At 68.6% G+C, this 56,283-nt stretch carries 49 protein-coding genes (2 of these 49 running past the window's edge); 27 read left to right on the top strand and 22 right to left on the bottom strand.

Annotated elements, in window-relative coordinates; all coding sequences use genetic code 11:
• The 5 genes from AC07PZ_RS20855 to AC07PZ_RS20835 all read left to right on the top strand — a co-directional run.
• On the top strand, positions 1 to 1,505 hold the 3' portion of the coding sequence (locus AC07PZ_RS20855; RefSeq protein WP_495297031.1) for an ABC transporter ATP-binding protein. The gene continues 52 nt to the left of window position 1, outside the view; 1,505 of the gene's 1,557 nt are visible here — the last part of the coding sequence; its start codon lies beyond the left edge, outside the window; it ends in the stop codon at positions 1,503 to 1,505.
• Positions 1,492 to 2,643: an ABC transporter permease gene (locus AC07PZ_RS20850; protein ID WP_495297030.1), complete on the top strand. Its 1,152-nt coding sequence runs from the start codon at positions 1,492 to 1,494 to the stop codon at positions 2,641 to 2,643. Before AC07PZ_RS20855 ends, AC07PZ_RS20850 begins: the two co-directional genes overlap by 14 nt.
• Complete coding sequence (locus AC07PZ_RS20845; RefSeq protein WP_495297029.1) at positions 2,643 to 3,563, top strand: ABC transporter permease; 921 nt, start codon at positions 2,643 to 2,645, stop codon at positions 3,561 to 3,563. Before AC07PZ_RS20850 ends, AC07PZ_RS20845 begins: the two co-directional genes overlap by 1 nt.
• 61 nt (positions 3,564 to 3,624) lie before the next feature.
• The gene (locus AC07PZ_RS20840) at positions 3,625 to 4,794 is read left to right on the top strand and encodes a BMP family ABC transporter substrate-binding protein (RefSeq protein ID WP_495297028.1); all 1,170 of its coding nucleotides are present in this window, start codon (positions 3,625 to 3,627) and stop codon (positions 4,792 to 4,794) included.
• Between the two features lie 190 nt (positions 4,795 to 4,984).
• The gene (locus AC07PZ_RS20835) at positions 4,985 to 6,169 is read left to right on the top strand and encodes an MFS transporter (protein ID WP_495297027.1); all 1,185 of its coding nucleotides are present in this window, start codon (positions 4,985 to 4,987) and stop codon (positions 6,167 to 6,169) included.
• On the opposite strand, the gene AC07PZ_RS20830 is transcribed toward AC07PZ_RS20835, so the two are convergent.
• Positions 6,170 to 7,621, bottom strand: a complete 1,452-nt coding sequence (locus AC07PZ_RS20830; RefSeq protein ID WP_495297026.1) for a SulP family inorganic anion transporter — start codon at positions 7,619 to 7,621, stop codon at positions 6,170 to 6,172.
• A gap of 62 nt (positions 7,622 to 7,683) precedes the next feature.
• The gene (locus AC07PZ_RS20825; RefSeq protein WP_495297025.1) at positions 7,684 to 8,973 is read right to left on the bottom strand and encodes a phosphatase PAP2 family protein; all 1,290 of its coding nucleotides are present in this window, start codon (positions 8,971 to 8,973) and stop codon (positions 7,684 to 7,686) included.
• 259 nt (positions 8,974 to 9,232) lie between these two features.
• Between AC07PZ_RS20825 and AC07PZ_RS20820 the strand changes: the two genes are divergently transcribed.
• Positions 9,233 to 10,285, top strand: a complete 1,053-nt coding sequence (locus tag AC07PZ_RS20820; protein ID WP_495297024.1) for an adenosine deaminase — start codon at positions 9,233 to 9,235, stop codon at positions 10,283 to 10,285.
• Here the strand turns inward: AC07PZ_RS20820 and AC07PZ_RS20815 are convergent.
• Together AC07PZ_RS20815 and AC07PZ_RS20810 are read right to left on the bottom strand one after the other, a co-directional pair.
• Complete coding sequence (locus tag AC07PZ_RS20815) at positions 10,282 to 12,366, bottom strand: TonB-dependent siderophore receptor (protein ID WP_495297100.1); 2,085 nt, start codon at positions 12,364 to 12,366, stop codon at positions 10,282 to 10,284. The genes AC07PZ_RS20820 and AC07PZ_RS20815 overlap by 4 nt on opposite strands.
• A gap of 180 nt (positions 12,367 to 12,546) precedes the next feature.
• Complete coding sequence (locus AC07PZ_RS20810; protein ID WP_495297023.1) at positions 12,547 to 13,773, bottom strand: MFS transporter; 1,227 nt, start codon at positions 13,771 to 13,773, stop codon at positions 12,547 to 12,549.
• Between the two features lie 179 nt (positions 13,774 to 13,952).
• On the opposite strand from AC07PZ_RS20810, the gene AC07PZ_RS20805 reads away from it, so the two are divergent.
• From AC07PZ_RS20805 to AC07PZ_RS20780, 6 genes are all read left to right on the top strand, one after another.
• The gene (locus AC07PZ_RS20805) at positions 13,953 to 15,080 is read left to right on the top strand and encodes a BMP family ABC transporter substrate-binding protein (protein ID WP_495297022.1); all 1,128 of its coding nucleotides are present in this window, start codon (positions 13,953 to 13,955) and stop codon (positions 15,078 to 15,080) included.
• Positions 15,081 to 15,166: 86 nt separating this feature from the next.
• Positions 15,167 to 16,459, top strand: a complete 1,293-nt coding sequence (gene guaD, locus AC07PZ_RS20800; protein WP_495297021.1) for a guanine deaminase — start codon at positions 15,167 to 15,169, stop codon at positions 16,457 to 16,459.
• Between the two features lie 52 nt (positions 16,460 to 16,511).
• Entirely contained in the window at positions 16,512 to 17,084 is a 573-nt protein-coding gene (dcd, locus tag AC07PZ_RS20795; RefSeq protein WP_495297020.1) for a dCTP deaminase, read from the top strand.
• Between the two features lie 113 nt (positions 17,085 to 17,197).
• Positions 17,198 to 17,452, top strand: coding sequence for a hypothetical protein (locus tag AC07PZ_RS20790; RefSeq protein WP_495297019.1), 255 nt, complete (start codon positions 17,198 to 17,200; stop codon positions 17,450 to 17,452).
• A 47-nt stretch (positions 17,453 to 17,499) separates the two neighbouring features.
• Positions 17,500 to 18,390 carry a KPN_02809 family neutral zinc metallopeptidase gene (ypfJ, locus tag AC07PZ_RS20785; protein WP_495297018.1) on the top strand — a complete coding sequence of 297 codons (891 nt, stop codon included), beginning with the start codon at positions 17,500 to 17,502 and terminating at the stop codon, positions 18,388 to 18,390.
• 99 nt (positions 18,391 to 18,489) lie between these two features.
• Complete coding sequence (locus tag AC07PZ_RS20780; RefSeq protein ID WP_495297017.1) at positions 18,490 to 19,950, top strand: DEAD/DEAH box helicase; 1,461 nt, start codon at positions 18,490 to 18,492, stop codon at positions 19,948 to 19,950.
• A 33-nt stretch (positions 19,951 to 19,983) separates the two neighbouring features.
• On the opposite strand, the gene AC07PZ_RS20775 is transcribed toward AC07PZ_RS20780, so the two are convergent.
• Positions 19,984 to 20,202: a hypothetical protein gene (locus tag AC07PZ_RS20775; RefSeq protein ID WP_495297016.1), complete on the bottom strand. Its 219-nt coding sequence runs from the start codon at positions 20,200 to 20,202 to the stop codon at positions 19,984 to 19,986.
• 266 nt (positions 20,203 to 20,468) lie between these two features.
• On the opposite strand from AC07PZ_RS20775, the gene AC07PZ_RS20770 reads away from it, so the two are divergent.
• The 3 genes from AC07PZ_RS20770 to AC07PZ_RS20760 are packed head-to-tail and all read left to right on the top strand — an operon-like array spanning position 20,469 to position 26,325.
• Positions 20,469 to 23,681 (top strand): efflux RND transporter permease subunit, encoded by a 3,213-nt coding sequence (locus AC07PZ_RS20770; protein WP_495297015.1) that lies wholly within the window; start codon positions 20,469 to 20,471, stop codon positions 23,679 to 23,681.
• Positions 23,678 to 24,877, top strand: coding sequence for an efflux RND transporter periplasmic adaptor subunit (locus tag AC07PZ_RS20765; protein ID WP_495297014.1), 1,200 nt, complete (start codon positions 23,678 to 23,680; stop codon positions 24,875 to 24,877). The genes AC07PZ_RS20770 and AC07PZ_RS20765 overlap by 4 nt, the downstream gene beginning before the upstream one ends.
• Complete coding sequence (locus AC07PZ_RS20760; RefSeq protein WP_495297013.1) at positions 24,874 to 26,325, top strand: efflux transporter outer membrane subunit; 1,452 nt, start codon at positions 24,874 to 24,876, stop codon at positions 26,323 to 26,325. The genes AC07PZ_RS20765 and AC07PZ_RS20760 overlap by 4 nt, the downstream gene beginning before the upstream one ends.
• Before the next feature lie 22 nt (positions 26,326 to 26,347).
• Here AC07PZ_RS20760 and AC07PZ_RS20755 read toward each other — a convergent pair whose 3' ends face one another.
• Genes AC07PZ_RS20755 through AC07PZ_RS20745 form a run of 3 tightly spaced genes read right to left on the bottom strand, consistent with a single transcriptional unit; the run spans position 26,348 to position 29,938 of the window.
• Positions 26,348 to 27,973, bottom strand: coding sequence for a rhodanese-related sulfurtransferase (locus tag AC07PZ_RS20755; protein WP_495297012.1), 1,626 nt, complete (start codon positions 27,971 to 27,973; stop codon positions 26,348 to 26,350).
• The gene (locus AC07PZ_RS20750) at positions 27,970 to 28,629 is read right to left on the bottom strand and encodes a cysteine dioxygenase family protein (RefSeq protein WP_495297011.1); all 660 of its coding nucleotides are present in this window, start codon (positions 28,627 to 28,629) and stop codon (positions 27,970 to 27,972) included. Before AC07PZ_RS20750 ends, AC07PZ_RS20755 begins: the two co-directional genes overlap by 4 nt.
• Before the next feature lie 46 nt (positions 28,630 to 28,675).
• A complete protein-coding gene (locus AC07PZ_RS20745) occupies positions 28,676 to 29,938 on the bottom strand; it encodes an acyl-CoA dehydrogenase family protein (protein WP_495297010.1) in 1,263 nt (420 codons plus the stop codon).
• 129 nt (positions 29,939 to 30,067) lie between these two features.
• Here AC07PZ_RS20745 and AC07PZ_RS20740 point away from each other — a divergent pair, with 129 nt between their 5' ends.
• Together AC07PZ_RS20740 and AC07PZ_RS20735 are read left to right on the top strand one after the other, a co-directional pair.
• On the top strand, positions 30,068 to 31,177 hold the full coding sequence (locus AC07PZ_RS20740) for an LLM class flavin-dependent oxidoreductase (protein WP_495297009.1): 1,110 nt from the start codon (positions 30,068 to 30,070) through the stop codon (positions 31,175 to 31,177).
• 76 nt (positions 31,178 to 31,253) lie between these two features.
• Positions 31,254 to 32,078, top strand: a complete 825-nt coding sequence (locus tag AC07PZ_RS20735; protein ID WP_495297008.1) for a class II aldolase/adducin family protein — start codon at positions 31,254 to 31,256, stop codon at positions 32,076 to 32,078.
• A gap of 10 nt (positions 32,079 to 32,088) precedes the next feature.
• Here the strand turns inward: AC07PZ_RS20735 and AC07PZ_RS20730 are convergent, their stop codons facing one another.
• Both AC07PZ_RS20730 and AC07PZ_RS20725 read right to left on the bottom strand, forming a co-directional pair.
• Positions 32,089 to 32,820 (bottom strand): polyprenyl synthetase family protein, encoded by a 732-nt coding sequence (locus tag AC07PZ_RS20730; RefSeq protein WP_495297007.1) that lies wholly within the window; start codon positions 32,818 to 32,820, stop codon positions 32,089 to 32,091.
• 29 nt (positions 32,821 to 32,849) lie between these two features.
• Positions 32,850 to 33,704 carry a symmetrical bis(5'-nucleosyl)-tetraphosphatase gene (locus tag AC07PZ_RS20725; protein WP_495297006.1) on the bottom strand — a complete coding sequence of 285 codons (855 nt, stop codon included), beginning with the start codon at positions 33,702 to 33,704 and terminating at the stop codon, positions 32,850 to 32,852.
• A gap of 135 nt (positions 33,705 to 33,839) precedes the next feature.
• On the opposite strand from AC07PZ_RS20725, the gene AC07PZ_RS20720 reads away from it, so the two are divergent.
• The 4 genes from AC07PZ_RS20720 to AC07PZ_RS20705 are packed head-to-tail and all read left to right on the top strand — an operon-like array spanning position 33,840 to position 36,780.
• Entirely contained in the window at positions 33,840 to 34,118 is a 279-nt protein-coding gene (locus AC07PZ_RS20720; protein WP_495297005.1) for an antitoxin, read from the top strand.
• Positions 34,115 to 34,546 (top strand): type II toxin-antitoxin system VapC family toxin, encoded by a 432-nt coding sequence (locus tag AC07PZ_RS20715; protein WP_495297004.1) that lies wholly within the window; start codon positions 34,115 to 34,117, stop codon positions 34,544 to 34,546. The genes AC07PZ_RS20720 and AC07PZ_RS20715 overlap by 4 nt, the downstream gene beginning before the upstream one ends.
• A gap of 51 nt (positions 34,547 to 34,597) precedes the next feature.
• Positions 34,598 to 35,911: a hemolysin family protein gene (locus tag AC07PZ_RS20710; protein WP_495297003.1), complete on the top strand. Its 1,314-nt coding sequence runs from the start codon at positions 34,598 to 34,600 to the stop codon at positions 35,909 to 35,911.
• An 11-nt stretch (positions 35,912 to 35,922) separates the two neighbouring features.
• A complete protein-coding gene (locus AC07PZ_RS20705) occupies positions 35,923 to 36,780 on the top strand; it encodes an alpha/beta hydrolase (protein ID WP_495297002.1) in 858 nt (285 codons plus the stop codon).
• 10 nt (positions 36,781 to 36,790) lie between these two features.
• Here the strand turns inward: AC07PZ_RS20705 and AC07PZ_RS20700 are convergent, their stop codons facing one another.
• The 8 genes from AC07PZ_RS20700 to AC07PZ_RS20665 all read right to left on the bottom strand — a co-directional run bounded on the left by AC07PZ_RS20700 (position 36,791) and on the right by AC07PZ_RS20665 (position 45,311).
• Entirely contained in the window at positions 36,791 to 37,789 is a 999-nt protein-coding gene (locus tag AC07PZ_RS20700; protein WP_495297001.1) for a Bug family tripartite tricarboxylate transporter substrate binding protein, read from the bottom strand.
• A 34-nt stretch (positions 37,790 to 37,823) separates the two neighbouring features.
• Complete coding sequence (garD, locus tag AC07PZ_RS20695) at positions 37,824 to 39,413, bottom strand: galactarate dehydratase (protein WP_495297000.1); 1,590 nt, start codon at positions 39,411 to 39,413, stop codon at positions 37,824 to 37,826.
• Positions 39,414 to 39,437: 24 nt separating this feature from the next.
• Positions 39,438 to 40,526: a lactonase family protein gene (locus AC07PZ_RS20690; protein ID WP_495296999.1), complete on the bottom strand. Its 1,089-nt coding sequence runs from the start codon at positions 40,524 to 40,526 to the stop codon at positions 39,438 to 39,440.
• Positions 40,527 to 40,530: 4 nt separating this feature from the next.
• Positions 40,531 to 41,550: a lactonase family protein gene (locus AC07PZ_RS20685; protein WP_495296998.1), complete on the bottom strand. Its 1,020-nt coding sequence runs from the start codon at positions 41,548 to 41,550 to the stop codon at positions 40,531 to 40,533.
• A 3-nt stretch (positions 41,551 to 41,553) separates the two neighbouring features.
• On the bottom strand, positions 41,554 to 42,906 hold the full coding sequence (locus AC07PZ_RS20680) for a TRAP transporter large permease (RefSeq protein WP_495296997.1): 1,353 nt from the start codon (positions 42,904 to 42,906) through the stop codon (positions 41,554 to 41,556).
• On the bottom strand, positions 42,897 to 43,391 hold the full coding sequence (locus tag AC07PZ_RS20675; protein WP_495296996.1) for a TRAP transporter small permease: 495 nt from the start codon (positions 43,389 to 43,391) through the stop codon (positions 42,897 to 42,899). The genes AC07PZ_RS20680 and AC07PZ_RS20675 overlap by 10 nt, the downstream gene beginning before the upstream one ends.
• A gap of 10 nt (positions 43,392 to 43,401) precedes the next feature.
• On the bottom strand, positions 43,402 to 44,388 hold the full coding sequence (locus tag AC07PZ_RS20670; protein WP_495296995.1) for a TRAP transporter substrate-binding protein: 987 nt from the start codon (positions 44,386 to 44,388) through the stop codon (positions 43,402 to 43,404).
• An 86-nt stretch (positions 44,389 to 44,474) separates the two neighbouring features.
• Complete coding sequence (locus tag AC07PZ_RS20665; RefSeq protein WP_495296994.1) at positions 44,475 to 45,311, bottom strand: NAD-dependent epimerase/dehydratase family protein; 837 nt, start codon at positions 45,309 to 45,311, stop codon at positions 44,475 to 44,477.
• An 89-nt stretch (positions 45,312 to 45,400) separates the two neighbouring features.
• Here AC07PZ_RS20665 and AC07PZ_RS20660 point away from each other — a divergent pair, with 89 nt between their 5' ends.
• The 5 genes from AC07PZ_RS20660 (at position 45,401) to AC07PZ_RS20640 (ending at position 51,152) form a co-directional block, all read left to right on the top strand.
• Positions 45,401 to 46,180 (top strand): FadR/GntR family transcriptional regulator, encoded by a 780-nt coding sequence (locus tag AC07PZ_RS20660; RefSeq protein WP_495296993.1) that lies wholly within the window; start codon positions 45,401 to 45,403, stop codon positions 46,178 to 46,180.
• Positions 46,181 to 46,351: 171 nt separating this feature from the next.
• Positions 46,352 to 47,335 (top strand): Bug family tripartite tricarboxylate transporter substrate binding protein, encoded by a 984-nt coding sequence (locus tag AC07PZ_RS20655; protein WP_495296992.1) that lies wholly within the window; start codon positions 46,352 to 46,354, stop codon positions 47,333 to 47,335.
• Between the two features lie 106 nt (positions 47,336 to 47,441).
• Positions 47,442 to 48,359, top strand: a complete 918-nt coding sequence (gene kdgD / locus AC07PZ_RS20650) for a 5-dehydro-4-deoxyglucarate dehydratase (RefSeq protein WP_495296991.1) — start codon at positions 47,442 to 47,444, stop codon at positions 48,357 to 48,359.
• Positions 48,356 to 49,681, top strand: coding sequence for a glucarate dehydratase (gene gudD, locus AC07PZ_RS20645; protein ID WP_495296990.1), 1,326 nt, complete (start codon positions 48,356 to 48,358; stop codon positions 49,679 to 49,681). The genes kdgD and gudD overlap by 4 nt, the downstream gene beginning before the upstream one ends.
• 34 nt (positions 49,682 to 49,715) lie before the next feature.
• Positions 49,716 to 51,152: an aldehyde dehydrogenase family protein gene (locus tag AC07PZ_RS20640; RefSeq protein WP_495296989.1), complete on the top strand. Its 1,437-nt coding sequence runs from the start codon at positions 49,716 to 49,718 to the stop codon at positions 51,150 to 51,152.
• On the opposite strand, the gene AC07PZ_RS20635 is transcribed toward AC07PZ_RS20640, so the two are convergent.
• Complete coding sequence (locus AC07PZ_RS20635) at positions 51,153 to 52,712, bottom strand: TerC family protein (RefSeq protein WP_495297099.1); 1,560 nt, start codon at positions 52,710 to 52,712, stop codon at positions 51,153 to 51,155.
• Positions 52,713 to 53,036: 324 nt separating this feature from the next.
• Between AC07PZ_RS20635 and AC07PZ_RS20630 the strand changes: the two genes are divergently transcribed.
• Positions 53,037 to 53,507 (top strand): hypothetical protein, encoded by a 471-nt coding sequence (locus tag AC07PZ_RS20630; protein WP_495296988.1) that lies wholly within the window; start codon positions 53,037 to 53,039, stop codon positions 53,505 to 53,507.
• Between the two features lie 21 nt (positions 53,508 to 53,528).
• On the opposite strand, the gene AC07PZ_RS20625 is transcribed toward AC07PZ_RS20630, so the two are convergent.
• The 3 genes in view from AC07PZ_RS20625 to AC07PZ_RS20615 are tightly spaced (each overlapping or abutting the next) and all read right to left on the bottom strand, a layout consistent with a single transcriptional unit that may run on beyond the window.
• On the bottom strand, positions 53,529 to 55,208 hold the full coding sequence (locus tag AC07PZ_RS20625) for an ABC transporter ATP-binding protein (protein ID WP_495296987.1): 1,680 nt from the start codon (positions 55,206 to 55,208) through the stop codon (positions 53,529 to 53,531).
• Complete coding sequence (locus AC07PZ_RS20620; protein WP_495296986.1) at positions 55,205 to 56,017, bottom strand: ABC transporter permease; 813 nt, start codon at positions 56,015 to 56,017, stop codon at positions 55,205 to 55,207. Before AC07PZ_RS20620 ends, AC07PZ_RS20625 begins: the two co-directional genes overlap by 4 nt.
• Positions 56,014 to 56,283, bottom strand: the end of a protein-coding gene (locus AC07PZ_RS20615) for an ABC transporter permease (protein ID WP_495296985.1). It continues 675 nt past the right edge of the window; only the last 270 of its 945 coding nucleotides appear in the window; its start codon lies beyond the right edge, outside the window — the gene reads right to left on this strand; the stop codon is at positions 56,014 to 56,016. The genes AC07PZ_RS20620 and AC07PZ_RS20615 overlap by 4 nt, the downstream gene beginning before the upstream one ends.

Here is a 56,283-nt window from a genome sequence, read left to right as displayed (position 1 = left end):
TGGTCGCCAACAGCGACGTGTCGCTCACCGTGCTGCCCGGCGAGACGCATGCCGTGCTCGGCGAGAACGGCGCCGGCAAATCGACGCTGATGAAGATCATCTACGGCTCGGTCAAGCCCGACGAGGGCAGCGTGATGTTCAACGGCCAGGCCGTCAACGTGCGCAACCCGCAGGAGGCGCGCGCGCTCGGCATCAGCATGGTGTTCCAGCACTTCAGCCTGTTCGACACGCTGACGGTGGCCGAGAACGTCTGGCTCGGTCTCGACAAGAGCCTGGCGCTGGCCGACGTCACGCGCCGCATCAGCGCCAAGGCGACCGAGTACGGGCTCGACATCGACCCGTCGCGGCCGGTGCACACGCTGTCGGTCGGCGAGATGCAGCGCGTGGAAATCATCCGGGCGCTGTTGACCGACCCGAAGCTGCTGATCCTCGACGAGCCCACGTCGGTGCTCACGCCGCAGGCCGTCACCAAGCTCTTCGTGGTGCTCAAGAAGCTGGCGTCCGAGGGCTGCAGCATCCTGTACATCAGCCACAAGCTGCACGAGATCCGCGAGCTGTGCACCGCCTGCACCGTGCTGCGCGGCGGCAAGGTCACGGGCGTGTGCAATCCGCAGAACGAGACCAACGAGTCGCTGTCGCGCCTCATGATCGGCGCTGAGCCGCCGCCGCTGCAACACCGCGCGGTCAACGCCGGCGCGCTGGCGCTGCGCGTCAAGGGGCTGACGCTGGCGCGCGAGGATCAGTTCGGCATCGACCTCGACGGCGTGTGTCTCGACGTGCGCGCGGGCGAGGTCGTCGGCATTGCGGGCGTGTCGGGCAACGGCCAGAAGGAACTGCTCTATGCGCTTTCGGGCGAGGACACGCGCGCCGAGCCCGCGATGATCGAAGTGTTCGGCCAGGCCGCCGCGCGCTTCCGGCCGCGCAAGCGGCGTGCGCTCGGGCTGCACTTCGTGCCGGAAGAGCGGCTGGGCCGCGGCGCCGTGCCGACGCTGGGGCTTTCGCACAACCTGCTGCTCACGCGCAGCAACGCGGTCGGCCGCGGCGGCTGGATCCGCACCGGCGCGCTGGCCGGCCATGCCGACACCATCATCCAGCGCTTCAAGGTCAAGGCCGGCGGGCCGGCCTCGGCCGCGCGCTCGCTGTCGGGCGGCAACCTGCAGAAGTTCATCGTCGGCCGCGAGATCGACGCCAACCCGAAGCTCTTCATCGTCGCGCAGCCGACCTGGGGCGTCGACGTGGGCGCCGCGGCACTGATCCGCAGCGAGATCCTCGCGCTGCGCGACGCGGGCTGCGCCGTGCTGGTGGTCAGCGAGGAGCTCGACGAGCTGTTCGAGATCAGCGACCGGCTCTACGTGATCGCCAAGGGCCGGCTGTCGCCGTCGGTCGACCGCGCCGACGCCACCGTGCCGCGCATCGGCGAATGGATGAGCGGCCTCTGGGACGCTTCCGACGTCGCCGCCGATGCCACTGTCTCCGCCAAGGAAGTGACCCATGCTCAAGCTTGAACCCCGCCCGCAACTCTCGCGCTTCTGGAGCTACGGCTCGCCCATCCTCGCGCTGCTGATCACGGTGGTGATCGGCGTCGCGCTGTTCGCGCTGCTCGGCAAGGACCCGGTCAAGGGCCTGCTGGTGTTCTTCTGGGAGCCGATCAAGAGCGGCTATGCGATCGGCGAACTGATGGTCAAGGCCACGCCGCTGCTGATCATCGCGCTGGGCCTGGCGGTCTGCTTCCGCTCGAACGTGTGGAACATCGGCGCCGAAGGGCAGTTCGTGATCGGCGCGATCGCGGCCGGCTACGTGGCGCTGCTGGCCGACAAGAACACCGGCCCGTGGATCGTGCCGGCGATCATCCTCGCCGGCATCCTGGGCGGCATGGCCTGGGCGGCGATCGTCGCGCTGCTGCGCGACCGCTTCAACGCCAACGAGATCCTGGTGAGCCTGATGCTGGTGTACGTCGCGACGCTGGTGCTGGGCTACATGGTCGCGGGACCGCTGAAGGACCCGATGGGCTTCAACTTTCCGCAGAGCAAGACCTTCGACGCGGTCACGCAGATCCCGCGGCTCATCAAGGGTTCGCGCGTGAGCATCGGCCTGCTGATCGCGCTGGCCGGCGCGGCCATGCTGTGGGTCTTCCTGTTCCGCACGCGCGCGGGCTTCGCGCAGCAGGTCGGCGGGCTGGCGCCGGCCGCCGCACGCTATGCGGGCTTCTCGGCACGCCGCGCCGTGTGGATCGCGCTGCTGACCTCGGGCGGTGCGGCCGGCCTGGCGGGCGCACTCGAGGTCGCGGGCCCGATCGGGCAGCTGTCGCCGTACGTGCCCGCCGGCTACGGCTTCGCGGCCATCATCGTGGCCTTCGTCGGCCGGCTGCATCCGGTCGGCATGATCTTCTCGGCCATCCTGATGAGCATGTTCTACATCGGCGGCGAGCTGGCGCAATCGCGCCTCGGCCTGCCGAAGTCGCTGACCGGCGTGTTCCAGGGCCTGCTGCTGTTCACGCTGCTGGCCTGCGACACGCTGATCGCCTACCGCATCCGCCGCAAGGCCGCACCGAAGGCGGCGCCGTCCGCGGCCGCCACCTCGTCGCTGCAGGCCAGCACGCCACTCAATGCGCCGGCCGTGCGCGCCACCGAAGGAGCCCTGTGATGGAGGTCTACATTGGATTGCTCGGGCTGGTGTTCAGCGCCGGCACCGCACTCGCCATTGCGGCGCTCGGCCTGCTCGTCAACGAGAAGGCCGGCATCGTGAACCTCGGCGCCGAAGGGATGATGCTGTGCGCCGCGGTCGCCGGCGTGGCCGTCACGGTCGCGACCGGCAACACCTGGCTCGGCCTGCTGGCGGGCATGGTGGCCGGCGCCTTCCTGGCCGCGATCTTCGGCGTACTGGTGATCTGGCTCAACACCAACCAGTACGCCACCGGCCTGGCGCTGAGCCTGTTCGGCGGCGGCTTCTCGGCCTTCGTCGGCACCGACTACACCAAGGCCACGCTGCCGGCGCTGACGCCGTTCTCGATCCCGGTGCTGGGCGACCTGCCGGTGGTCGGCGGGCCGCTGTTCCGCCAGCATCCGCTGGTCTACCTGGTGATCCTGTTCGCCTTCGCGCTGATCTGGTTCCTCTACCGCACGCGTGCCGGCCTGGTGCTGCGCGCGGTCGGCGAGTCGCCCGAATCGGCCCATGCGCTGGGCTATCCGGTGCGGCGCATCCGGTTGCTGGCGGTGGTGGTCGGTGGCGCGCTGTGCGGGCTGGCGGGCGCCTACCTGTCGGAGATCTACTCGCGCGGCTGGAACGAGGGCATGGTCTCGGGCCGCGGCTGGATCGCACTCGCGCTGACCACCTTCGCGACCTGGCGGCCGGCCCGCGTGCTGCTCGGCGCCTACCTGTTCGGCGGCGTGACGATGCTGGGCTTTCACCTGCAGAACACCGGTGTCGACATCCCGAGCCAGTTCCTGAACATGATGCCGTACGTGGCCACGATCGTGGTGCTGGCATTGATCTCGCGCAACCCGGCTTTCATCCGCGTGAACATGCCGGCGTCGATAGGGAAACCGTTCTACCCCGGCTCATAATCTTTTGTTTCGTTTCGCCTTTCCAGTTTCTCCAGCAACCAGTCCACCGAGGATTTCGACAATGAATGATCTGAACAAGCGTTCCCTTCTCAAGCTGGCAGCCCTGACGGCCGTCGCTTCCGCCGCCCTCGTGGGCTGCGGCAAGAAAGAAGAAGCGGCACCGGCCGCGCCTGCTGCTGCACCGGCGCCCGCTGCGGCCGCCGCACCCGCACCGGCCGCGCCGCTGAACGTCGCATTCGCCTATGTCGGCCCGGTCGGCGACGGCGGCTGGTCCTTCGCGCACGACAACGGCCGCAAGGAACTGGAAAAGGCACTGGGCGACAAGATCAAGACCACCTTCGTCGAGAGCGTGCCCGAATCGGCCGACGCCGAGCGCGTGTTCCGCGACATGGCCAGCCAGGGCAACAAGCTGATCTTCGGCACCACCTTCGGCTACATGGAGCCGATGCTCAAGGTCGCGGCCGACAACAAGGAAGTCAAGTTCGAGCATGCGACCGGCTACAAGACCGCCGACAACATGCGCACCTACGACAGCCGCACCTACGAAGGCGCGTACATGGCCGGCATCATCGCCGGCGCGATGACCAAGTCGAACACGCTGGGCGTGGTCGGCTCGGTGCCGATCCCCGAAGTGCTGCGCAACATCAACAGCTTCACGCTGGGCGCGCAGTCGGTCAACCCGAAGATCACGACCAAGGTCGTGTGGGTGAACGAATGGTTCAGCCCGCCGAAGGAAACCGAAGCCGCCACCGCGCTGATCAACGGCGGCGCCGACGTGCTGTTCCAGAACACCGACTCGCCGGCCGTGCTCAAGACCGCACAGGAAAAGGGCAAGCGCGCCTTCGGCTGGGACTCGGACATGACCGCCTACGGCCCGAAGGCCCACCTGGCCTCGTCGGTCATCAACTGGGGTCCGTACTACATCAAGACCACGCAGGACGCGCTGGACGGCAAGTGGACGACCGGCTCCAGCTGGTGGGGCGTGAAGGAAGGCGCGATCGACATCGTCTCGATCGCCGAGGACGTGCCGGCCGACGTCAAGGCCAAGGTCGAGACCGTCAAGGCCGGCCTGAAGGACGGCAGCTTCTCGATCTGGAAGGGTCCGATCGTCGGCCAGGACGGCAAGGAAGTGGTCGCTGCCGGCGCGGTGGCCGACGACAAGTTCCTGTCGGGCGTGAACTTCTACGTCAAGGGCGTGGACGGCAAGGTGCCCGGCGGCGACAAGAAGTAAGCCCCGCGGCTTTTCACGCGCGTTGCGCGTGTGATTCGCCACCCCCCGAGGGGGCGGCGCGGCGGTGGCCGCATCACCTCGATAACCGAGGCGGGTGCCTTGTTTCTCCGCGACGTTCGCGCGGCGAGGCGGCATAGACGATAAAAAGGGTTGCCTCGCGCAACCCTTTTTCCTTTTTCCCGGGCCTTTCTTGTCTGCTTCCGATTCCGCTGGCTATCTCCAGCGCGGCACGCCGGCCTATCGCCGCGCGACCTTCGCCATCTTCTGCGCCGGGCTGTCGACCTTCGCATCGATCTACTGCGTGCAGCCCTTGCTGCCGCTGTTCGCGCGGCACTTCGGCGTATCGGCCGCGAGCAGCAGCCTCACGCTGTCGATGACCACGCTGAGCCTGGCGCTGTGCATGCTGGTGGCGGGCTCGCTGGCCGAGGCCTGGGGTCGCAAGCCGGTGATGCTGGTGGCGCTGGGCGTGGCCAGCCTGCTCGGGTTGGCGTGCGCCTTCGTCGATTCGTGGCCGCTGCTGCTGACGCTGCGGACCCTGATGGGTGTGGCGCTCAGCGGCCTGCCCGCACTGGCGATGGCCTATGTCGGCGAGGAGTTCGATCCGCCCTCGCTGCCGTCGGCGATGGGCCTCTACATCAGTGGCAATGCGCTGGGCGGGCTGGCGGGGCGGCTGCTCTCCGGCGGCCTGGCCGACCTGGGCGGCTGGCATGTGGCGATGGGCGGCATTGCGGCGCTCAGCCTGGTGTCGACCGCGCTGTTCGCCTGGCTGCTGCCGCCGTCGAGGCATTTCCGGCCGCAGGCGCTGTCGATGCGCGGGCTGGTCGGCAACCTGCGCATGCACCTGCGCACGCCGGCGTTGCGCACGGGTTTCGCACTGGGCTTCATGCTGATGGGCAGCTTCGTGGCGGTCTTCAACTACGCGGGCTTCCATCTGGCCGTCGCGCCCTTCAATTTGTCGTCGACCGTGATCGGCCTGCTGTTCACCGTCTACCTGCTCGGCAGTGTGAGCGCAGGCTGGGCGGGTGGGCTGGTCAACCGGCTGGGTGCGCGCCGCGTCGTGCAGAGCGGCATCGGCCTGATGCTGCTGGGCGCCGCAGCGCTGGCCACGCCCTGGCTGGCGGCGGTGGTGTTGGGGTTGGCGCTGCTGACCAGCGGCTTCTTCGCGGCACACGCGGTGGCCAGCGGGCAGGTCGGCCAGCGCGCGAACGGCGCGAAGGCGCAGGCCGCATCGCTGTATCTGTGCGCGTATTACCTCGGCTCCAGCGTGCTCGGATATTTGGGCGGCGCGCTGTGGGAGCAGTTGGGCTGGGGTGCGTTGCTGGCCGGCGTGGCGTGTGTGTTGCTGCTGGCGGCAGTACTGATCCGCCGCTGGTGACTAACGCTGCGGGCCGAGCCTGTCGATCAAAACTTCGCTGGCGCGGTTCAGGCCGATCACCTCGACCGTGCTGCCATGCTTGCGCAGGCGCTGCGTGACCTTGTCGAGTGCGGCCACCGCCGTCACGTCCCAGAAGTGCGCACCGGACACATCGATGCGCACCGCGCGCCCTTCGGTGTCGCGCACGTCGAAGGCGTCGACGAACCACTCGGCCGAGGCGAAGAAGACCTGGCCTGCCACGCGGTAGACACGCGTGCCGTCGGCTTCGTCCGATGCCCGCACGTCGAGCAGGCGTGCCACCTTGAAAGTGAAGAACACGCCGCTGAGCATCACGCCGACGGCCACGCCGGCCGCCAGGTTGTCGGTGGCGACGGTGACGGCCACCGTGGCGAGCATCACCGCGCTCGACATCCGCGGATGCCGCACCAGCGCGCGCAGCGACCCCCAGTCGAAGGTCGACGCCGACACCATCACCATCACGGCCACCAGCGCCGCCACCGGCACCTGCGAAACCCACGGCTTGAGCGCGACCATCAGCACCAGCAGGAACACGCCGGCGAACAGCGTGGACAGCCGGCCGGTGCCGCCGTAGCGCACGTTGCTCACCGTCTGGCCGATCATTCCGCAGCCGGCGATGCCGCCGAACAGGCTGGCCGCGACGTTGGCGGCGCCCAGGCCCGCGCATTCGCGGTTCTTGGCGCTGGGCGTGTCGGTCAGCTCATCGACCACGCTGGCCGTCATCATCGATTCGAGCAGGCCGACCATCGCGATGGCGAGCGCGGGCAGGGCGATGATGCGCAGCGTGTCGAGCGTCAGCGGCACGCCCGGCCAGGCGAAGCTCGGCATGGCGTCGGGCAGGTGGCCCAGGTCGGCGACCGTCTTGAGCGGCAGGCCGAGCTGCGTCGACAGCAGCGTCAGCACCACGATGGCCACCAGGGGTGACGGCACGGCGGTCGTGAGGCGCGGCAGGCCGTAGATGATGACCAGTCCCACGGCGAGCACCGCCCAGGTCGCCGTGTTGGCGCCCATCAGGTGCGGCAACTGCGCGGCGAAGATCAGGATGGCCAGCGCGTTGACGAAGCCGGTGCGCACCGAACTCGACACGAAGCGCATCAGCGCCCCGAGCCGCAGCAGGCCGAACACGATCTGCAGCAGCCCGGCCAGCACGCCGGCTGCGAGCAGATAAGCGAGCCCATGCGCATGCACCAGCGGCGCCGCGACCAGCGCCACCGAACCGGCCGCGGCCGAGATCATGGCCGGCCGGCCGCCGGTGAAGGCGATCACGATGCTGATGACGAAGGACGCGAACAGTCCGACCGCCGGGTCGACGCCCGCCACGAAGGAAAAGGCGATGACCTCCGGAATCAGCGCGAAGGTGGCGACCGCACCGGCCATCAGCTCGCGCGGAATGTTCTTGGGCAGCCATTCGGCACGGAGTCGGTTCAGGGGCATGAGGATGGTAGGCAGGGAACGGGATGAGGCGATGGCGCGTTCGGTCGATTCTGTGCCGCGGCTCAGCGCGCGGCGCGCAGCGGCTGCAGGAACGGCCGGTCATGGCGCCGGCCGAGCCGCGCCTGCACCAGTGCCAGGATGGCGAGCAGCGGAAGTGCGAACTCGAGGATTTCCTCCAGGCTCAGGAGCAGGTTCCGGGCGGCCATGGGCACCTGATCGACCACGCCGTAATCGAGCAGCGTCGCCGGCAGCCGGTCGAGGCATTTGGCCACCACGATGACGGTGACGAACGTGAGCGCCGTCATCGTGGCCGGCCACCACTTGCGGCGGGCGGGCGACGCCCACGGCACCGACACGTAGCGCCGAAGCAGCCAGACGGCCGACAGCACGATCGGCGCCAGCATGGCCAGCGCGCCCGCGATCTGCGGCGTCGAGGCGAACTGGTTGTAGAAGCGCGCCTTCAGGATGCTCACGCCATAGACCGCGGAGTGCAGGTCGGCCTCGCGCGCCGCCAGCGCGAGCAGCACGACGCACATGGCGGCCTTGTCGAGCCGTGACAGCCCCGGCACCCGGATCGCCAGCACCAAAGCGGCAGCGGCCAGGTACACGGCGATGGTGCTTTGCTCCACCGGGCCGTTCTCCTGCAGAAAGGACAGCGGCATGAGATGCGGCGTGACCAGGCCGACGGCCACCGCCACCGCCGCGCAACCGAGCGCCAGCCAGAGTGCGAGCCGGCCGTCGGCCAGCCGGCGCGACAGCCGCACCAGCCGGCGGGGCATCAGCGCGATCGACGGGCCGACGCCGTAGCCGTGCACCGCCGTCAGCCTGGCGGCGAGCGCCTGCAGCCCGGGCCGGAGCGTCGACAGCGCGCCCGCGAACACGGCGGCGAGCAGCATGCCGGCCAGGATGTCGAACGGAAAGTGCACGCCGACGTAGACCCGCGACCATGACGTGGCCAGTGCGATGCCCGCCATGGCCCAGCCGACGTCGCGCAGCGGACCGCGCAGCATCAGCACGAAGGCGGTGGTGAACATCACCGATGCGTGCGCACTCGGCAGGCCGGCGCGGGCGCCGTGCGCGATGTGTTCGGGGCTCAGGCCCAGCGCGAAAGGGCGCGGCATGCCGATCGACTCGGCCAGTTGCTTGGCCAGCAGCGACGCGGCGGCGGCGGCGAGCAGCGCGGTGATCACGTAAAGGCGTTCGGGCGGGCGGCGCAGCGCGGTCCAGCCCAGCAGGGCGACGCACAGCCAGGACGAGCCGGTCGCGATGGCCGCCGCCAGGGGCAGCAGCAGCGGATGCGGTGAGAAGCCGGCGCCGAAGAATGCGAACAACGCGAGGTTCAGCGATTGCACGGCGCGCTCCGTGCGGAGGAGTGGGGCAGCAGGGAAGACATGGCGATCTCGGGAGTGGCGGCGCGAAGGCTTTCGGCCGACAGGGCGATCCTGCCCGGCCTTGATGAAGGATTCATGGAAAGGCGCGTGGGGTGTTCGGCCGGGCGCGCGCATTGTCGGCGACGTGCCGATCCCCACGCCGCCGTGGGGCCTGGCGCAGGCGCCGAATCCGGTCGCACGGACCGTGCCCGCCCGTGCCGATTCGATTTAGAGTGACGCCATGAACCCCACAGAATTCAACATCCCGGCCGATCGCTTGCCTGCGCTGCTGTGCGCGATGCCGAAGGCCGAGCTCCACATGCACATCGAAGGCTCGCTGGAGCCCGAACTGATCTTCGCGCTGGCCCGGCGCAACGGCGTGACGCTGCCCTACGCCAGCGTGGAAGCGCTCCGCGAGGCCTACGCCTTCACCAATCTGCAGAGCTTCCTGGACATCTACTACGCCGGCGCCAGCGTGCTGCTGAAGGAGCAGGACTTCTACGACATGGCCTGGGCCTATCTGGAGCGCGCCGCGGCCGACAACGTCGTGCGCACCGAGATGTTCTTCGACCCGCAGACCCACACGGCGCGCGGCGTCGACATGAAGGTCGTGATCGACGGGCTGCACCGGGCCTGCGTCGACGCCGAAGCCGGGCTCGGCGTGAGCGCCGCGCTGATCCTGTGCTTCCTGCGCCACCTCAGCGAGGACGAGGCGTTCGAGACGCTCGAGCAGGCGCTGCCCTACCGCGACAAGTTCATCGGCATCGGCCTGGATTCGAGCGAGCTCGGCCATCCGCCCGAGAAGTTCGCACGCGTGTTCGCGCGCTGCCGCGAACTCGGCTTCCACCTGGTCGCGCACGCGGGCGAAGAAGGACCGCCCGAATTCGTCTGGAGCGCGCTCGACGTGCTGAAGGTCGAGCGTGTGGACCACGGCGTGCAGAGCGCCAAGGACCCGGCGCTGATGCAGCGGCTGGCGAAGGACCGCATTCCCCTGACCGTGTGCCCGCTGTCGAACCTCAAGCTCTGCGTGTTCCCGGATCTGACGCAGCACAACCTGAAGACGCTGCTCGATGCCGGCCTGGTGGCGACCGTCAACTCCGACGACCCGGCCTACTTCGGCGGCTACATGAACGAGAACTTCCTGCAGACCTTCGTCGCCACCGGGCTCACGGCGCAGCATGCCTGGCAGCTGGCCGCGAACAGCTTCGAGGGAAGCTTCATCGGCGAGGCAGAGAAGCGGGCGTACATCGAGCGGCTCGATGCCTGCTTCGCCAGCTTCTCCGCGGGCGGCTAGAAGTCCAGCTTGGCGCTCACGCTGAAGGTGCGCGGGTCGCCGGGCTTGATGTAGTTCTCATACTGGTATTCCCAGTACTTCCGGTTGGCCACGTTGTTGACCGCGAAGCGGAAGGTCGTGTCGTAGCCGCCGATGCGCGTCACATAGCTCGCACCGAGGTTGGCCAGGGTGTAGCCAGGCACCTTGATCTGGTTCGATGCATCGAGCATGGTGGTGCCGGTGTACTTCACGTCGGCCGACAGCTTGAGCCCGGGCACTTGCGGCACGGCATACGACAGCTGTGCGGTGGCCACCAGGTTGGGTGCGCCGGCCACGCGGTTGCCGTTGTACAGGCTGCCGCGCTGGTAGCTGCTGTCGAGCGCCATCAGGTTGCCGCTCAGCTCCCACTGCGAACCCAGCCGCGTCGACGCGCCCAGTTCGACACCCTGGTAGATCGACAGCCCGTCCTGCACCAGCACGTTGGCGCTGTTGGCGTATTCGGCGCCGCGTTCGATGCGGAAGACCGCGGCCGTCGCGCTCCAGCGCTCGTGCTCGGTCTTCGCTCCGAGCTCATATTGCTTGCTCTTCAGCGGATTTAGCAGATCGCCGTAGTTGGCGTAGGTCGTGCCGGGCGTGCTGCCCTGTTCCAGCGACTCGACGTAGCTGGCGTAGAGCGTGGTGTCTGGCGCCGGCTTGAACATCAGCGCGGCGGTCGGCGTCAGCACGCCGTTCTTGCCGTAGGTCGAAGTCCGCGTGCCGGTGGTGTCGTAGCCGTTCTGCGTGTAGTTCGTGCTGCGCAGCCCGGCCAGCACGGACCAGCGCTCGGACAGCTTCACCGTGTCGCTCGCAAACACGGCGCGCTGCGTGATGTCGCTGGTGTGGTAGCGCGAGAAGTCGGTGCCGCTGAAGTAGTCGTTGGTGTTCTGCGCATACAGGCTGCCCGTGCCGATCAGCTGGTAGATGCTGTTGCTGCTGTAGTTGTTGGTCTGGCGCTGCCACGAGGCGCCCAGCACGACCTGGTGTTCGATGTCGCCGGTGCGCACCTTGCCTTCGGCCATGGCCTGCCATTGGTCGAAGCGATGGCCTTCGGCGCCGTCGTAGCGGTAGTCGTCGTAGCCGCCGTTCGCGTCCTGGAGGTAGGCGATGCTTTCGTTGCGGCTGCGCGTGGCGCTGCTGTGGCTGTAGCCGGTGCTCAGCGTCCAGTCGGGCGCGAGCTGGTACTTCAGGCCGGTTGAAACCATGTTGAAGTCGGTGACCAGGTGCTGGCCCGCACCCACGAGGTTCGCGTTGTTTGCGCTGATGGTCGCGGGCAGGCTGGTGCCGGTGTAGCTGCCGGTGTAGATCGACGGCGTCTGGCCGGTGGCGGTGCGTTTCTGGTAGAGCGAATCGAAGCTCCAGGTCAGCTTGTCGGTGAGCTTCGCGTCCAGGCCGAGCGACAACGAATCGCGGCGCACATTGCCGTCGTTGTAGGTCTTGCCTTCCTCGTGCGTGGCATTGAGCCGGTAGCCGAAGCGGTCGTCCGTGCCGAAGCGCCCGCCCAGGTCGACGTGCTCGCTCCAGATGCCGGCGGTCTTGTAGCCGACTTCGATGCTGCGCACCGGCGTGTCGGTCGGCTTCTTCGTCACGTAGTTGACGATGCCGCCCGGCGAGCCGAAGCCGTACATGAAGCCCGAGGAACCCTTGAGCAGTTCGACCTGCTCGAACTGCTCGTAGGGCAGGGTGATGGCATAGCTCAGGAAAGGCTGGCCGTTGATGCGGTAGCCGTTCTGCCAGTCCAGCGGCAGGCCGCGCACCGTGATGTAGCTGGCCCAGCTGTTGTAGGCGCCGCTGTTGTCCGACACCGAGGCGTCGAGCGCGAACACGTCGCCGAGCTTGGAGACCTGCCGCTCGGCGAGGCTGTCGCTGGTCACCACGGTGGTGGAAAAAGGCGTGTCGAGCTGGCGGCGCGTGCCGAGTGCGCCACTGCTGACGGGTGTGGCGAGGTGCTGCGACGTGGCGTCGGGCGCTTCGGCATTGACGGTGACGGTCGGCAGGGCGGCTTCGCCGGATTTGGTTTCAGTGGTCTGTGAGTGGACGCTTGACGCAGCGCACAGCGCGATCAGAGCGAATCGGGAAACGGAGCCGGATGTGACGGAGGCGCAGGCGGCAGCGATGGCCTTGAGTTTGGGCTGGGACAAAGGGACTCTCTGAGATGTAAACGACAACGATTGTCATTTGCGATCTTGGAGGGAAGTGGGAAGGGGTTCAGTGAACCGGGCAGTGGCTGCGTTGGCGGATATCCATCAGCTGGTGCCGCGAATGCCGGTCTGCGCGCGCTGCGCCCACCAGTTCCAAACCGCCCCGCCCGCCATCAACACACACGTCCCCAAGAACACCGAGCGCATGCCGAAGTGCCCGCCGACGAAGCCGCCCATCAGCGGGCCGACGACCTGCCCCGTGTATTGCGCCGACACCGAGTAACCCAACATCTGGCCGGCGGCGCGTTCGGGCACGCTGTGGCGGATCACGCTGGCGATGCAGGGCAGCAGTCCGCCGAGCGACAGGCCCATCAGGAAGCGCAGCACCACCAGTTGCCAGCTGGCGGTCACGAAGGCCTGCGGTATCAACAGCACGGCCGACACCGCGAGGCAGCCGACGATCACGTTCCAGGCGCCGATGCGGTCGGCCAGCCGGCCGAGCCGCGCGGCCGACAGGATGCTGCCGAGCGCCGCTGCCGCCATCACGAGGCCGGCGACCATCGTGACGTGCGCGACGTCGGCCACGAGCTGCGCGACGTACACCGTGATGATCGGTTCGATCGACATGTTGGCCAGCATCAGCAGCGTGCCGGTGACGAACATCGCGATGACCGGGCGCCGGTCCGGGATCGAGGCCCAGCCGTCGTGCGGCTTCGCACCTTTCACGGGTGCGGGGCGCGGCGCCTCGCGGATCAGGAAGGCGGTCCCGAGGAAGGCCACGAAGATCACCGCGCCTGCTGCGAAGAAGGTCGCGCGGATGCCGATGAGCGGCGGCAGCAAGCCGCCAAGCAGGGGGCCGGCGAGGTTGCCGGCCATGATCGCGGACGACAGCGTGCCCAGCGCCCAGCCGGAGCGTTCCTTCGGTGTCTGCGTGGCGACCAGCACGGTCGAGCCGGACGCATAGCCGCCCAGCAGGCCGGCCAGCAGCCGCAGCCCGACGAGCTGCCACACATCCTGCGCGATGCCGATCAGCGCCATCGCGACGGCCATGCCGAGGCTCGCGCGGATCAGCATCAGCTTGCGGCCGTAGCGGTCGGCCAGACGCCCCCACAGCGGTGCCACCAGCGCCGCGCTGAAGAAGGTCGCGCCGTAGGCCACGCCGGACCATTGCACGATGGCCGCGTGTTCCGCGACGCCGAGCTGCTCGACATAGAGCGGCAGGAAGGGCAGCAGCAGCGTCATCGCCACGATCGTGGTGAACGAGCCGAGCATGCAGACGAACAGGTTGCGCCGCCAGTACAGGGATTCGGGCGAGGACGAGGAGGAAGGCATCGCAGGATTGTCCGGCGCGATCGCCGTACGGACCCCTGCCGGTTGACGGGGGGCGCCTTCGCCACGGCAGACCGGACAGCCGGGCGAAGGATGCGCCCGCACTAGAATCCCGGCCCGCGTTGCAGGCGTCCCGGCTGCCGCGTGGATCTTGTTTCACCGGGGCCATGTAGAGGACCACCATGTACAAAAACCTCGCAGCCGCATTCGCGGCCGCCTGTTTTTCCCTTTCCGCTCCCTTGGCGCTGGCGCAGGCCGCGAAGCCCGTCGCGCCGGCCAACCCAGCCAATCCGGCCACCTCCGAGCCGCTCAAGATCGGCTTCGTCTACGTCGCACCGCTGTCCGATGCCGGCTGGGTGCATCAGCACGACCTGGCCCGCAAGGCCGTCGAAAGCGCGCTCGGGTCGCGCGTGCGCACCAGCTACGTCGAGAACGTGGCCGAGGGCGCCGACGCCGAGCGCGTGATCCGCGACCTCGCCCGGCAGGGCAACAAGCTGATCTTCACGCCCAGCTTCGGCTACATGGAGCCGACGCTGAAGGTGGCGCGGGACTTCCCCGACGTGAAGTTCGAATCCGTCACCGGCTACAAGACGGCCGAGAACGTGTCGGCATCGAATGCGCGCTACTACGAGGGCCGCTATCTCGCCGGCGTCGCGGCAGGCCGCATGACGAAGACCCATCTGGCCGGCTACGTCGCCGGCTTCCCGATCCCCGAGGTGCTGCAGGGCCTGAACGCCTTCACGCTGGGCATGCGCTCGGTCGATCCGAAGGCGCAGGTCAAGGTCGTCTGGCTCGATGCCTGGTTCGACCCGCCGAAGGAGCGCGACGCCGCGATGACGCTGTTCAACCAGGACGTCGACGTGATCGCCTTCCACACCGGCTCGACCGCGGTGATGGCTGCCGCGCAGGAGCGCGGAAAGATGGCGGTGGCGTATCACTCCGACATGCGCCAGGTCGCGCCGGACGCGCAGATCGTCGCGGTCACGCACCAGTGGGGCGGCTACTACACGCAGCGCGCGCGTGCGGTGCTCGACGGCAGCTGGAAGCCGGGCAATCTCTGGGGCGGCGTGAAGGAAGGGATGATCCGCGTCGGCGATTTCGGGCCCAGGGTGCCGAAAGCCGTGCAGGACGAAGTGCTGGCCCGCCAGAAGGACATCGCCGAGGGCCGGCTGCAACCGTTCCGCGCCGTCGCCGACGTGCGGGACACCGAGGGCCGCGTGGCGATCCCCAGGGGTGGCGCACTGACCGACGCGCAGATCCTGCAGATGAACTGGCTGGTCGAGGGCGTGCAGGGCCGGCTGGTGCGTTGAGGCCGAGGCCGGCGCCCCGCATATAGCAGTCATAACGCGGCAGCGGTGGCGGCTGGGCGTCGACTGCATTAGTCTTGCGCCTTACGATGAAAAAAGCCTACCGCGCCTCCCTTTTGCGCTTCGACGACACCGGTCGCGCGCTGTTCGACGAAGACGGCCTGCTGGTCGTGGCACCCGATGCACAGGGTCGCCAGCGCGTGCTGGACGCCGGCCCGCACGCCAGCGTGGCGCCGCAGCATCCCGATGCCGACGTGACGCCGTTGCCGGGCCGCATCCTGGCGCCGGGCTTCATCGACATGCACATCCACTTCCCGCAGACCGACATCATCGGCGCGCCCGCCGACGGGCTGCTGCCCTGGCTCGAGAACTACACCTTCCCGGCCGAGAGCCGCTTCGCGCAGCGTGCGCATTCGGACACCGTGGCCGAGGTCTTCTTCGACGAGCTGCTGCGCAACGGCGTGACCACGTCGCTGACCTTCGCGACCTCGCACGTCGAATCGGTGCAGGCCTTCTTCGAGGCCGCGCAGCGGCGCCGGCTGCGCATGATCACCGGCAAGGTGCTGCAGGACCGCCATTCGCCCGATGGCGTGCGCGACGACACCGAGCAGAGCTTGGTCGACACCGAGGCGTTGATCCGCCAGTGGCACAACGTCGATCGCCTCGGCTACGCGATCACGCCGCGTTTCGCGCCGACCAGCACCGATGCCCAGATGCGCGGCGCAGGCGAACTCGCCGCGAAATACCCCGACACCTGGATCCACTCGCACGTGGCCGAGAACAAGGACGAAGTGAAATGGGCGCGCGAGCTGTTCCCGCAGGCGCGGTCCTATCTCGACGTCTACCAGGGCTTCGGCCTGATGCGCGAGCGCGCCGTCTACGCGCACTGCATCCATTTCGACGATGACGACCGGCGCCTGATGCGCGAGACCAGGTCCGCCACCGCCGTGAGCCCGACCAGCAACCTGTTCCTCGGCAGCGGCTTCTTCGACTTCGAGGGCGCCGACCGCATCGGCTACCGCTACGGCCTGGCGAGCGACGTCGGCGGCGGCACCAGCTTCAGCCCGTTCGCCACGATGATGGCGGCGTACTACGTCGGCCGCGAAGGGCAGACCAAGCCGGGCATCAGCATCCCGCCGTCGCAGCTCTGGTGGCGCCACACCGGCGGCGCGGCGCAGGCCCTGGGGCTGGGCGGCGTGATCGGCACGCTGCAGCCGGGCACCGAGGCCGACTTCGTGGTGATCAACCCCAAGGCCACGCCGATGCTCGCGCGCAAGACCGCACTGGCGGAAAACCTCGAGGAACTGCTGTTCGCGATGATCGTTCTCGGCGACGACCGGTTGATCGAGGGCACGGTGATTTCTCAAGCGCTGTCAGGTTGACATGCTGCGAGCGGCCCCTGCCTAGAATAGCCGCCCCAGCAAGGACCTTGACATGAGCATTAAGAGCGACAAGTGGATTCGGCAGATGGCCGAGCAGACCGGCATGATCGAGCCCTTCGAACCGGGCCAGATCCGCGAGCAGGACGGCCACAAGATCATCAGCTACGGCACATCGAGCTACGGCTACGACATCCGCTGCGCGCCCGAATTCAAGGTCTTCACCAACATCCACAGCACCGTGGTCGACCCCAAAAACTTCGACGAGAAGAGCTTCGTCGATTTCTACGGCGACAGCTGCATCATCCCGCCCAACAGCTTCGCGCTGGCGCGCACGGTCGAGTACTTCCGCATCCCGCGCAACGTGCTGACGATCTGCCTGGGCAAGAGCACCTATGCCCGCTGCGGGATCATCGTCAACGTGACGCCCTTCGAACCCGAATGGGAAGGCTACGTGACGCTCGAGTTCAGCAACACCACACCGCTGCCCGCGCGCATCTATGCGGGTGAAGGTTGCGCCCAGGTGCTCTTTTTCGAGAGCGACAAGGACGACGTCTGCGAGGTCAGCTACAAGGACCGCGGCGGCAAGTACCAGGGCCAGCGCGGCGTCACCCTGCCGAAAGCCTGAGCCGGAGCTTCGCTTCGGTCCTACACCCGCTCGCGCTCGCCGGGCGGGGTTTCGACAGAGGGTGACGGCACCATCGCTGCATGTCGTGCACAGGGCGCGAACTGGAGCGAAACATGGCGATCTACCGGTATTTGCGCGAGATGCATCCCCTCCGTCTGGCGTTGCTCGCCGCATTGTTCGCGGTGGTCCTGGCGCAGGTGATCGCGATGGCGATGGTCGCGCAGTCGCAGGTGCAGCGCGCGGTCATACGCGAGGCGATGGAGCGCAGCACGCGCACCGCCGGTGTCGCGCCGGCCGTGTCGGCGGGCGCGGACGAATCCGCTCCGGCAGAAGGCTTCACGCAAGTCAGCTTCGCAGCGACGCGCTGAGCGTACGATCCCGTCATCGCCACCGGGCGGTGGCATAGGAGCATGCGATGAGATGGGAAGGCAACGAGCAGTCCGATAACGTGGAGGACCGCCGCGGTGAAGGCGGCGGCGGCGGTGGTGGTGGATTCGGTGGACTGCCGATCGGCGGTCGCAGCGTCGGCCTCGGCACGGTCGCCGTTGCGCTGATCGCCGGCTGGATCTTCGGCATCAACCCGCTCACGGTGCTGGGGCTGCTCAGCGGCAACGGGCCGGCACCCCAGGTGCAGCAGGCGCCGGCGCAAAAGCCGCCAGCCAACGACCGCGAAGCAGCCTTCGTATCGACCGTGCTGCGCAACACGGAAGTCGTCTGGACCGGCATCTTCCAGCAGAACGGCGGCACCTACCACGCACCGCACCTCGTGCTGTTCCGCGGCGTCACGCGGACGGCCTGCGGCACAGGCGAATCGGCGATGGGCCCGTTCTACTGCCCCGGCGACAAGAAGGTCTACATCGACCTCGGCTTCTACGACACGCTCAAGAACCAGCTCGGCGCGCCTGGCGAGTTCGCGCAGGCCTACGTGATTGCACACGAGGTCGGCCATCACGTGCAGGACGAACTCGGCATCACCGCCAAGGTCGACGGCATGCGTGGCCGGCTGAGCCAGACGCAGAACAACGCGATGAGCGTGCGGGTGGAGTTGCAGGCCGATTGTTTTGCCGGTGTCTGGGCGCATCACTCGCAGGAATCGAAGCAGTGGCTCGACCCTGGCGACATCGAATCGGCGATGAATGCGGCGCAGAAGATCGGCGACGACGCGCTCCAGCGCTCGGCAGGCCGCGCCGTGGTGCCGGACAGCTTCACGCATGGCACCAGCGCACAGCGGCAGCGCTGGTTCAGCAGCGGCTACAAGACCGGCACCGTGCAGGCCTGCGACACCTTCAATGCGCGCTCGCTGTGACTTTCATCCGGCTTCGTTGCTCCTGAATTCGTAGCAAAAAACCCCCGTCACGACAACGTCATCGCCTTTTTTTGCGGCGGTGCGACAATAGCGGGCTTCATGACAAGCTCCTTCTCCAATCTTTCGCTGGCAGAACCGCTGGCGCGCGCCGTGGCCGAAATGGGCTACGAGAACATGACACCGATCCAGGAACAGGCCATTCCGGTCGTGTTGTCCGGGCAGGACGTCATGGGCGCAGCGCAGACCGGTACCGGCAAGACGGCCGCCTTTTCGCTGCCATTGCTCCAGCGGATGCTGAAGCACGAAAACTCCTCCACGTCGCCTGCCCGCCACCCGGTGCGCGCCCTGGTGCTGCTTCCGACACGCGAACTGGCCGACCAGGTCGCCCAGCAGATCAAGCTGTACGCCAAGTACACGCAGCTGCGCAGCATGGTCGTCTTCGGCGGCATGGACATGAAGCCTCAGACGCTGGAGCTCAAGAAGGGCGTCGAGGTGCTGGTCGCCACGCCGGGCCGCCTGCTGGACCACATCGAGGCCAAGAACGCGGTGCTGAACCAGGTCGAGTACGTGGTGCTCGACGAAGCCGACCGGATGCTCGACATCGGTTTCCTGCCCGACCTGCAGCGCATCCTTTCCTATCTGCCGAAGAGCCGCACGACGCTGCTGTTCTCGGCCACCTTCTCGCCCGAGATCAAGCGGCTGGCCGGCAGCTACCTGCAGAACCCGGTCACCATCGAGGTCGCACGGCCGAACGAAACGGCCTCGACCGTCGAGCAGCATTTCTACGGCGTGGGCGACGACGACAAGCGGCGCGCACTCAAGCAGATCGTCCAGCAGCGCGGCATCACGCAGGCCTTCGTCTTCGTCAACAGCAAGCTGGGCTGTGCGCGGCTGGCGCGTTCGCTCGAGCGCGAAGGTCTGCGCACTGCGGCGCTGCACGGCGACAAGAGCCAGGACGAGCGTCTGAAAGCGCTCGAGGCCTTCAAGAAGGGCGAAGTCGACCTGTTGGTCTGCACCGACGTCGCGGCCCGCGGGCTCGACATCAAGGACGTGCCTGCCGTCTTCAATTTCGACATTCCGTTCAATGCGGAAGACTATGTGCACCGCATCGGCCGCACCGGTCGTGCCGGCGCTTCCGGCCTGGCCGTGAGCTTCGCCAGCGGCGGCAATGACGTGCGCCTGGTGGCCGACATCGAGAAGCTGATCAAGAAGAAGATCGAACTCGAAGCGGTGGAGTTCGAAGAAGATCGCCCGCGTGGCCGCATCAACGACGGACGCCGCCACTGGCGCGAGGAAGGCGAGGCCGGCGACGCACGCGATGTGGTCGACGCACCGCGCGAAGCCCGCTCCGACGCGCATGCGTCACGCGGTGGCGGTCGCCCGCACCGTTCGCAGGCGCCGCGGGACCCGTTCTTCGAGCAGCCGTACGAAGCGCCCGAGCGCGACGCCGCGCCTGCCTGGGAAGCGAACGTCAAGGCAACGCCCGCCCGCGGCATCTCGGCCAACATCAAGAGCAAGCGCAAGGTCGCGGCGCTGTTCAAGAGCGCCGAGACCCACTGATCTCCCGGTACTCCCGCTAGAGAGCCGCGAGGCTCAGCGCCAGCCGCGGTGCCATCCGTACTGCGGATGGTGCCAACCCCATCCGTAGTTCGGGTGGTAGGCCCAGACGAAACCGATACCCGGCGAAACGTAGGTCGGTGCCACATAGGCGACGCCCGGCGGTGCCGCGTACAGGGGTTGAACCGGCGCAACCACGCAGCCGGTGAGCGTGGCCGCCAGTGCGGCGCCCGCTGCCAGGAGTGTGAGCTTCATGGTGGTCTCCTTGAGACGAAGGGTTGTGTATATGCAACCAACGTCGATCGCGGCGAGTGGATGACGACCTTTACCCCGCCGAAACAGTGCGACAGCTTCGTCGCCCGCACCCGTGCAGCGCCGTGGGCGGGCCGCCTGTCCCGGTGCCGTCCGATCCGTCTCGGCGCCCCAACACAGAGCATCGGCATGGCATCGATTGTGCTGCGCGATCGTGCGCCCATCCTTATGATGGCGCCCGTCGCTCCCTGAAGTAACAAGCGGTTTCCATGGTCCAGCTCGCCCTGCGTCGTCCATATACCTTCATCGTCATGGCGATGCTGATCGTGCTTGCGACGCCGTTCGTGCTGTTGCGGATGGCCACCGACATCTTCCCGGAGATCAATATCCCGGTGGTGAGCGTCATCTGGAACTACACCGGCCTGCCGGCGCAGGAGATGGGCCAGCGCATCTCCGGCCAGGTCGAGCGGGGCATGACCACCACGGTGAGCGACATCGAGCACATCGAGTCGCAGTCGCTGGCCGGCGTGTCGATCATCAAGGTGTTCTTCCAGCCCACGGCGAACATCCAGATGGCGATCTCCCAGGTGGTGGCGTCGATGCAGGCGCAGGTGCGGCAACTGCCGCCGGGCATCACGCCGCCGCTGGTCATCAAGTATTCGGCTTCCAGCGTGCCGGTGATCCAGCTGGCGCTGTCCAGCCCGACACGCTCCGAGAATTCGCTGTTCGACGCCACCGTCAACCAACTGCGTCCGCAGCTCATCACGGTGCCGGGCGCGGCCATTCCGTTTCCCTATGGCGGCAAGAGCCGGCTGATTTCGGTCGATCTCGACACGCAGGCGCTGCAGGCGCGCGGCCTGTCGCCGGCCGATGTCGTGAATGCCGTCAACACGCAGAACCTGATCCTCCCGTCGGGCACGGCCAAGTTCGGCGCGACCGAATACAACGTCAAGCTGAACGGCTCGCCCGATGCCATCGCCGGGCTCAACGACCTGCCGGTGCGCACCGTGAACGGGGCCACCACCTACCTGCGCGACGTGGCCTACGTGCGCGACGGCTTCTCGCCGCAGACCAATGTGGTGCGCCAGGACGGCGTGCGCGGCGTGCTGCTGTCGGTGCTGAAGAACGGCGGGGCGTCCACGCTGGACATCGTCGCCAACATTCGCGCGATGCTGCCGATCGCCGCGCAGACGATGCCCGACGACATCAAGATCACGCCGCTGTTCGACCAGTCGGTGTTCGTCAAGGCGGCGGTCAAGGGCGTGGTGTTCGAAGCCATCCTCGCCGCTGCGCTCACGGCGGCCATGGTGCTGGTGTTCCTGGGCAACTGGCGCAGCACGCTGATCATCGGCCTGACGATCCCGCTGTCGATCCTGGCGTCCATCCTCGTGCTGTTCGCGCTGGGCGAGACGCTCAACCTCATGACGCTGGGCGGGCTCGCGCTGTCGGTGGGCATCCTGGTCGACCAGGCGATCGTGACCATCGAAAACATCGAGCGGCACCTGCACATGGGCACGCCGCTGCGGGACGCGATCGAGGTCGGCGCCGGCGAGATCGGCTCGGCGGCCTTCGTGTCCACGCTGTGCATCTGCATCGTGTTCGTGCCGATGTTCTTCCTGTCGGGCGTCGCACGATTCCTGTTCGTGCCGCTGGCCGAGGCCGTTGTGTTCGCGATGCTGGCGTCCTACCTGCTGTCCCGGACGCTGGTGCCCACGCTGGTGATGCTGCTCATGGGCGGTTCGCATGGCCAGCACCAGCAGCCGGCCGCAGGCGCGAAGCAGAGCGCGCTGCAGCGCATGTACCTCGCCTTCGATCGCCGCTTCGAGCGCGTGCGCCGCGCCTACACGCTCGTGCTGTCGGCGGTGCTTTCCAGGCGCGGCGGCTTCATCGGCATCTTCCTCGGCTTCTGCCTGCTTTCGTGCCTGCTCTTTCCGGCGCTGGGCCGCGATTTCTTCCCGTCGGTCGACGCGGGGCAGATCCGACTGCACCTGCGCGCGCCGACCGGTACCCGCATCGAAGAGACGGCGCGCCTCGCCGACGAGGTCGAAGCGGCGATCCGCGAGCTGGTGCCGTCCGACCAGCTCGAGACCATCCTCGACAACCTCGGCGTGCCCAACAGCGGCATCAACCTGTCGTACAGCAACTCCGGCACCATCGGCACCTTCGACGGCGAGCTCCTGCTGTCGCTGAAGGAAGGCCACCGGCCGACCGAGCACTACGTGTCGATCCTGCGGGCCGAGCTGCCCAAGCGCTTTCCGGGCATCGAGTTCTTCTTCCAGCCAGCCGACATCGTCACGCAGATCCTGAACTTCGGCCTGCCGGCCGCCATCGACGTGCAGTTCAGCGGCAACGACAGCATCGGCAACATGGCGCGCGCCGCCGAACTCACCAAGGCGATCCGGCAGATTCCCGGCGCAGTCGATGCCCACGTGCACCAGCGCCTGGACGTTCCGGCGCTCAGCCTGCAGATGGACCGCACGCGCCTGCAGCAGTACGGGCTGACCGCGTCCAATGTCGGGCAGAACGTGCTGATTGCGCTGTCGGGCAGTTCGCAGACGGCGCCTGCCTTCTGGCTCAATCCGGCCAACGGCGTGGTCTACAGCATCGCGGTGCAGTCGCCGCAGTACGTGGTCGATTCACTCGATTCGCTGCTCGGCATACCGGTGGGCGCTGGTGCCGGCGCCGCCGCCGCACCGGGCGGCACGTCGCAGCAACTGCTGGGCAACCTGGTCGATGCCCAGGCGTCGCGGCAGCCGGCGGTGCAGTCGCGCTACAACATCGCACCGGTGATCGACGTCTACGTCAGCGTGCAGGGCACCGACCTCGCCAGCGTGGCGACGAAGGTGCAGGCACTGGTCGACGAGATGCGGCCCAAGCTGTCGCGCGGCAGCCGGGTCGACATCCGCGGCCAGGTGCAGACCATGCAGTCGTCGTTCATCGGGCTGGGCGTCGGGCTCGCCATGGCGATCGTGCTGGTCTACCTGCTGATCGTGATCACCTTCCAGTCCTGGCTCGACGCCGCCATCATCATCACGGCGTTGCCGGCAGCGCTGGCGGGCATCGCGTGGATGCTGTTCCTCACCGGCACCACGCTGAGCGTGCCGGCGCTGACCGGCGCGATCATGACCATGGGCGTGGCGACGGCCAACTCCATCCTGCTGGTGTCGTTCTCGCGCGAGCGGCTCGCGGCCGGCGTGCCGGCGCTGTCGGCCGCGCTCGAAGGTGGCGCCACCCGCATCCGGCCGGTGCTGATGACCGCGCTGGCGATGATCATCGGCATGATTCCCATGGCGCTGGGCCTGGGCGAAGGTGCCGAGCAGAACGCGCCGCTGGGCCGTGCGGTGATCGGCGGTCTGCTGTTCGCCACGGTGTCCACGTTGTTCTTCGTGCCGGCGGTGTTCGCCGGCGTCCACCACCGGCTGGCGCGGCGCAAGGCCGCGCACGCCCACGATCCACTGACGCCAGGAGCAGTCAACCCATGACCGAGCAACGCCACGCGGGGCTGGCCATCCACCCGATCGAAGCCGACGAACACCATGAACTGCTGCGACGACGGCAGATCGTGCGCCGCACCCGATGGCTGGTGCTGGCCGTGCTCGTGCTGATGGCGCTGGGCGCCGCCCGAACCGTGTTCGTGCGCATGGCCAACGCCAAGACGCTGGAGGCCGGCGCGACCGAGCGCGCCACCCAGTACGTGAAGACCGCGTTGCCGATCCAGCCGACGACCGGCCGGACGCTCGCCTTGCCCGGCACGCTGCAGGGCTATGTGCAGTCGCCCATCTCGGCACGTGCCAGCGGCTACCTGAAGCGCTGGACCAAGGACATCGGCGCCCGCGTGCAGCAGGGCGAGCTGCTCGCTGAGATCGAGACGCCCGAGATCGACCAGCAGCTGTCGCAGGCCGTCGCCGCGCGCGAGCAGGCGGCCGCCGGGCTGTCGCTCGCCAAGAGTACGGTGGCGCGCTGGGAGGCGCTACGCCAGAAAGACGTGGTCTCGCAGCAGGACCTGGACGAGCGCCGCGGTGCCGTCGCATCGGCCACCGCCAACCTGGCCGCGGCCGAGGCCAACGTCCAGCGCCTGAAGCAGACCGAAGGCTTCAAGCGGGTGCTGGCGCCTTTCGCCGGCGTGATCACGCGGCGCAACGTCGACGTCGGCGACCTGATCGATGCCGGCAGCGGCCGGCCGCTGTTCCTGCTGGCCCAGACCGACCCCCTGCGTGTCTATGTGAACGTGCCGCAGGCCTACGCCCAGCTCGTCAAGGCCGGGCAGCCGGTGGTGGTCACCCAGGCCGAGCTGCGCGGCCAGACCTTCAAGGGCGAGATCGCCCGCTCCGCAGGCGCCATCGACGCGACCACCCGGATGATGCAGGTCGAGGTGGCGTTGCCCAACCCCGGCGGCACGCTGCTGCCGGGCGCGTACGTGCAGGTGGCGCTGCCGCTGGCGGCGAGCCAGTCGCTCACGGTGCCGTCCAATTCCTTGCTGTTCCGGGCCGAGGGCGCGCGTGTCGGCGTGGTCGACGCGCAGGGCCGCGTGCATCTGCGCGCGGTGAGCATCGGCCGCAACTACGGCGAGACCGTCGAGGTGCTCAGCGGCATCTCCGCCACCGACCGGCTGGTGCTCAACCCCTCGGATTCGCTGGCCGAGGGCGATGCCGTGGCGGTGGCCAAGGAAGGCGCGTGAGCTTGCTGCGCGCCACGTCGATCGCCGGCGCCATCGCGGCCCTGCTGCTGGCCGGATGCGTTGCCGGGCCGGACTACCATCCGCCCGCGAACGACCTGCCGGTGACCTGGCAGCTCGAGCAGCCCTGGCGCCAGGCCGCGCCAGGCGACATGCTGGACAAGGGCCGCTGGTGGCAGCGCTACGGCGACCCGCAGCTCGACGCGTTGCAGCGGCAGGCGCTGGCCGGCAGCCCGACCATCGCGCTGGCCAGCGCCCGGCTGGCACAGGCGCGCGCCACGCTCGACGTCAACGGCGCGGCACGCTACCCGCAGCTTGCGGTAGGTACGCGCGCATCGCGCCTGAAGATCTCGGCGAACCGCCCGCTGACCAACTACAACGTCGTCAATGCCGAGACGGTGCAGAACGACTTCGCGCTGTCGCTCACGGCCAGCTACGAACTCGACTTCGCCGGCCGCGTGCAGCGGCTGGTCGAAGGCGCGAGCGCCTCGGCCGAGCAGTCCGCGGCGGACCTCGAGAACGTCCGGCTGCTGCTGACCGCCGACCTGGCCACCAACTACTTCAACCTGCGCGCGAGCGACACCGAGCTCGACGTGCTCAACCGCTCGATCGCGCTGCAGCGCCGTGCGCTCGACCTGGTGACGGCGCGGCACGAGCTGGGCGCCGTCTCGGGCCTGGACGTGGCGCAGCAGCAGGCGCTGCTCGAGACCACGCTGACGCAGGTCGACGTGCTCAAGAAGCAGCGCGCGCAGTACGAGCACGCCATCGCCACGCTCACCGGCACGCCCGCGCCGGTGTTTGCGCTGTCGGCCGACCTCAAGCCGATCGTGCCGCCGGCGATCCCGCTGGGCGTGCCGTCCGAGGTGCTGCAGCGCCGGCCCGACGTGGCGTCGGCCGAGCGCGCGATGGCCGTGGCGAATGCGCAGATCGGCGTGGCGACGGCGGCGTTCTACCCGAGCGTTTCGCTGGGCCCGTCGATCGGTGTGGACAGCCGGCTGGTCGATCGGCTTTTCGACGCACCGAGCCTGCTGTGGTCGGTCGGCGTGTCGGCCACGCAGGTGCTGTTCGATGGTGGCCGCGTGCGCGCCGGCGTGAACTTCGCACAGGCGGGCTACGACGCCACGGTCGCCAACTATCGCCGGGTCGTGCTGACGGCGATGCAGGAGGTCGAGGACGGCATCAGCGGCCTGACAGCGCTCGATCGCGCCACCACGCAGGCGCTGTCGGCCGTGGCCGCGGCGCGCCGCGTGCTCGACATGGCCACGGCCCGCTACGAGGGCGGCGCGTCGACCTATCTCGACGTCATCACGGCCCAGCAGTCGTTGCTGACCGTCGAGCGGCAGGCGGCGCAGTTGCTCGGCCAGCGGCTGGTGACCTCGGTGTTCCTGGTGAAGGCGCTGGGCGGCGACTGGTGCAGTGCCGAGCGCGGCAACGCACCGGCCTGCGTGTGACGGCGACGGACGGCGACGCGGTTCAGATCACCTTGAAGTGATGCGTGCCGTCGCGCCCGAGCTGCGCGACCAGGCCGAACTCCCAGTCCAGGTACGCCTGCATCGCTTCCGCCGGTGCGTCCGTGCCTTCGTAGGGTCGGCGATAGCGGTCGGTGCGAGGCGTCGCCAGATGCTGCTCGCCCGCTTCGGCCGGCAGACCCGCCGCGAACCAGGCCGCATTGCCGCCGGCCAGCACATGGACCTCGGCGTCGCTGCCGCGCGCATCCAGCAGCGCACGCAGGTCCTGGGCCGCAAAGCGCGCGAGCAGGCTGCTGCCGCAGGTCAGCACGTAGCGTGGCGCCGCGGGGATCCGTTCGAGCGCCTGCGCGAGTTGCGCGCGGATCGCGAACCAGGCGCCCGAAATGTGCTTCTTCACGTGATTGGCGCTGGTGGTGACGTCGATCACCGCAACCGTGGGCGGCTGGGTGGCGAGCCAGGACGCCAGCACGGCCGCAGACACCTCCTGCACGGTCGGCATCGGCGCATGAACGGCAGGCGCCGCACCCCGTTCGGACCAGGCGGTGGCAGGGATCGCGTCGACCACGTAGACCTCCCAGCCCAGTTGGGCGAGCCACGATGCGGTCATCGCTGCGCGCACGCCGTCGTCGTCGGCCAGCACGATGCGGGCGCCGCGCACCGGCACATGGTGATCGGTTTCCTGCACGAGCTGCCCGCCGGGCGCGCTCGAGAAGCCCGCGAGATGGCCGGCCTCGAATTCCTCGGGCGTGCGCACGTCGAAGTGATAGACCGTGCGGCCCGGCGCTTCGAGCGCGCCCAGCGCCGCATGCGCGACGCGCTGCACGCCCGCGCGTTCGGCCACGGCGCGCGCATCGGCCTGCGCGGCGGCGCGGTTCGCATCGCCGGGCGCGGGCGCCTGCCGAGCGGCGCCGTGGTCGAGCTGCTGGCCGGCGAGCTTCCAGCCGATGGTGCCGTTGCGCAGCGCCGCGACCGGGTTCGGCAGGCCGGCATTCACCAGCGACTGCGTGCCGATGATGCTGCGCGTGCGGCCGGCGCAATTCACGATCACCTGCGTCTTCGGGCTGGGCGCGAGTTCACGCGCGCGCAGCACCAGCTCGGCGCCCGGCACGCTGGTCGCGCCGGGGATGCTCATGGTCTGGTATTCGTCGAAGCGGCGCGCGTCGAGCACCACCACGTCGGCCTTCGTGTCGATCAGCGCCTTGACTTCCTGCGCCGACAGCGAGGGCGTGTGGCGCTCGTGTTCGACCAGCTCGCCGAAGGACTTGCTCGGCACGTTGACGTCGCGGAACAGCTCGCCGCCCGCGGCCCGCCAACCGTCGAGACCGCCGTCGAGTCGATGCACGCGCGTGTAGCCGAGCGCCGCGAGCCGGCTGGCGGCGAGCGGTGCGAGATCGGCGCTGTCGTGTTCGCCGTACAGCACGATCAGCGTGTCGCGCCGCGGAATCCGGCGCCAGGCGTCGAGCTCGAGGCGCGACAGCGGCAGGTTGGCTGCCCACAGCGGATGCGCCTGCGCGTACGGGTCTTCCTCGCGCAGGTCGAGCAGCGCGATCTCGTCGCGCGCGAGCAGGTGCCGGCGCACGTCGGCAACGGAAAGGGTCGGGACGTTGGTGTGATCGGCGTGGTCGGTCATGCGTTGCGCAGTTCGATGGAGCGGTCCCAGAGGTTCGGGAGCTCGGTGTTGGAATAGCCCGAGATGAAGGGCTTGCGCCCGCCCTCGGCCGGATAGGTGTGGCGTCGCACCGCGCCGATGTTTGCGCCGTAGACGTGGATGCTGATCGACACGCGATCGTCGAACAGGTTGTGCACGCGGTGCACGTCGCCGACGGTGGGCGACACGGCCTCGACGTCGCCCGCATCGAGCCGGACGCCGTCGCCGTGGGGCACGGCACGGCCGTCGTCGCCGAGCCGCCAGGGCTGGCTGAATTCGGCGCCGCGCAGCATGCCGATCAGGCCCCAGACGGTGTGGTCGTGCACCGGCGTGGCCTGGCCCGGACCCCAGACGAAGCTCACGACCGAGAAGCGCTCCGTCGAATCGGCGTGCAGCAGGAACTGCTGATAGCGATCGGGGTTCGGCTGCGCGTACGCCGCCGGCAGCCAGTCGTCCTGCGCGACCAGCGTGCGCAGCAGCGCGCCGCCTTCGGCGAGCACGCGGGCCTCGTCGGGCTCGCCGTCCAGCAACCGGCCGAAGGCCGTGACGAAGTCGCGCAACGGCGCGATGCCGCGCGGTGTCGCAGCCGGTGCCGACGGTGTTGCCGGCGCCGTGGGAATGTCTGTCGCAGTGTTCATCGTGTCGAGCGTCAAGCGGCCGGCAGGGCGGTCGGAGCCGGCATTTTCAACGCTCCAGCGCCGCCTTGCCCGCGGCCAGCAGGATGGCGTCGTTCTGCGGTGCATGGATGCGGCTGCACAGCACGTCGCGGTGGTGCCGCTCCAACGGGTTCTGGCGCGCCAGGCCGTGGTTGCCGCTGAGCTGCAGCGCCAGTTCGACGACGCGGATCGCGTTCGTCGTGACGGTGTACTTCAGCAGTCCGCTGTCGGTGGCGGCGGGCGCGTGGCCCGTGTCGACCGCCGTGCTGGCCTGGTCGAGCAGCAGGGCGTTCACCCGCAGCAGCGCCGCGATCTCGCCGACCTGTTCCTGCACGCGCGGCAGGCTCGCGAGCGGCGCGCCCAGGCTGCCGGGTGCGCGCTCGCGCAGGAAGCCGAGCAGCCAGTCCTGTGCGGCGCGCGCGACCGCGTCGTAGATCGTGCCGAGCAGCACGACCATCCAGGCCTGCTGGTCGGCCGTCGCGGCGACGTTCGCCGGGCTGCCGGCATCGGGCGCCCAGTCCGCGGGCGCCCGCAGGTCGACGGCGTGCGCAAACGGAATCCTCACGTTCTCGAAGATGGTTTCGTGGCTGCCCGACGCGCGCAGCCCGAGGTGGTCCCAGCTCGCGATCACGCGCACGCCGGGTGCGCTGCGCGGCACGAGGAAGGTGCCGACCCGGGGCTCCGCCTCTTCCGTGCGCGCCCACACCGCCAGCCAGCCGAGCCCTTCGATGCCGGTGGTGTAGAGCTTGTGGCCGTCGAGCAGCCAGTCGTCGCCGTCGCGGCGGGCGATGGTGTCGGGCAGGCCGCCGCGCGAGGGCGATCCGAGGACCGGTTCCACACGCAATGCGTTGACCAGCACGCCGCGTTCGGCGCCATCGCGCAGCACGCGCTCGCGCAGCGCGGCCGGCCAATGGCCGAGCGCGACCGCGTGGTGCTGCAGGTAGGTCATGGCGAGGATCAGCGCGGTGGAGGGCTCGCCGCGTGCGACGGCCGCCATCACCCGCCGTGCGGTCGCGAGCGTCGCGCTGCCGCCACCATAGGCGCCCGGCGCGACCAGGCCGATCAGCCCGTGGCGCTGCAGTGTCGCGAAGTTGTCGTGCGGAAAGCGGCCGCTCTGGTCGTGGTCTGCGGCCGTCGCGGCGAACTGGGCCGACAGGCCGGCGAGCAGCGCGGCGTCGGGCGCCGCCGGCGCGTCGGCCGGTGGCGGCACGACGGACGCGAGCGTCGCAGGCGCCGGCTGCGCTTCAGTGGATGAAGAGGGCGCCACGCGGCGCAGGGCGATGGAGGTCATGGCGCCGAAGGTACGACCGGGGCCATGCCGGACGAACAAAGTTTCCCGCATATCCAAGCGCACTTTTCGTCCTTGGCTTTCGGTGGCGCTGCCCGTACGGTCCTGTCCTTCGCTTCATCGCAGACGCCCATGAGCCAGAGCCCCATCGAATTCATCGGAATGATCCAGGGTCAGAAGGTCTCGGAGACCCATGCCGCGCAAGGTCCGGCGCTGGACCGCGACTATGTGCGTGCCTTCGCGCAGGCGCACGAGCAGGCCGGCTTCGACCGTGTGCTGGTGCCGCACCATTCCACCGGCCCCGACGCGACGCTGACGGTGGCCTACGCCGCCAGCGTGACCGAACGCATCCACTTCATGCTGGCGCATCGCCCTGGCTTCGTGGCGCCGACGCTGGCGGCGCGGCAGTTCGCATCGCTCGACCAGTTCAGCGGCGGGCGGCTCGCGGTGCACTACATCTCGGGCGGCTCCGACGAGGAGCAGCGCCGCGACGGCGACTGGCTCGGCCACGACCAGCGCTATGCGCGCACCGACGAATACCTCGACGTGCTGCGCAAGGTGTGGACCGCCGACCAGCCCTTCGACCACGTCGGCGCGCATTACCGTTTCGAGAACGCCTTCTCCGAGGTCAAGCCGTTGCAGACGCTGAACGGTCGGCCGCACGTGCCGGTGTATTTCGGTGGTGCGTCCGACGCCGCCATCCCCGTCGCGGGCCGGCATGCCGATGTCTACGCGCTGTGGGGCGAGTCGCTGGAGCAGGCGCGCGAGCTCATCGGCCGCGTGCGCGCCGAGGCCGCGAAGCATGGGCGCACGGTGCGCTTCTCGGTCTCGTTCCGGCCGATCCTGGCGGCCACGCAGGCGCAGGCCTGGGCGCGCGCGGACGCCATCCTGGCCGAGACCCGGCGCCTGCGTGTGGTCCAGGGTTTCGGCCGTGGCGGGCCGCAGCAGAGCGAGGGTGCACGGCGCCTGCTGGCCGCCGCCGACAAGGGCGCGCGGCTCGACAAGCTGCTGTGGACCGCGATCGCGCGAGAGACCGGCGGCCGCTCGAACAGCACCGCGCTGGTCGGTACGCCGGAGCAGGTGGCCGACGCGCTGCTCGACTACCACGACCTCGGCGTGACCACCTTCCTGATCCGCGGCTTCGACCCGCTGGAAGACGCGCTCGACTATGGCCGCGAACTGATCCCGCGCACGCGTGAACTCGTGGCGCGGCGCTTGGCGTCGGTCCGCAAGGCGGCTTGATCTCGCGGGCCGTCGTGCCCCCATCCCAACCTTCCCCCGGCGGGGGAGGAAGCAACTCGAACAGCAGGAGCAACCCATGAGTGCCGTCTTTTCCATCGATCGCCAGGCAGCGCAGCCGCTGCGGCTCAATCCCGAGCCGAAGCAGAAGTTCTGGTTCGACCCGCCTGCGCCGCGCACCAGCATCGAAGCCGAACGCCGCCACCGCAAGGAGCGGCTCGCGGGTGCCTTCCGCCTGTTCGCGGAGTTCGGATTCGCGCAGGGCCTTGCCGGCCACATCACCGCGCGCGACCCGGAGCTCACCGACCACTTCTGGGTCAATCCGCTCGGCGTGCATTTCTCGCGCATCAAGGTGTCCGACCTGCTGCTGGTCAACGCGAAGGGCGAGACCGTGGTCGGCGACCGGCCGCTCAACAAGGCCGCCTTCGCGATCCATGCCGCGATCCACGAGCACAACCCGAAGATCATCGCGGCCGCGCACACCCACTCGACCTATGGCAAGGCGTGGTCCACGCTGGGCCGGCCGCTCGACACGCTCACGCAGGACGCCTGCGTGTTCCATGGCGACGTGGCGCTGTTCGACGACTTCACCGGCATGGTGGTCGACGGCAGCGAAGGGCAGCGCATCGCCGAGGCGCTGGGCGACGGCAAGGGTGCGATCCTGAAGAACCACGGCATCCTGACGGCCGGCCCGACGGTCGAGGCCGCAGCGTGGTGGTACATCGCGCTGGACAACGCCTGCCACACGCAACTGCTGGCCGAAGCCGCAGGCACGCCGCAGCCGATCGACGAGGCCACGGCGCGCCATACGCATGGCCAGATCGGCGGACCCGAGGGCGCGCTGTATTCGTTCGAGAGCCTGTACGAAGGATTGGTCGAGCGTCAGCCCGAACTGCTGCGGTAGCGCCTGGCGCTCAGTGGTCCACGGAGGACTCCGCCTCGATCCGTGCATGGCGCTCCGCCGCGAGGGCGAGCGGCGCGCCGAGCCCGGTCATGGCGTGCAGCGCCCGCGCGCTCGCCAGCGCGGCCTGTGACGCCTGCCGTCCGGCGGCCAGCAGCGTGGCCGACCGGGTGGCGTCGGCATCGCGCAGGCCATGGCGCAGCAGCGCATGGGCGGCGAAGAGTGCGCCGCCGAACCTGCGTGCTTCCGCCAGGACGTCGGGCGCACAGCCGGCCAGTTGCGCGCCTGCGATGCCCGCGGCTTCGCCCAGTGGCGCGTAGCTGCGCGTCACGGCTTCTGCGGTCTGCGCTTCGCCCAGGGCCACGACCTCGTGCTCGCAGGTCTGGACCATCGCGATGCCGATGGCCTTGAGCGCCTGCGCGTCCTGGCAGCGCGACAGCAGCCGGAACGCACCGCTTGTGAGGTAGTCGCCGACCAGCACGCGGCCGGCCGGCCGCAGCGGAACCGGCAGGTGATGGTCGTCGTCGATGCGCACATGCAGGCGGTGCAGCCCGACGTGGATGAGTTCGAGCGCAGCGCCGAGCTCCACGCAGTCCTGGCTGTCCGAGAAGCTGCAGACGATGCCGGACAGCACGAAAGTGGCTTCGCCCTGCTTGAGCAGCAGGCGCGCCTGGTCGATGGGGGCCGCGCGACTGTCGAGCACGGAAAGCAGCGCGTCGCTGACGCGCGATTGAACGGAAACCACGGAATTCATCCCCGGATTGTCGCGGCCTCTCAGCCGGGTGCCTGCGCCTGCTCGCAATGCACTTCGATGTGCTCGCGGTCCGCCAGCGTCGCGCCGATGCGTGCCGCGCTGAGGCAGCCGCCCCAGACGCAGCCGGTGTCGGTCGAGAGCAGGTCGGGCCGCGAGACCCAGCCCAGCGTCGACCAGTGGCCGAACGCGATCGTCGCGGCCGCGGTCTTGCGGCCCGGCACGTCGAACCACGGCATGAAGCCGTCCGGCGCGCTGGCTGCGGCGTCCTTGCTGTCGAACTCCATCGTGCCGTCGGCGCTGCAGTAGCGCAGCCGCGTGAGTGCGTTGACGATCACGCGCAGCCGTGCGCTGCCGGTGAGCCCGGGGTTCCACTGTGCCGGTTCGTTGCCGTACATGGTCTGCAGGAAGTCGCCGAGCCCGGGTCCGCGCAGCACCGACTCGACTTCGGACGCGAAGACCAGCGTGTCGGCCAGCGTCCATTGCGGCAGCACGCCCGCATGCACCATCAGCAGGTCACCGGCGGCGCTGCCGGTGCCGACGCGCCGGTGCAACGCCATGTGTTGATGGCGCAGCCAGTCGATCAGCGCGCCGCGGTCGGGCGCATCGAGGATGCTGGCGAGCGTGTCGCGCCGGCCCTGCTTGCGCACGCCGTACGCCACGCCCAGCAGGTGCAGGTCGTGGTTGCCGAGCAGGCTGTGCGCCGCGCCGCCGAGCCGCTGCACGCGCCGCAGCACGTCGGCCGACGCCGGCCCGCGGTTGACGAGGTCGCCGAGCAGCACCAGCGTGTCGCGGCTCGGGGAGAAGTCGATGGTGTCGAGCAGGCGCTGCAGGGCGGCGTCGCAGCCCTGTACGTCACCGATGAGGAAAAGAGACATTGTTCGAGGATTCTGCGCCTGAGTGGGGGAGGGGTTCGTGAGCCCGTGCTCAACGTCACCCGGATGGTATCGGCCTTGATATCTCTTTCTGAATGATATATCTTGGGATACATACCATTAGACGGGGAGCATCACATGTCCATCAGGGCCACCAGCCAGCAAACAGCCAAGATTTTCACGACGGGGCGCAGCCAGGCCGTGCGCCTGCCTCTCGAATATCGCTTCGATGAAAAAGAGGTCTACATCCGCCGTGACCCGTCCACGGGCGATGTGATCCTCTCGCGGCGGCCAGATTCCTGGGAGGACTTCTTTGCATTGGATGCAACGACCGAGGTTCCTGCCGACTTCATGACCGACGAGGACCGCAATCAGGGCGAGCATGCGCGCGATCCCTTCGCAGGGTCCGCGGAATGACGACCTACCTGCTCGACACGAACATGGCGAGCCACATCATCAAGGGTGACATTCCGCGTGTGCGCGAGCGTCTGGTCGCCGTGCCGATCCATCGGATCGCAATTTCCGTGGTGACCCAGGCGGAACTGCTTTTCGGCATGGCCAAGCGAGGTCATCCCGAGGGCCTCAAGACGCGTGTCGGGGCGTTTCTGGCCCGGGTCACGATATTGCCCTGGACGGCCGAGATCGGAGCGGTCTATGCCGAACTGCGCGCGCGTTGCGAGGCGGGTGGCGTGCCGCTTGCGCCGATGGACATGATGATTGCAGCGCATGCGAAGGCACTCGACCTGGCTGCCGCGAAGGTGGAAGACGATGCGATCCTCATCACCAGGGATCGGGCCTTTTCCCGTGTGCCGGGCGGCCTCGCGCTGGACGACTGGACGGTGTAGGTCGCGTTGCCTTTGAAGTAAAGTGCGCGATCCCCATTCTCCCTCCCCTTCATGGATGTTTTTCTGCTGGCCTTGCTGACGACGCTCAACGCGCTCTTCGCAATGTCCGAAATGGCCCTGTCCACCAGCCGTCGCGCGCGGCTCGCCGCACTGGCCGAAACCGGGGATGCCGGCGCCGCTGCGGCGCTCCGGCTGATGGAGGACCCGACGCAGTTCCTGTCCAGCGTCCAGATCGGCATCACCTCCATCGGCATGCTCAGCGGCATCGTCGGCGAGGCCGCCTTCGCGGCGCCGCTTGCCGTCTGGATGACCGGTGTCGGCATGGGCGAGGGCACGGCCAGCATCGCGTCGACCGCCGTCGTGGTGACCTGCATCACCTTCTTCACGATCATCTTCGGCGAGCTGGTGCCCAAGCGCATCGGCCAGCTCTACCCCGAGCCGGTGGCGCGCTTCGTGGCCCGGCCGATGCGCGGGCTGGCGACGGCCGCCAAGCCCTTCGTGCTGCTGCTGTCGGGGGCGACCGCCACCACGCTGAAGCTACTGCGCATCGACTCCAACGCCGCGCGCACCGTGACCGAGGAAGAGATCTCGGCCAGCCTTGAAGAGGGCGTGGACGCCGGCGTGATCGAGATGCACGAGCACCAGATGGTGCGCAACGTGTTCCATCTCGACGATCGCCGCCTGTCCTCGTTGATGGTGCCGCGCGCCGACATCGAATGGCTGGACGCGACCGACACCGTCGCATCCAGCCTGCAGAAGGTCGCTGCGGCCGGTGCGCTGAACCTCGTGCATTCCTGGTATCCGGTCTGCCGGAATTCGCTGGACGACGTGGTCGGCGTGATCAGCGTGGCACACCTGCTTCGGCTCGGCCCGGTGCACGAGGGGTCGATCGAGAGCGTCGCGCAGCCCGCGTCCTTCGTGCCCGAGACGCTGACCGGCCTCGAACTGCTCGAGCAGTTCCGCGCGCGTGCCGGCCGGCTCGTGTTCGTGGTCGACGAATACGGCGTCGTGCAGGGACTGATGACACCGCGCGACCTGCTCGAAGCCATCACCGGCGAACTGCAGCCCGGCGTCAACACCGAGGCCTGGGCCCGCCAACGTGCCGACGGCGCCTGGGAGCTCGACGGGCTGATGCCGGTGTCCGAACTGCGCGCGCGGCTGGCCATTCGCGAGCTGCCGGACGAAGAGCGCGGCCGCTACAACACCGTGGCGGGTCTGCTGATGTCCGTGTCGGGCCAGCTGCCGACGGTCGGCGAGCGCATCGATTGCGCGGGCTGGACCTTCGAGGTCACCGCACTCGACGGGCGCCGCATCGACCGCGTGGTGGCGCATCCCGATCCGCACGCCGACGCGCGCGACCGCTGAAGGAGATTTCCATGTCGCTTGACGACCTCGAGTTCCAGTACCTCACGGGCCAGGCGCGGCCCGGCTTTCCCGAACTGCATGCGGACTTCGCGGCGCGCAGCCTTGCCGTGGTCGACAAGGTGCCGTGCGAGCTCGACCTGCGCTACGGCGATGCCGAGCGCTGCACCTTCGACTACTTCCCGGTGCCGGATGGCGTCGCGCGGGGTGTCGTCGCCTTTTTCCATCCGGGCTACTGGCAATGGCGCGACAAGGCGCACTTCCGCTTCATCGCGCCGACCTTCACGGCGCTGGGGCTCGACGTCGCGCTGGTCAACTATCCGCTGTGCCCCGTCGTGACGCTCGAGGCGCTCACGGAGGCCGTGCGGGGTGCGATGCACGTGGTCGCGGCGCGGGCACGGCAAGGCGCCGGTGCGCCCGTCCCGCTCATTGCCGCAGGGCATTCGGCGGGCGGCCACCTGGCGGTGGAAATGGGCCTGACGGCATGGGCCGAGCGCGGCCTGTCCGATGGTGCCGTGGCGGGCGTGATCGCGCTGAGCGGCCTGTACGACATCGAGCCGCTGCGCCACACCTCGCTCAACATCAACCTGAAACTCGACGCCGACAGTGCGCGCGCCGCGTCGCCGCTGCTGCGCGCGCATGCCGGTGCGCCGCCCGCGCTCATCGCCGTGGGTGCCGACGAAACGCCGGCGATGTGCGTGCAGACCGAGCGCATGCACGACGCCTGGAAGAACGCCGGCAATGCGTCCGAGCTGCTGCTGTCCGAGGGCGCGGACCACTTCAGCCTGCTCAATCAGCTGACGACGCCCGGCACCGTGCTGCACACGCAGGTGGCGGCGCTGATCGATCGGGCGCTCGGCCCTCGCGCCTGAAGCAGGGCGGTCAGTCGGCCTTCACGCCCGCGGCCTTGATCACCTGAGCCCATTTGTCGACCTCGGTCTTCTGGAACGCGGAGATCTGGGCAGTCGTCATGTCGGCGGGCTCCATGCCGAAGCCCTTGAGCTTTTCCTGCATCTCGGGCTGCGCGAGGATCTTGCGGATCTCGTCGTGCAGCCGGTCGATCACCGGCGCAGGCGTGCCCGCCGGCACGAAGATCGCCTGCCACGACACCACCTCGAAGTCCTTCAGCCCGTCGATGCCCGACTCCGCGACGGTGGGCACGTCGGGCATCGACGAGAGCCGCTTGCCCGAGGTCACGGCGATGGCGCGCAGCTTGCCGCTCTGGATGTGCGGGCCGGCGACCACCGTGGTGTCGAACATCATGTCGACCTGGCCGCCGATCGCGTCCTGGATCGCCGGGCCGCTGCCCTTGTAGGGCACGTGCGTGAACTTCACGCCCGACTTGTAGGCCAGCAGTTCGAGCGCGAGATGCTGCGAGGTGCCGGTGCCCGCCGATGCCGACGACAGTCCGCCCGGCTTCGTCTTGCTGGCCTCGAGCACGTCCTTCAGCGTCTTGTACGGGCTGGCCTGGTTGACCACCAGCACGACCGGGTTGGTGCCGATCAGCGTGACGGGCGCGAAGGACTTGATCGGGTCGTAGCCGATCTTCGGGTACAGGCTCACGTTGATGGCGTGCGAGCTGATCGTGCCGCCCAGCAGCGTGTAGCCGTCGGGCGCTGCGCGCGACGCGACTTCCGAGCCGACGCTGCCGCCTGCGCCGCCCTTGTTGTCGATGATCACCGAGGTGCCGAGCACCACGCCGAGCTTCTGGCTGATCAACCGTCCGAGCACGTCGGTCGTGCCGCCGGCCGGAAAGGGCACGAGGTAGGTGATCGCCTTGGCCGTGGGCCACGGGCTCTGCGCGAAGGCCGGCAGGCCGGCAAGGCCGCTTGCGCCCGCAAGGGCCGCGGCGGCGGATTGGATCAGTGTTCTGCGTTGCATGTCATGTCTCCAGTCGTTGTGAATCGGTCGTCGCTCAGGTCACCGGCGCGGGGTTGAAGAGCACCAGCGCGTTGTGCAGCTTCCAGTGCTCGGCCCAGGTCTTCTTGCGGCCGCTGGCCACGTCGAGCATCAGGCGGAACATCTCCCAGCCCATGTCCTCGATGCTGGCCTCGCCGTCGGCGATGCGGCCGGCGTTGATGTCCATCAGGTCATGCCAGCGGCGCGCCAGGTCGCTGCGCGTGGCGACCTTGATCACCGGCACCTCGGCCAGGCCGTAGGGCGTGCCGCGGCCGGTGGTGAACACGTGCAGGTTCATGCCCGCGGCGAGCTGCAGCGTGCCGCAGATGAAGTCGCTGGCCGGCGTGGCGGCATACAGCAGGCCCTTCTGCTTCGCCTTCTCGCCCGGCGAGACCACACCGGAGATCGGCGCGCTGCCGCTCTTGACGATCGAGCCCATCGCCTTCTCGACGATGTTCGACAGGCCGCCCTTCTTGTTCCCCGGCGTGGTGTTGGCGCTGCGGTCGACGCGCCCCTTGTCGAGGTAGGCGTCGTACCAGGCCATCTCGCGGATCATGGCTTCGGCCACGGCCGGCGTGGTCGCGCGCGAGGTCAGCTGGTCGATGCCGTCGCGCACCTCGGTCACCTCCGAGAACATCACGGTGGCGCCGGCACGCACCAGCAGATCGGTGCAGAAGCCCACGGTCGGGTTGGCGGTGACGCCCGAGAAGGCATCGCTGCCGCCGCACTGCACGCCGACCACCAGCTCGCTCGCGGGCACGGTCTCGCGGCGGCGGGCGTTCAGGCGTTCGAGGTGTTCCTCGGCCTGGCGAAGGATCGAGTCGATCATCGACATGAAGCCGACGTGCGCATCGTCCTGCAGGCAGACCACGTCGAGCCTCGCGTCCGCGCTGGCGCCCACGTCGGCGACATTGCGCTCGTCGACCAGGGGGATGCTGCCCGGCGGCAGCAGCCGCTCGGGCTGCAGCTTCTCGCAGCCCAGGCTGATCACCATCACCTCGCCGCCGAAGTTGGGGTTGAGGCTGATGTTGCGCAGCGTGCGGATCGGGATGATCGCGTCGGGCGCGTCGATGGCCACGCCGCAGCCGTAGCTGTGCGACAGGCCGACCACGTCGTCGACGTTAGGGTACTTCGGCAGCAGCTCGGCCTTGATGCGTTGCACCGCGAAGTCGACCACGCCGGCCACGCATTGCACCGTCTGCGTGATCGCCAGGATGTTGCGCGTGCCGACCGAACCGTCCGGGTTGCGATAGCCCTCGAAGGTGTAGCCCTCCAGCGGCGGCATGGCCGGTGGTGCGACGGTCGCGATCGGCAGGCCTTCGAGCGAGCGCGCCTCGGGCATCTCGAGCAGCCGCTCGTGCACCCAGCTGCCTGCGGGAATCGGCTTCAGCGCATAGCCGATCGGCACGTTGTAGCGCCGTACCGCCGCGCCCTGCGGGATGTCGACCAGCGCGACCTTGTGGGCCTGCGGCACCTTGTCGACCAGGGTCAGGCCGGACGCGAGCACGGTGCCCGCGGGCAGGCCGCCATCGTTGGCGACGATGGCCACGTTGTCTGCCGCGTGCATGCGGATCGTGAGGGGCGGGGAAGCGTGGGGCGCGGTCATTTTTTTCAGGACAGGTGGCGCGGGTCAGGGCAGGTCGACGATCTCGACCCAGTTCGGGTTCTTGCCCGCCGGCACGCGCGTGGGCGTGCCGGGGAGGCCGGTCGCGGGGTCGATCGGGTGCAGCGACACGCCGTTCGAGTCCTGCCCCGCGGCAATCAGGAAGCGGCCGGTGGAATCGATCGCGAAGCCGCGCGGCGTCTTCTCGGTCGGCACCTGCCCGAGCGGCTGGAGCTGGCCGGTGGCCGGGTCGACGCGGAAGGCGGACAGCGTGCTGGACGTGCGTTCGGACGCATACAGCAGCCGGCCGTCCGGCGACAGATGCAGGTCGGCGGCCCAGGGCTTGCCGCTGAAGCCGGCCGGCAGCGTCGTGGTGCGCTGCGTTTCGCGCAGCGTGCCGGTGGCAGCGTCGTAGTCCATCACGTGCAGGGCGGCGTCGAGTTCGTCGACCACGTACATGTGGCGCTGGTCCTTGTCCCAGACGAAGTGGCGCGGCCCCGACTTCTCGGGCGCGACCGGGATCAGTGCCGGCTCGCTGGGGCTGAGCCGGCCGGTGGCCGGATCGAAGCGCCAGCTCGACAGATGGTCGCCGCCGAGGCTGGTGGCGAACACGCGGCGGTTGGAGGCGTCCGCGTGGATCGCATGCGCGTTCGGCGCCGTCGGGATCAACTGCTGCACGGCGCCGACGGTGCCGTCCTTCTCGATGCCGTTGACCGTGATCTTGTGCCCCGGATACGACGCCGCGAACAGCCAGCGCCCGCTGGCGTCGGTGTCGATGTTGGCCATGCTGTCGGCCAGCGCGGCTTCGCCCAGTTTGCGCAGCTTGCCGCTGGCCGGGTCGATCGCGAGGGTCACCACGCGAAAGGGTTGCGAGCGCAGGGCGACGTAGAGAACGCGCTTGTCCGGCGAGACCGCCATCGGCATGGCCATCCCGCCGACCGGCAAGGTCTCCACCGGCGTCAGCGTGGCGGCGGCGCGGTCGAGCGCGAACACCGACACGTCCTGGCTGTCCGCGTTGGACACGTAGACCCAGGTGGCTGCCGATGCAGACGTCGATCCGGCCAGCAGCACGAGTGCTGCGCCGACGAGCGATCCGAGGTGTCGAATGGTGTTCATGGCATCAAGCAATGGCAGATGACAGAGAGAGGGTCTCGACCCAGTTGGCCCCGCGGCCGGCAGGGCCGTCGCCGCAGACGCTCAGCGCGCCGGAAGACGGGTCGATGTCGAAGAGCCGCAGGCGCGACGATTTCTGTCCGGCCGCGATGAGGAAGCGGCCGTCCGGAGTGATGGCGAAGCCGCGCGGTTGCGCCTCGGTCGGCGCGTGGCCGACGAGAGAGAGCGTGCCGTCGTCTGCGTCCACGCGAAAGGCGGCGATCGTGTCGGAGCGGCGCTCGCTGCCGTACAGAAAGCGTCCGTCCGGCGTGAGGTGCAGGTCGGCGGCCCACGGCTCGCCGCTGAAGCCGGGCGGCAGCGAGTCGATGGTTTGCACGGTCGTCAATGTGCCGCCCAGGGCATCGTGCGCGAGCACGTCGATGCGCGCGTCGAGCTCGTTGAGCAGGTAGACGAAGCGCGCGTCGGGGCCGAAGACGAGATGCCTCGGGCTCGCGCCCTCGTGCGGTGCCAGCGCGTCCGGTGTGTTCGGCGTGAGCTGTCCGGTCGTGGCGTCGAAGCGGAACTGCAGCACCACGCCGCCACCGAGGCTGGTTGCGAACACGAAGTGGTTGGAAGGCGAGGGCAGGATCGCATGCGCGTTCGGTCCGGTCGGCAGCACCTGGCGAGTCGCCTGAACGACGCCGTTGTCGTCGATGGCGTTGACCGCCACCAGGTTGCCGCCGTACGAGGCACTGAACAGAAATCGCCCGGTGCGGTCGGTGGCGATGTTGGCCATGCTGTGCGGCAGCGCGGCCGCGCCGAGCGGCGTCAGCTCGCCCGTCTTCGGGTTGATCGCGAAACTCAGCGCCTCGCGCGGCTCGGACCGCCGCGCGGCATAGAGGCGGTCGCGTTTCGGCGAAAGCGCCAGCGGCATCACTTCGCCGCCGACGGCGACGGTTTGCGTCGGCGTCAGCGTGCGCTGCGCCGGGTCGAGGCGCAGCACCGAGATGTCGCCGCTTTCGGCATTCGAGACATAGACGGCGAACATGCGTCAGAGCACCGCGTGGCCGGTGATGAGCGTCGGCAGCCAGGTCGAAAAGGCCGGGACGTAGGTCACCAGGGTGATGGCGATGAAGATGGCGAGGTAGTACGGCCATGCCGTCCTCGTCGCCTCGCCGATCGAGATCTTGCCGATCGCACACCCGATGAACTGCACCGTGCCCACCGGCGGATGCACCAGGCCGAGCGCGCAGTTGAGCAGCAGCATCATGCCGAACTGCACCGGTCCCACGCCCATCTGGATCGCCAGCGGCAGGAACAGCGGCGTCGTGATCAGGATGTGCGCCGCCATGTCCAGGAAGATGCCCAGGAAGATCTGGATGATGTTGATGTAGAGCAGCATCAGCCAGGGCGTCGTCGTGGCGTAGAGCAGGGCCGACTCGATCGTGTCGGGTATCTCCAGGTAGGCCATCTGGTAGCGCAGCATGTTCGACACGCCGATCAGCAGCAGGATCACACCGGTGGTCTTGGCTGCCTTGGCCAGCGACTTGAACAGCTTGGCACGCGTCATCGTGCGGTAGATGACCACGGTGAGGATCAGCGAGTAGGTCACGGCGATGGCCGCCGCTTCGGTCGCCGTGGCCACGCCCTCCATCACGCAGAACAGGATGATCACGATCACCAGCAGCCCCGGAATCGCGGAGATGAAGGTGCGCAGCACGGCGCCCCAGCCCGGGAAGCGCTCGACCGCGGTCGAGCCGTCGGCGCGGCGCGGGTAACCGTATTTCGCGGCCTGCCAGTACGCGGCGACCAGCATGCAGACCATGATCCAGAACACCGGCACCAGCCCGGCGAACATCAGGTCGCCGATCGACACGCCCTTGATCACGTGGCCACCGATCTCGCCCACGGCCGCCTGCGCCGCGAACGCATAGATGATCATGTTGTGCGAGGTGGGCATCAGTGCTCCCGACAGCGAGGCGTGCGTCGTCACGTTGACCGCGTAGTCGGCGCCGTAGCCCTCCTTCTTCATGATGGGGATCATCACGCCGCCCATGGCCGAGGTGTCGGCCACCGGCGAACCCGAGACGCCGCCGAACAGCGTGGAAGCCACCACGTTGGCCAGGCCGAGCCCGCCCTTCCAGTGGCCGACCAGGCTGCGCGCGAAATTGACGATCTTGTCGGCGATGCCGCCGTGCAGCATCAGCTCGCCGGAAAAGATGAAGAACGGAATGGCCAGGAACGAGAACACGTTCATGCCCGAGACCATCATCTGGATGGCGGTCTCGAAGGGCAGGCCCTCGAAGGCGAAGGTCATCAGGCAGCTCAGGCCGATCGCGAAGGCGACTGGCATGCCCAGCAACAGGAACACCAGGAAACTGAGGGAAAGAACGGTCAGTGCCATGAGGGAACGACCTCTTTGCCTGTGAATTGGGCAATCATGTGTTCGAGCGAAAACAGGGTGATGAGGAGGCCGGCGATGATCACCGGCAGGTAGCGGTACGACTCCGAGATGCCCAGCGTCGGGATGGTGTCGTGGTGCGTCGAAACCGCCATCTCGCCGGCCCCGGCGAACAGGGCGACCGCGAACGCGACGCTCAGCACGTAAACGATGAACCTGCACCAGAACTGCGCCTTGTCGGGCAGCACCTTCACCAGGGAGTCCAGCCCGATGTGGCCGGCATCCCGCACGCCGGCGGAAGCCCCGAACATCGCGACGGAAATCACCAGCAGCAGGGCGACCTGTTCGACATAGGCCGGCGAATCGTTGAAGACGTAGCGCATGACCACGCCATAGACGACCACGCCGAGCAGGGTGACCAGGCAGACGCACGCGAGGTACATCACCCAGCGCGACAGGCGCGCATTCAGTTGGGTAAACAGGTTCATCGCCGGAGCGTCACTTCGTGTTGACGATTTCCTGGACCAGGGCCTTCAGTTCGGGCGTGGTGGAGAACTTGTCCCACACCGGCTTCTCGATGTCGACGAAGCTCTTGCGGTCGATGTCGGCGGCGGTCACGATCTTGGCGCCGCCCTTCACGACGGAGGCCTTGGCATCCTTCTCACGGGCTTCCCAGAGCTTGACGTAGTAGGGGACCGAGTCCTTCGCCGCCTTGCGGATCGCGGCCTGCTCTTCCTTGGGCAGCGTGTCCCAGATCTTCTTGGAGAACACCAGCACCTCGGGTGTCATGACGTGCATCGTCTCGGAGTAGACCGGGGCGGCTTCGAAGTGCTTGGCCTCGTCGTAGGACGGGTAGTTGTTCTCTGCCGCATCGACCAGGCCGGTCTTCAGGCCGGTATAGACCTCGGCGATCGGCATCGGCGTGGGCGATGCGCCCAGGGCGCTCACCAGGCTCACCATCAGGTCGGAGGGCTGCACGCGGATCTTCAGGCCCTTCATGTCGGCGACGGACTTGATCGGCTTCTTGGCATACACCGAACGCGCGCCGCTTTCGTAGAAGCAGAGGCCGATGAAGCCGGCCTTCTCGAACGAGGCCAGGATCTTGTCGCCGGTCGGACCGTACATGACCGTGCGGAAGTGCTCGATGTCGCGGAACAGGAAAGGCAGCGACGGGATGACCGAGTCTGGCACGATGCCGTGGAACGACGCGGAGCTGACGCGCACCATGTCGAGCGCGCCGATCTTGACCTGCTCGACCGTGTCCTTCTCGGAGCCCAGCGAGCTGTCGGCGAAGATCTTGATCTTGTCCTTGCCGCCCGTGGCCTTGGCCAGGTCGTCGCTCATCTGCTTCACCGCCATGTTGGTCGGGAAGTCCTTGGCGTGGACCTCTGCCGAACGGAAGTCGCGCGCATGGACTGCGGCGGCGGACAGTGCGAGGACTGCACTGGCGATCACACTCAGAAGCTTGTCTTGTTTGATTTTCATTTGTCTTCCTTGGATTGAATGGAGACCCTCGTCTCCGATGCGCTGCTGACAGAGAAACTCGAGCCGGGTCCGCGTGCGTCGACCGCTCAGGCGAACGGGCCTTGCGCCGTGAAGGCGCCGCCCTGGTAGATGGCATTCGGGTCGGTGGGCGCCACCGCGGGCTGGGCTTCCACCTTGTCGCGGAACACTTCCGAGCTGTCCTGCGGAACGAACCCCAGGTGCGCGGCGGCGCTGTTGTCCCACCACAGATCGCGGTTGGCCGACATGCCGTAGACCACCGTGTGCTTGACGTCGGGCACGAACAGCGACTTCTCCATGAGCGTGGTCAGGTCGCGGTAGCTGAGCCAGGTGCTCATCATTCGGCGATTGAGCGGCTCGGGGAATGACGATCCGATGCGGATGCTGACCGTCTCGACGCCGTAGCGGTCGAAATAGAACTGCGCCATGTCTTCGCCGAAGGACTTGGAGAGGCCGTAGTAGCCATCGGGCCGGCGCAGGGCGCTGGCGTCGATGTGCTCGTCCTGCCGGTAGAAGCCGATTGTGTGGTTGGAGCTGGCGAACACCACGCGCTTCACGCCATGGCGCCGCGCAGCTTCGTAGACATGGAAGACGCCGCGGATGTTGGCTTCGAGGATCTCCTCGAAAGGCCGCTCGACCGACACGCCGCCCAGGTGGACGATCGCGTCGCAGCCGGCGACCAGCGCGTCCACGGCCGCCTTGTCCGACAGGTCGCAGGGCACCACTTCTTCCTGCGCATCGACGGCAGGTGACAGCGATGCGATGTCGGAAAGCCGAAGCACGTCGGCAAAGGGTTTCAACCGCTCGCGCAGTACCTTGCCCAGGCCGCCTGCGGCGCCGGTCAGCAGCAGCCGGTGCACGCGATGTGCGGGTTCGGTCGCGGGGTGGGGCGAGGCATCACTCATCGATTTGTCTCATAGGTTATCTGTTGTCGTACAACTTATGAGGGGATTATCATGACCGCATGCCAACCGTGTCAACAGCAGTTCCCTCCATGCCTGACGCGTCGACGACGCCGGGCTTGTCATCCGGCGCTGCGGCGCGTCCAAGGCAGCGCGGCAGGGGGCTGGCGCATACGCTGGTCGACGACTTCGGTGCGCGCATCCGCGACGGCGCGCTGCGCCCCGGCGACAAGCTGCCGACCGAATCGGAAATCATGCAGGCCTTCGGCGTCAGCCGGACCGTGGTGCGCGAGGCGCTCTCGAAGCTGCAGGCGGCCGGGCTCGTGGAGACGCATCACGGCATCGGCACCTTCGTGCTTCAGCAGCGTGCCAGCGGCGTGTTCCGGCTCGATGCCGGCGACATCGCGACGTCGGTCGACGTGCTGGCCGTGCTCGAGCTGCGCATCAGCCTGGAAACCGAATCGGCCGGGCTGGCGGCGGCGCGCCGCACCGACGAGCAGCTCCTGGCCATGCGCCAGGCGCTCGACGAATTCGAGCGCAACGTCGCGATCGCGGGCGACACCGTTGCGCCCGATTTCCGCTTCCATCTGCAGATCGCACAGTCGACCGGCAATCCGTATTTCGCGGACATCATGAGCCACCTCGGCACGGCGGTCATCCCGCGCACGCGGATCAACGCGATCCGCAACCAGGACAAGGGCGGCGTGTACCTGAGCCGCGTGAACCGCGAGCACGAGGAGATCTATGCGGCGATCGCGCGGCGCGACGCGGAGTCGGCGCGGGCCGCCATGCGGATCCATCTGACCAACAGCCGCGAGCGGCTGCGTGTGGCGCAGGAGGCGGCGCGGTCGACCGCCGGCGGCGGAGCGTAGCGCGCTGCCGCCGGCCGCCTGCGCGGTCGCGGTGTCCGGGGGGCGTCGAGGATCGGGGCGATTCGCCCGATGCAGGTCGAACGCTGGACAACTCATTCCTCTGGTTGTACGATGACTGATCACTTGGCCCCAATATCGCCACCTGACCACCAAGCACACTGGAGACAAGACATGAGCCCAACACGTCGCGACATGCTCGCCGCCGCTTTCGGCGTTTCCGCACTGGCGGCGCTGCCGCTGCAGGCTTCCGCACAGGCCGCCGCCTGGCCGTCGAAGCCGATCAAGCTGGTCATTCCGTACCCGCCGGGCGGTTCGTCCGACATCATTGCGCGCTTCATCAGCCAGCCGCTGTCCGAAGCGCTCAAGCAGACGGTGATCGTCGAGAACAGGCCGGGGGCCAACGGCAATCTGGGCGCGGAGTTCGTCGCGCGTTCGGCACCCGACGGCTACACGGTGCTGCTGTGCGACGTGGGTGCGCTGGCGATCAGCCCGTCGGTCTACACCAAGCTGTCGTTCGACCCGTCCAAGGACCTGCGCGGCGTTGCGATGCTGGCGTATTCACCGCACCTGCTGGTGGTGCATCCGTCGGTCAAGGCCAACAACCTGAAGGAACTGATCGCGCTGTCGAAGACCGGCGACCTGAACTTCGCGGTGACGGCCACCGGCAGCGCGCCGCATCTGGCCGGCGTGGCGCTGGAGCGCGCCAGCGGCGCCAAGTGGACCTACGTGCCCTACAAGGGTGGCGTGCAGGCGGTGCAGGACACCGTCGCCGGCCAGACCCAGGTGCTGATGAACGGCATGCTCGCCACGCTGCCGCAGGTGCAGGGCGGCAAGCTGAAGGTGCTGGCCGTCTCGAAGGGCACGCGCATGCCGCTGATCGGCGACGTGCCCACCATTGCCGAGCAGGGCGTGCCGGGCTTCGAGTCGGGCACCTGGCAAGGCGTCAAGGTCGCGAAGGGCACGCCGGATGCGATCGTGCAGCGCCTGAACAAGGAGCTGATCACGATCATCCGTTCTCCCGACATCCGCTCGCGCCTCGCTGGCCAGGGGGCCGAAGTGGTCACCATGGCGCCGGCCGAGGAAGAGCAGTTCTTCAACAAGGAACGCGCGCGCTGGGCCCAGGTCGTGAAGGACGCGGACATCCGCATCGACTGACGCCCGTGCGCCGGACGGCATCGCCGTTCGCGTGCCACCGGCCGGCCTCGACCCAACCTCTTTGTCTCCTTTCTCATTCATCTCTCACCACTTCAAGAAGAACACCATGAGCTTCAACCCACAGGAACTCAAGTCGATCATGGGCTCCGGCCTGCTGTCGTTCCCCGTCACCGACTTCGACGCGCAAGGCGACTTCGACGCCAAGGGCTATGCCAAGCGTCTCGAATGGCTGGCGCCCTACGGCGCCACCGCGCTGTTCGCCGCGGGCGGCACCGGCGAGTTCTTCTCGCTCACGCCGGACGAGTACCCCACCATCATCCAGACCGCAGTCGACGTGTGCCGCGGCACGGTGCCGATCATTGCCGGCGCCGGCGGCCCGACGCGCCAGACCATCCAGTACGCGCAGGCGGCCGAGAAGGCCGGCGCGCACGGCATCCTGCTGATGCCGCACTACCTGACCGAAGCGGGTCAGGACGGCCTGGCCGCGCATGTCGAAGCCGTCTGCAAGAGCGTCGACTTCGGCGTGATCATCTACAACCGCGCGCAGGCCAAGTACAAGCCCGACACGCTGGCGCGCCTGGCCGATCGCTGCCCGAACCTGGTCGGCTTCAAGGACGGCGTGGGCGACATCGAGGCGATGGTCTCGGTCTACCAGAAGATGGGCGACCGCTTCAGCTACCTGGGCGGCCTGCCCACGGCCGAGGTCTATGCCGCTGCGTACAAGGCGCTCGGTACGCCGGTGTATTCGTCGGCCGTCTTCAACTTCATCCCGAAGACCGCGATGGACTTCTATGAAGCGGTGCGCACCGACGACCTGGCGACCCAGCATCGCCTGCTGAAGGATTTCTTCATGCCGTACCTCGACATCCGCAACAAGATGGCCGGCTATGCGGTGAGCATCGTGAAGGCCGGCGCGACGATCGTCGGCCACGGCGCCGGCCCGGTGCGCCCGCCGTTGACCGACCTGAAGCCCGACGAAGTCGAAGCCCTGCGCGCACTGATCGACAAGCTCGGTCCGCAATGAGCACGCCGGTCGTCACCGAGCTGCGCGTCGTGCCCGTCGCGGGCCACGACGGCATGCTGATGAACCTGAGCGGCGCGCACGGCCCGTTCTTCACCCGCAACCTGCTGATCCTCAAGGACAGCGCCGGCCACACCGGCGTGGGCGAGGTGCCCGGCGGCGAGAAGATCCGCCAGACGCTGGAGGACGCGCGCGCGCTGATCGTCGGCCAGCCCATCGGCCACCACAACGCGGTGCTCAACGCCATGCGCGCCCGCTTCGCCGATCGCGACAGCGGCGGCCGCGGCCAGCAGACCTTCGACCTGCGCATCGCCATCCATGCGGTGACCGCCGCCGAGGCGGCGCTGCTCGACCTGCTGGGCCAGCACCTGGACGTGCCGGTGGCCGCGCTGCTCGGCGAAGGCCAGCAGCGCGACGCGGTGCAGATGCTGGGCTATCTGTTCTATGTCGGCGACCGCCGCAAGACCGACCTGCCGTACCGCAGCGAACCCGATGCCGGTGACGACTGGTTCCGCCTGCGCCATGAAGAAGCCATGACGCCGCAGGCGATCGTCCGGCTGGCCGAGGCGGCGCATGCGCGTTACGGCTTCACCGACTTCAAGCTCAAGGGCGGCGTGCTGCGGGGCGAGGAAGAGGTCGATGCGATCCGTGCGCTGCACGAGCGCTTTCCGCAGGCGCGCGTCACGCTCGACCCGAACGGTGGCTGGCTGCTGAAAGATGCGGTCCGCATCACGCGCGACCTGCACGGCGTGATGGCCTATGCCGAAGACCCGTGCGGCGCCGAAGGCGTGTTCTCGGGCCGCGAAGTGATGGCGGAATTCCGCCGTGCCACCGGCCTGCCCACCGCCACCAACATGGTCGCCACCGACTGGCGCGAGATGGTGCACAGCCTGTCGCTGCAGTCGGTCGACATCCCGCTGGCCGACCCGCACTTCTGGACCATGCAGGGCTCGGTGCGCGTCGCGCAGCTGTGCCAGGCCTGGGGGCTGACCTGGGGCTCGCATTCGAACAACCATTTCGACGTGTCGCTCGCGATGTTCACGCACGTGGCCGCGGCGGCGCCGGGCCAGGTCACGGCCATCGACACGCACTGGATCTGGCAGGACGGCCAGCGTCTGACCAAGGCGCCGCTGCAGATCGAAGGCGGCTACGTGCAGGTGCCCCGCAAGCCCGGCCTGGGCGTGGAGCTGGACATGGTCGAGGTGGAAAAAGCCCACCAGCTGTACCTGCAGCACGGCCTGGGCGCGCGCAACGACGCGCAGGCCATGCAGTACCTGATCCCGGGCTGGCAGTTCGACAACAAGCGGCCTTGTCTCGTTCGTTGAATACACTGGTTTTTCGCAGTTCACTGGACATCTGATGCAACAACACGACAACCTCATCGGCGGCGAATGGACGAAGGGCGACAGCTACAGCCCGAACCTGAACCCGTCCAACCTCGGCGACACGATCGCCGAATACGCCCAGGGCAATGCAGCGCACGTCGATGCGGCCGTTGCCGCCGCCACGGCCGCCTTCCCCGCCTGGGCGACGGGCAGCATCCAGGCGCGCTCCGACGCGCTCGACAAGATCGGCACCGAGATCCTCGCGCGCCGTGAAGAGCTCGGCACGCTGCTCTCCCGCGAGGAAGGCAAGACCAAGGCCGAAGGCATCGGCGAGGCCACCCGCGCCGGCCAGATCTTCAAGTTCTTCGCCGGCGAATGCCTGCGCCTGTCGGGCGAGCTGCTGCCTTCGGTGCGGCCGAACATCGGCGTCGAGATCACGCGCGAACCGGTCGGCGTGGTCGGCCTGATCACGCCGTGGAACTTCCCCATCGCGATCCCCGCATGGAAGATCGCGCCGGCATTGGCCTTCGGCAACTGCGTGGTCCTGAAGCCGGCCGACCTCGTGCCGGGCTCGGCCTGGGCGCTGGCCGAGATCATCAGCCGCTCGGGCATCCCGGCCGGCGTGTTCAACCTGGTGATGGGCCGCGGCAGCGTCATCGGCAATGCGCTGGTCGGCCATCCCGGCATCCATGCGATCAGCTTCACCGGCTCCGTCGGCGTGGGCCGCGCGATCGGCATCCAGTGCGTGACGAACCAGAAGAAGGTCCAGCTGGAGATGGGCGGCAAGAACCCGCAGGTCGTGCTGGACGATGCGGACCTGAACCAGGCGGTCGAGTTGAGCGTGCAGAGCGCCTTCTATTCCACCGGCCAGCGCTGCACGGCGTCGAGCCGGCTGATCGTCACCGAAGGCATCTACCCGAAATTCGTTGACGCGATGAAGGCGCGCATGGCGAAGATCAAGGTCGGCGACGCGCTGGCGCAGGGCACGGACATCGGCCCGGTGTCGAGCCAGAGCCAGCTCGAGCAGGACCTGAGCTACGTGGAGATCGGCAAGGCCGAAGGCGCCACGCTGGCGGCCGGCGGCGATCGCCTGAAGCTCGACACGGACGGCTTCTACATGGCGCCCGCTCTGCTGGTGGACACCGGCAAGGCCATGCGCATCAACCGCGAGGAGATCTTCGGCCCGGTCGCGAGCGTGATCAAGGTCAAGGACTACGAGGAAGCGCTGGCCACGGCCAACGACACCGAGTTCGGCCTGTCGGCCGGCATCGCGACGACCAGCCTGAAGTACGCCACGCACTTCAAGCGCCACAGCCAGGCCGGCATGGTAATGGTCAACCTGCCGACCGCGGGCGTGGACTACCACGTGCCCTTCGGCGGACGCAAGGGTTCGAGCTACGGTCCGCGCGAGCAGGGCCGGTACGCGCAGGAGTTCTTCACCACCGTGAAGACGGCCTACACCCTGGCCTGATCAGGCAGGCTCGGCGTCCGGCGTCGGCAGGCGCCGGACCGCCACGGTCCTGATGCGTTGCGCATCGGCATCCGCGACGGTGAATTCATAGCCGTCGTGCTCCCACAGCGCGCCCTTCGCCGGCAGCCCGCCGAACTGCACCAGCAGCAGGCCGGCGACCGAGGTGTAGCTGTCGTCCTCGCTCAGCAGCCCGTGCGTCTGCAGCGCCTGTTCGAGCAGGTGCAGGTCGGCGGCGCCGCTCACCGTCCAGCTGTCGGTGCCGGTCTGCAGGATCTCCAGCGTCTCGTCCTCGTCGGGGAACTCGCCGGCGATCGCTTCCAGCACGTCGATCGGCGTGACCACGCCCTTCAACGTGCCGTGCTCGTCGTTCACCAGCGCGAGCTGGCCGCGCGCACCGCGCAGCGTGTCGATCAGGCGGATCACCGCGGTCGACTCCGGCACGTAGATCGGCGGGCGCAGCCCGCCTTCCGCATCGATGCGGCCCTGCGTCAGCAACTGGCCCAGCAGGTCCTTGGCGCGCGCCACGCCGACCACTTCGTCGAGCGAGCCGCGGCACACCGGGAAGATGCCGTGCGGCGTGTCGAGCAGTTGCGCGCGGATCGCGTCCGGCGCGTCGTTCAGGTCGACCCACGAGATGTCGGAACGCGGCGTCATGATCGAGCGCACGTTGCGCTCGGCCAGCGACAGCACGCCGCTGACCATGTTGCGCTCCTCGACGGCGAAGGCCGGCTGGTCTGCCTGTGTCTCGGTGCCGGGCCCGTCGGCCATCGGCTCGCCGCGCGTCCGGCCGCCGAGCAGGCGGATCACCGACTCCGCGGTGCGCTCGCGCAGCGGGCGCCGCGCCTCGTGCCGCAGCGCGTTGCGCTTGGCCCACTGGTTCAGCGCCTCGATCAGCACCGAGAAGCCGATCGCGCCGTACAGGTAGCCCTTCGGGATGTGGAAGCCCAGGCCTTCCGACACCAGGCTCAGCCCGATCATCAGCAGGAAGCTCAGGCACAGCACGACCACGGTCGGATGCGCATTGACGAAGCGCGTGAGCGGCTTCGACGCCCACAGCATGATGCCGATGGAAATCACGACCGCGGCCATCATCACCGGCAGGTGGTCGACCATGCCGACCGCGGTGATCACCGCGTCGAGCGAGAACACGGCGTCGAGCACGACGATCTGCGTGACCACCAGCGCGAAGCCCGAATACGCCGTCGGCCCGCTGGCCGCATGGCTGACGCCTTCGAGCCGCTCATGCAGTTCGGACGTGGCCTTGAACAGCAGGAACAGCCCGCCGATCAGCAGGATCAGGTCGCGGCCCGAGAAGCCCTGGCCCATCACATGGAACAGCGGCGTGGTCAGCGTGACGAGCCACGACACCACCGACAGCAGTGCCAGCCGCATGACCAGCGCGAGGCTCAGGCCGATCACGCGGGCGCGGTCGCGCTGGTGCGGCGGCAGCTTCTCGGCCAGGATCGCGATGAAGATCAGGTTGTCGATGCCGAGCACGATCTCCAGCAGGACGAGCGTGGCCAGGCCCAGCCATGCGGCCGGGTCGGTGAGGAGTTCGATCATGTGTCGCGTCCGGTGGCGTGGCCGCTGCAACCGCACGGGCGCTGGCCGGGGCGGAAGGAGAGGGCGGACGGAAAGGTCGAGGCGGAGATGCTGGCGCGGGCCAGCTCCGTACTGGGAGGTTCTGAAGACGTGTGCACCTGCAAAAGTCTACCGGCGGCGCCGGCCGGTGCGCACTTTGCCCTTGGCGGGCCAAGGACAACGGCAGCGTTTTCGCCGCCACCGGGCGACACTGCCGGGCACTCTCCGCGCCCCTTCATGCCGCGTCGTGCCGCCTGCATTCGCCTCGGCGCCGGCCGGCGCACATCGTGCTTTCCCGATCCCATGACAGAAATTCCACGGCCCCATCCGCGCTGGTCCGCGCTTCTCCTGGCGGCTGCCGCTGCGCTGTGTCTGGCCGCCTGCGACGGCTATCCCCAGCAGGACGCGCCCCGCACCGTCGCGTTGAGCCCGGCCGCGCACCTGGCGGCGCTCAACGCCTACCTGCGCAGCGATGCCGGCCCCGCGAGCGAAGCGCCGCGCCTGCTGGCCTACGACTCGGCCTGCGAACTCGAGGTCGAGGAGCGCGGCAGCGCGCGCGGCCAGCGCACGCCGGTCGAGATCGACGCCATGCGCGTGACCCTCAGCCGCGACAAGGACTCGGGCCGCTATGCGGTCGAGCTGGCGTCGGCCGTGCCCGACGGCACGCGCGCCTACCGCGTCGAGGTCGGCGCCTGGGTCGACGCCGTCGCCTTCCGCGCGCACTTCCAGCAGCTGCAGATGGTGTGCGCGGCGCAGCGGCCGGCCGAGGGCTGAGCGCACAACGACCGCGGCCGTTCAGGCCGCCAGTGCCGCGGGCATCGGCGCACTGTCTTCCGGTGCCGTGCCGGATGCGGTGACATCGCTCCGCAGCCGTGGCGTCGCAGCCAGCAGCGCACGCGTGTAGGCATGCTGCGGCCGGTCGAACACGGCGTCGCGGCTGCCCTGTTCGACGATGCGCCCGCGCTCCATCACCACCACGCGGTCGGCGATCTGCTCCACCGCGGCCAGGTCGTGGCTGATGAAGAGGCAGGCGAAGCCGTGGTGCGCCTGCAGGTCCTGGAAGAGCTGCAGCACCTGCGCCTGGATCGTCATGTCGAGCGCCGACACCGGCTCGTCGGCGACGACGAACGCGGGGCGGCGCACCAGCGCGCGCGCGATCGCCACGCGCTGCCGCTGACCGCCGGAGAGCTCGTGCGGAAAGCGCTGGCCCAGTGCCGCGAGCCCGACCTCGTCCAGCATCTCGTTCACGCGCCGCGCGCGGGCCTTGGCATCGAGCGCGGGCAGGTGGCGCAGCGGCTCGGCGACGATCTGCGTCACCCGCATGCGCGGGTCGAGGGACGAGAACGGGTCCTGAAAGACCAGCTGGCAGGCGAGCCGGAAGGCATGCAGGGCCTCGCGCCCCGCGCTGCGGATGTCGATGCCGCGGAACAGGATGCGGCCGTCCTGCGCCGGTGCCAGCCGCAGGATCGCGCGCCCCAGCGTGGTCTTGCCCGAGCCGCTGCCGCCCACCAGCGCCACGGTTTCGCCGGTGTCGATGTCGAGGTCGAGCGTGTCGATCACACGTTGCGGCGGATGACGGCGCAGCAGTCCGGCGCGCGCGCCGGGGTAGCTCACGCACAGGCCGCGTACCTGGATCAGCGGCACCGGCATGGCGGCCGGCGGCTTGGCGGCGGTACGCCGCGGCAGCGCGTCGACCAGCTTGCGGGTGTAGGGCTCGCGCGGCGCGAGCAGGATCTGCGGCACGTGGCCGGTCTCGACCAGCCGGCCCTTCTCCATCACCACCGCGCGTTGCGCGTAGCGGCCGACCAGGCCCAGGTTGTGGGTGATCAGCAGCACGGCGGTGCCCTGGTCGCGCGCCAGCGCCACCATCAGGTCCATCACTTCGCGCTGGCTCAGGTTGTCGAGCGCGGTGGTGGGCTCGTCGGCGATCAGCAGGCGCGGCTGCAGCAGCATCACGCTGGCCAGCATGATGCGCTGGCGCATGCCGCCCGAGAACGCATGCGGATGGGCATTCAGGCAGCGCTCCGGGTCGTCGATCTGCACGCGCCGCAGCATGTCGATGCAGCGTCGCCGGATCTCGGCGGCCGACAGCTTCGTGTGCATGCGCAGGCCCTCGGCCATCTGGTCGCCGATGCGGTGCACCGGGTTCAGCGACACCATCGGCTCCTGGAACACCATGCCGATGCCCGGGCCGCGCAGCGCCCGCATCGAGGCCGCGTCCAGCTCACCGAGGTTGGTGCCGTCGAGCTGCACGCTGCCGCCCGTCTGCACGATGCCCGGCGGCAGCAGCCGCAGGATGGCGCGCGCCGCCATGGTCTTGCCGCTGCCCGATTCGCCGACCACGGCGAGGAACTCGCCGGGCCGCACGTCGAACGATAGGTCCTGCACGATCGGTTGGCCGCTGCCCTGCACGGCCAGGTCGAGGTGGCGCACCGACAGCACGTGCGCCGCGGCGGGAGGTTCGGCGGCCCTCATGACCGTGATGCCCTCGGGTCGAGCCGGTCGCGCAACGATTCGCCGAGCAGGTTGATGCCGAGCAGCGTCAGCGCGATGCACACGCCGGGCACGATGCACAGCCACACGGCGGTCAGCATGTAGGGCCGTGCGCCCGACAGCATGTTGCCCCAGGTGGGCGCGGGCGGCGGCACGCCGAGCCCGAGAAAGCTCAGCGCGCTTTCCGACAGCAGCACCCAGCCGAACATGCTGGTCGCCAGCACGGCGATCGGGCCGAAGCAGTTGGGCAGCACGTGGCGCCACATCGTGTAGAGCTCCGAATTGCCGATCATCCGCGACGCCTCGACGTACTCGCGTTCGCGCAGCGACAGCACGGTGCCGCGCACCACGCGCACCACCGAGGGCGTGTAGGCCAGGCTCAGCGCCAGCACGATGCCCCACTTGTTGGCGCCGACCACGACCATCACGCCCAGCGCCAGCAGCAGCCCGGGAAAGGCCAGCAGCGCGTCGTTGAAGGCCATCAGCACGCGGTCGGTCCAGCCGCGCAGGAAGCCGGCCGCGACGCCCACGAGCAGCCCCAGCGCCACGGCCAGCGCCACGGTGAGCAGCGCGACCAGGCAACTGGTCGCGGCGCCCTGCAGCGCGCGGCTGGCCACGTCGCGGCCGAACTCGTCGGTGCCCAGCCAGTGCAGCCACGAGGGTGGCCGCAGCTTGGCGCGCAGGTCGATGCGCAGCGGGTCGTAGGGTGTCCAGACCGTGGCCAGTGCGGCCAGGCCGAGCAGCGCGGCCACCAGCCCGCCGCCCAGGATCGTGTGTAGTTTGGGTTTCACTGTGCGGTGACTCGCGGGTCGAACAGCGGATAGCACATGTCGACGATCAGGTTGATGACGACGTAGATGAAGGCGGTGAACAGCAGGCAGCCCTGCAGCACCGGGTAGTCGCGCGCGAAGATCGCGTCGACCATCAGCCGGCCCAGGCCCGGCAGCGTGAAGACCGTCTCGAGCACGGCGATGCCGCTCAGCAGGTGGCCCAGCATCAGCCCGATCAGCGTGAGCGTCGGGTTGAAGGCGTTGGGCAGCACGTGGCGGCGCAGCAC

The sequence above is a fragment of the Variovorax sp. GW821-FHT10B04 genome (genome assembly GCF_059415645.1).
Note: the sequence above shows the minus strand (reverse complement) of the source record. Positions and strands in the feature narration are given on the sequence as shown.

What these genes read in the sequence shown, in the direction of transcription:
- AC07PZ_RS20850 (WP_495297030.1), top strand. Translation starts at nt 1,492, where the DNA reads ATGCTCAAGCTTGAACCCCGCCCGCAACTCTCGCGCTTCTGGAGCTAC.
- AC07PZ_RS20845 (WP_495297029.1), top strand. Translation starts at nt 2,643, where the DNA reads ATGGAGGTCTACATTGGATTGCTCGGGCTGGTGTTCAGCGCCGGCACC.
- AC07PZ_RS20840 (WP_495297028.1), top strand. Translation starts at nt 3,625, where the DNA reads ATGAATGATCTGAACAAGCGTTCCCTTCTCAAGCTGGCAGCCCTGACG.
- AC07PZ_RS20830 (WP_495297026.1), bottom strand. Translation starts at nt 7,621, where the DNA reads ATGCCCCTGAACCGACTCCGTGCCGAATGGCTGCCCAAGAACATTCCG.
- AC07PZ_RS20820 (WP_495297024.1), top strand. Translation starts at nt 9,233, where the DNA reads ATGAACCCCACAGAATTCAACATCCCGGCCGATCGCTTGCCTGCGCTG.
- AC07PZ_RS20810 (WP_495297023.1), bottom strand. Translation starts at nt 13,773, where the DNA reads ATGCCTTCCTCCTCGTCCTCGCCCGAATCCCTGTACTGGCGGCGCAAC.
- AC07PZ_RS20805 (WP_495297022.1), top strand. Translation starts at nt 13,953, where the DNA reads ATGTACAAAAACCTCGCAGCCGCATTCGCGGCCGCCTGTTTTTCCCTT.
- guaD (WP_495297021.1), top strand. Translation starts at nt 15,167, where the DNA reads ATGAAAAAAGCCTACCGCGCCTCCCTTTTGCGCTTCGACGACACCGGT.
- dcd (WP_495297020.1), top strand. Translation starts at nt 16,512, where the DNA reads ATGAGCATTAAGAGCGACAAGTGGATTCGGCAGATGGCCGAGCAGACC.
- AC07PZ_RS20790 (WP_495297019.1), top strand. Translation starts at nt 17,198, where the DNA reads ATGGCGATCTACCGGTATTTGCGCGAGATGCATCCCCTCCGTCTGGCG.
- ypfJ (WP_495297018.1), top strand. Translation starts at nt 17,500, where the DNA reads ATGAGATGGGAAGGCAACGAGCAGTCCGATAACGTGGAGGACCGCCGC.
- AC07PZ_RS20780 (WP_495297017.1), top strand. Translation starts at nt 18,490, where the DNA reads ATGACAAGCTCCTTCTCCAATCTTTCGCTGGCAGAACCGCTGGCGCGC.
- AC07PZ_RS20775 (WP_495297016.1), bottom strand. Translation starts at nt 20,202, where the DNA reads ATGAAGCTCACACTCCTGGCAGCGGGCGCCGCACTGGCGGCCACGCTC.
- AC07PZ_RS20770 (WP_495297015.1), top strand. Translation starts at nt 20,469, where the DNA reads ATGGTCCAGCTCGCCCTGCGTCGTCCATATACCTTCATCGTCATGGCG.
- AC07PZ_RS20765 (WP_495297014.1), top strand. Translation starts at nt 23,678, where the DNA reads ATGACCGAGCAACGCCACGCGGGGCTGGCCATCCACCCGATCGAAGCC.
- AC07PZ_RS20755 (WP_495297012.1), bottom strand. Translation starts at nt 27,973, where the DNA reads ATGACCGACCACGCCGATCACACCAACGTCCCGACCCTTTCCGTTGCC.
- AC07PZ_RS20750 (WP_495297011.1), bottom strand. Translation starts at nt 28,629, where the DNA reads ATGAACACTGCGACAGACATTCCCACGGCGCCGGCAACACCGTCGGCA.
- AC07PZ_RS20745 (WP_495297010.1), bottom strand. Translation starts at nt 29,938, where the DNA reads ATGACCTCCATCGCCCTGCGCCGCGTGGCGCCCTCTTCATCCACTGAA.
- AC07PZ_RS20740 (WP_495297009.1), top strand. Translation starts at nt 30,068, where the DNA reads ATGAGCCAGAGCCCCATCGAATTCATCGGAATGATCCAGGGTCAGAAG.
- AC07PZ_RS20735 (WP_495297008.1), top strand. Translation starts at nt 31,254, where the DNA reads ATGAGTGCCGTCTTTTCCATCGATCGCCAGGCAGCGCAGCCGCTGCGG.
- AC07PZ_RS20725 (WP_495297006.1), bottom strand. Translation starts at nt 33,704, where the DNA reads ATGTCTCTTTTCCTCATCGGTGACGTACAGGGCTGCGACGCCGCCCTG.
- AC07PZ_RS20720 (WP_495297005.1), top strand. Translation starts at nt 33,840, where the DNA reads ATGTCCATCAGGGCCACCAGCCAGCAAACAGCCAAGATTTTCACGACG.
- AC07PZ_RS20715 (WP_495297004.1), top strand. Translation starts at nt 34,115, where the DNA reads ATGACGACCTACCTGCTCGACACGAACATGGCGAGCCACATCATCAAG.
- AC07PZ_RS20710 (WP_495297003.1), top strand. Translation starts at nt 34,598, where the DNA reads ATGGATGTTTTTCTGCTGGCCTTGCTGACGACGCTCAACGCGCTCTTC.
- AC07PZ_RS20705 (WP_495297002.1), top strand. Translation starts at nt 35,923, where the DNA reads ATGTCGCTTGACGACCTCGAGTTCCAGTACCTCACGGGCCAGGCGCGG.
- AC07PZ_RS20700 (WP_495297001.1), bottom strand. Translation starts at nt 37,789, where the DNA reads ATGCAACGCAGAACACTGATCCAATCCGCCGCCGCGGCCCTTGCGGGC.
- garD (WP_495297000.1), bottom strand. Translation starts at nt 39,413, where the DNA reads ATGACCGCGCCCCACGCTTCCCCGCCCCTCACGATCCGCATGCACGCG.
- AC07PZ_RS20690 (WP_495296999.1), bottom strand. Translation starts at nt 40,526, where the DNA reads ATGAACACCATTCGACACCTCGGATCGCTCGTCGGCGCAGCACTCGTG.
- AC07PZ_RS20685 (WP_495296998.1), bottom strand. Translation starts at nt 41,550, where the DNA reads ATGTTCGCCGTCTATGTCTCGAATGCCGAAAGCGGCGACATCTCGGTG.
- AC07PZ_RS20680 (WP_495296997.1), bottom strand. Translation starts at nt 42,906, where the DNA reads ATGGCACTGACCGTTCTTTCCCTCAGTTTCCTGGTGTTCCTGTTGCTG.
- AC07PZ_RS20675 (WP_495296996.1), bottom strand. Translation starts at nt 43,391, where the DNA reads ATGAACCTGTTTACCCAACTGAATGCGCGCCTGTCGCGCTGGGTGATG.
- AC07PZ_RS20670 (WP_495296995.1), bottom strand. Translation starts at nt 44,388, where the DNA reads ATGAAAATCAAACAAGACAAGCTTCTGAGTGTGATCGCCAGTGCAGTC.
- AC07PZ_RS20665 (WP_495296994.1), bottom strand. Translation starts at nt 45,311, where the DNA reads ATGAGTGATGCCTCGCCCCACCCCGCGACCGAACCCGCACATCGCGTG.
- AC07PZ_RS20660 (WP_495296993.1), top strand. Translation starts at nt 45,401, where the DNA reads ATGCCTGACGCGTCGACGACGCCGGGCTTGTCATCCGGCGCTGCGGCG.
- AC07PZ_RS20655 (WP_495296992.1), top strand. Translation starts at nt 46,352, where the DNA reads ATGAGCCCAACACGTCGCGACATGCTCGCCGCCGCTTTCGGCGTTTCC.
- kdgD (WP_495296991.1), top strand. Translation starts at nt 47,442, where the DNA reads ATGAGCTTCAACCCACAGGAACTCAAGTCGATCATGGGCTCCGGCCTG.
- gudD (WP_495296990.1), top strand. Translation starts at nt 48,356, where the DNA reads ATGAGCACGCCGGTCGTCACCGAGCTGCGCGTCGTGCCCGTCGCGGGC.
- AC07PZ_RS20640 (WP_495296989.1), top strand. Translation starts at nt 49,716, where the DNA reads ATGCAACAACACGACAACCTCATCGGCGGCGAATGGACGAAGGGCGAC.
- AC07PZ_RS20630 (WP_495296988.1), top strand. Translation starts at nt 53,037, where the DNA reads ATGACAGAAATTCCACGGCCCCATCCGCGCTGGTCCGCGCTTCTCCTG.
- AC07PZ_RS20625 (WP_495296987.1), bottom strand. Translation starts at nt 55,208, where the DNA reads ATGAGGGCCGCCGAACCTCCCGCCGCGGCGCACGTGCTGTCGGTGCGC.